A 57671-nucleotide genomic window follows, 5' to 3' on the forward strand; every position below is an offset into this window, starting at 1 on the left:
GCATTTTGATTTTCAAGCCAACAGCATTAAACACCGCCGAGTCCTATCAATACCTCGCCTGGGAAGGGAGGTTCGGAATCATCGGCGATATCAAATTAACGAATATCAATACCAGTGGGGAATGTTCGAATATCAAAGGTTGACACACAATGCAGGGCTGGGGAAATTATGAGGGGATCCGTCAGCTTTTAAACAACCCCAGAAACAACAAAAATCACATATCGCACAACAAGTCAACAAAAAAACCTTTGGGTCAAAGTAAGTCCCATATTAAATACTCATAATTCAAGCATTACTGACATTAGGATTATGCTATTATTATCTAAAAATTCTGTATGGCATAGTTAATACTAGAAATTCAGATTATTTTGATATCAAAAAGTGAGGTACTGTGGGTATTGTAATATACGGATATGGTCAATATGCAAATATGATTAAATATTTATTAAAAAAAGAAATGGGAATTGATGTTTTAGCATTCTGTGTTGATGATAATTATATAAAAAAAACAATACAGGATGGGGTTCCAATTATTCCATTTTCCAAAATAGATAATATACTACCCCCTAAAAAATTTAAAATGTTTGTTGCTGTTGGTTACTCAGTCATGAGAAATAGGAAAATAATGTTCGACAATGCAATATCAAAAGGATATGAATTTATCAATTTGATCAGCAAACACTCAAGCATTGATGAAAATATAAAAATCGGAAGAAATAATATAATTTTACAAGGTTCTCAAATTGAACCATTCGTTGAAATAGGAGACAACAATATAATTTGGTCTTCAACGAACCTTTGTCATGATGTAAAAATTGGACATCATAATTTTATCGCGTCAAAATCCTTAATTGGTGGAAATACTACTATTGAAAATAATTGTTTCTTGGGGTTTAATTCTACGATTACAAATGGTTTAACAATAAAAAATGAAACTTTAATAGGCGCAGGAAGTTTAGTTCTACATAACACAGATGAAGCATCTAAATACATTTCAACACCTGCAATAAAAGTAGGTACTCACTTCGAAAGTGGAATAATAATTGAGTGATAAATATGAATAAAATTGCAATAATTGGAGCAAATGAATATCAAAGGCGCTTAATAAGAAAAGCAATAGAAATGAAACTTGAAGTTCATGTTTTTTCATGGCTTCATGATAGAAAACATATTAATAGTGATATTTCATTCCATGAAGTAGACGTAAGGATGATAGATAAAATCTTATCAATATGTAAGAGTGTTGATATTGATGGTGTTTGTAGTATTTCGTCAGATTTAACTAATATAACAGTAAACTATATCTGTAATAAATTATCGCTTCCAAGTAATCCTCCCAACGTCTTAAGGTTAACAACAAATAAGTACCTGATGAGAGAGGAATTACTAAATAATAACGCTCCTGTTCCTTTATTCAGTAGCAATAAAGATAATATTAATTTTAACTTCCCAATGATAGTAAAGCCAACTGATCGTTCTGGTAGTCGTGGGGTGACAAAAGTTACCTCTAAATCCGATTTATCAGAAGCTATAAAGCGCAGTTCTCAGGAATCATTCTCAAATGAAATTATAATCGAAGAGTACATTGAAGGACGTGAATATAGTGTGGAATCTTTTACCTTAGATGGAAAACATAATATATTGCAAGTAACTGAAAAATTCACGACAAATGCACCAAATTTTATTGAGCGAGGTCATTTGTCTCCGGCAAGAATAAATAACGAAATAAAAGAAAAAATTTTTAACGTCATAAAAAAATCATTAAATATTTTAGGCATTATTACAGGGCCGGCTCACTCTGAAATTAGAATTAATAACCAAGGAGATATTAAAATAATTGAAATAGCATCTCGAATAGGAGGGGATTTTATCGGTTCTGACCTAGTGATTAATAGCACTGGCATTGACTATTTACAACTAGAAATAAAGAGATCACTAAGTATAAATATTGACAAATCCGAACTTCAACAAAAATCCCTAAATAACATAATGTCATATTTTTTCTTTAGCAATGAAGACCAACTGAATTTTAACAATATAAGACACATAGTGAAATTAATCGATTATAAAATCATCAACAAACCGAAGTTAAAGGTAACAGATAGTTCTCATCGATTTGGCTATGCCGTTTTTGAAGTAAATACTAGTGATATCGAACTAGTAATAAAAAAATTAAACTTGGATAAAAATTAAATATACATGATCGTTTCCTTGTTTAATATTTTATTAATAATTCAGGCATCTATGCTGCCTGAATTATTAAGTAGCGATTACGAAAGGATTACAATATTAACTATGCACTACTCATTTAACAGTGCTAGCAAGTACTGCCCATAATCATTTTTCTGTAATGCTTTTCCAGCGACCATCACTTGCTCACTAGTTAACCAATCATTCCTATAGGCAATTTCTTCCAAGCAAGCAACTTTTAGCCCTTGTACACCCTCAATCGTTTGAACAAAAGAGGAGGCTTCTTGTAAGCTTTCATGAGTTCCCGTATCTAGCCAAGCAAAACCGCGACCTAGCAATTGGACATTCAACTTCCCTAAATCTAGGTACATTTGATTTAAAGTGGATATCTCTAATTCACCTCGCGCTGAAGGTTTTACTTTTTTCGCTAACTCAACAACTTGATTATCATAAAAATACAATCCCGTGACTGCATAGTCTGATTTAGGAATAACAGGTTTCTCTTCGATCGATAACGCCTGCATTTGTGAATCAAATTCTACAACACCAAACCGCTCGGGATCTTTCACCTTATAACCAAAGACAGTCGCCCCTGTTTCTCGTGATGCCGCTCGTTGCAAAATAGGTGTAAAACCTTGACCATAAAAAACATTATCACCAAGAACTAAGCAAACTGAGTCATCGCCGATAAAGTCTTCGCCTATGATAAAAGCTTGAGCTAAACCATCAGGGCTTGGTTGAACGGCATATTCAAGTTCAATGCCAAAGTCGCTCCCATCACCTAAAAGCCTTTTAAATCCATCCTGATCTTCAGGAGTGGTGATCACGAGAATCTCTCGAATCCCAGCCAGCATTAATACTGACAACGGGTAATAGATCATAGGCTTATCATAAACAGGCAATAGCTGCTTAGAGACGCCACGAGTCAAAGGGTAAAGCCGCGTACCAGATCCACCCGCTAGAATTATTCCTTTCATCTTTACAGCCCTCCCCCTAAACGCTCTAAGCTATAAGAGCCATCAAGCACTCGGCTCCACCACTCTTTATTTGATAAATACCACTCAACGGTTTTACGAATTCCGGATTCAAAAGTCTCTTGCGGAGTCCAATTCAACTCACTCGCAATTTTTGTAGCATCAATTGCGTAGCGAACATCATGACCAGGGCGGTCTGTTACATAGGTAATTAAATCTTGATAATGCGCTACACCTTGTGGCTTATTAGGTCGCAACTCTTCTAGAAGCGAACAAATAGTTTGAACGACTTCTATGTTCGCTTTTTCGTTATGACCACCAATATTGTAGGTTTCACCAACCTCTCCTTCTGTCACCACTTTATATAGCGCACGAGCATGATCTTCGACATATAACCAATCTCGAATTTGCATTCCGTTGCCATATACAGGAAGTGGCTTTCCCTCAAGAGCATTTAAGATCATTAGAGGAATCAGCTTTTCTGGAAAGTGATAAGGTCCATAGTTATTTGAACAATTAGTCACAAGAGTGGGGAAACCATAAGTCCGCTGCCAAGCTCGAACTAAATGATCGCTGGAAGCTTTTGATGCAGAATAAGGGCTACTTGGGGCATATGATGTGTTTTCTGTAAATAGATCATCCGTGCCTTCTAGGTCACCATAGACTTCATCTGTTGAGATGTGGTGGAATTTAAAAGCTGACTTGCGGGTATCATTAAGCTGTAACCAATAGCGGCGAGCAGCTTCAAGTAAGGTATACGTGCCTAAAATATTCGTTTCAATAAAGGCTGCTGGTCCATCAATTGAGCGATCAACATGCGATTCTGCGGCAAGGTGCATTACCAGATCTGGTTGATGTTGACTAAAAACTTGATCAAGAGATTCTCTGTCACATATATCAACCTGCTCAAATGAATAACGAGGATTATCCATAATATCGGCAAGGGAATCTAAATTACCAGCGTAGGTAAGCTTATCTAGATTCACCACGGTATCACTCGTTGCATTAATTATATGGCGCACAACGGCTGAACCTATAAAGCCGGCACCTCCGGTAACTAAAATCTTCATGTCAAACCTTATAGTTTTTTTGATTATCGAATAAGTGGATCGTCACCTTGATGATGGAAATCATCAGATCTCTAATTTATGAGCGGTGATGCTTAAGTTTCAATATATCGAGTATAAAAATCTTTTTGGTATGTCTTCACCGACGGGTTTAGCAATTTACTCATAAACTGCTCCCATTTTCTTTCTATTTTCCTTCGGCCTAGCCACGGAATATAGTTTGATAAAGGAATGAATTCTGCAGCACCAAAACCATCTATCATATAAATTCTTAGCTCATCGTTCTTTTGCCTGACAAGCAGGTTACTCATAACCAAATCACTAGGGATAATATGGTTTTCTATTAAGTAATCTCTGAATATCGCTAACTGCTCATAAAATGCATCCATTTCTGCATAAGTTCTTTCTTCAACAATATAGAAGTGCAATGTTTTAGAGATAGATCCAGAGTCATCGAGTATCACCTCTTGCTCCACACCTATTAGATCAGCTTGTTCTATAACCTGATACATTTTCGGGATATGTGTAAAAGGGCATGATTTTTTATTCAATAAACTAAAATATTTGATCTCTTTCAAAGATTGCTTTGCGTTGCTCTTACGGCTCACTTTTATACAACGGGATTTATCCTCAGGATCCTGATAACAAGTTCGTTCTCTACCCTTTCCAATGACTTCCCATTGGGTAAAATCACGCATTCATTGACCTCTTAATTCCAGCTTTTGTATCACTATATCTACCGCCCTTACTGAAAATTAGATGCGTAGTAAGGGCCGTAATTACGATTGCTTGTATTAAAAAAACTACTTCCTAAAGCGACTGATCTTCTCGAGCGCTTGCTGGACGTATTGATAGTTCATGGTTTCGCCTTTTAGTGGTCGATAAGAGCTATCAAGAATTTGAGATTGCCCCGTACCATTTACTTCAATGATCACATCATCATAGATAATAGCGTATCCACTGTAACTTGAACTCATGATCCAGTCGCGTTTCACCTTGTCACCAAACAAATCAGCACCTGTAGAGTAGCTTTCAACTTCACCCGTTGACCCTAAATAATGGTTCATTAATGTAGGAGCTACATCTTCATGGGAAGTGGTCAGTTTCGCATTATCAGCCAATTGACCAACAGAACTGACGCCTGGGCCGAACATCACAAATGGCACATGGGTTTGAGCGCGAGTGAAGTTGCTGTTGTGTCCCCAGTAGTTTTGTTTGTTGTCATTCATCTCTTGACTGTGATCACCAGTGATAATAACAAGTGTATTTTCCAAATCACCTGCTGCTTTGAGTTTATCTAAAGCACGTTTCACTTGGGTATCGACATAACGAACACTGGTTTTGTAGCGATTAATGAAACCTTCTCTATCAGAATCATTATCTAGTTCAAGATAATCAACCCTATCAATCATCGGCTCATATTTATGCTCAAAATCAGCCGGGAAGTCATAGCCGTGTGGCGCATCATAAAATAAGAATGAAAATGCTGGCTTACTTTTATCGCGTTTATCATACCAATCCATCCAATCTTCCGTTAAACGTTTATCACGAGCGGATGGGGATCGACCAATAGAGGTAACGCGTATATCTGGCACATTTACGAATACAGTTTGGTGGAACTCTGGGCTCGTTAGGCGAGCAGCTGAGAATAGACCTAGTTGGTAATCAAGCTCTTGTAATCTATCAACCAATACTGGTGACTGTTGGTTGGCAAGGAAGCCGTGCCAATAAGTTCCAGGCAGCCCATAAAATAGACCAAAGATACCAGTACGAGTAGCGTTACCGGTTGCGATATGATCCTGGAACATTACACCATTTTTCGCGTATTCCCACATATATGGTGTGTTATCTGCGTTAAAGGTATCCGCTCTCCATGAATCGACTACAACGAGTAAGATATTGGTTGGTGCTTCTACAGCATTAAATTTCACTGGCGTCAGTGGATAATTTAAGTCACTTTTCGGACGAATACTCATCGCTTTTTGTTGTTGGATTGCTTTGAGATCGATCCAACCTCTTTTTTCCATAAACGAGTTTGCTGTTGCAGGATAAAAAACCGGAAGGTAACGCTTAACCATAGTGACAGGCTGATAAACATTTGCCGCCGCCCAGATATGGGTAACATTGGTTATTAATAACGTAATAAACGTCACCCAAGCAAATTTCTTACCGAGTTTGTAACGATTTAATGGCGCTTGTCTCACTGGGTTATTACTGCGTTCTAGCCAAGTTACTACTGCAAATTGAGCAGCAAGCAAAACCAACACGCCACCAATAACGGTTAACCACGTCACTAATGGAAAACTCACCACCTGTCCAGACAATACAAGGTCAAGAACGACCGCATTTATATGAAAACGGTATTGGGCAAAGACAATCGTATCAATGAACAAAACAGCAATGCCTAAGGAAGCAATAACCGCTTGAACAAGGTTTCTACCACGCTTAGGCAACAGCAAAGCAGGCATAGAGATCAAACCGATCAATGCCGCGAGCAATACCATTTGGCTAAAGGTTCCAGCGAACAGAAACACAATAGTAAGAGAGTCGGATGGGAACTCAGGTAAAAATGCGTAGTAACGGCAAGCAATCGCAATGGCCACTAGCGCATTAAAGAGAATAAACCAGCCATGCGCATGAAGTTTTTGCTTAAACGGCATTGAATCTTCCTATACTGAACGTGATGATTGACGACCAGCACCACGCTGATAGCCACTAAATAAATACTGGAACTCAGGTTCGTCCCATTGAATATTACGTTTTTTCTGTTCTTTCTTAAACGAGCGCAGCAAACGATCTAGGTTACTTTGCTTCCATCTCCCATTTGATACGACCGGCTCTTGGGCACATTTATCGAAATCGATAATCCACACCTTGTTCTGTCCATCGATTAAGATATTGTGGATATTAAGATCGGTGTGATTCACGTTTGCCTGATGCATTTTCGCGACTTCGCAACCAATAGAAACATATTCATCTCTGCTCAATGATCTTGTTTGTAATATATCCACTAAATCCTTGGCGTTGGGTATTTTTTCACTTAACAAATCAGCTTTATAGGTTAAGCCCATTTTTGTCACGCGTGCTGCGATTGGCTTAGGTACATTTACGCCTGCATCAATTAACAGATGGAGTAGGTTAAATTCTTCAGCACTACGCGACTGGTTCCAGTCAGTAAACCAGTACTGATCCTTAACTAACTTACCAAACAAGCCACCACGTCGATAATGGCGCAAAGCAGCTTGCATAGTTTCAAGCTGCACAAACCAAGTCGTTCCTCGACCAGTCGCGCTACCTGTTACTTTGCTTTGTTCATGCCAATATTCCGCGTCGAAAACACGTTCAACCGGTTCTTTGAGTAGTTGGTCATCAAACCAAAATGCTTGGTTAGCCATTACGATATGTTGAATCATATTAGGTGCTATAAACCGATAATTAAGTCAGTGCTATAAATGAAAGTAATGGCTAACAATGATCGTCAACCAAATAAAACCGGCGAGAACCAATGCAACTAAAACCGCAGAAGAACCGATATCCTTTGCTCGGCCACTGAGTTCATGGTGCTCAACGCCGATACGATCGACAACCGCTTCAATCGCAGAGTTAATCAACTCTACAATCAACACAAGCACAACTGAACTTAACATCACAAGACGTTCTAGCATCGTCACATCAAGCCAACATAACAACAGAATAGCAACCACTAATAGACCAAGCTCTTGTCGAATGGCAGCTTCATGCTTAAAAGCGGCTTTTAACCCCTGTATAGAGTAACCAGTGGCCTTAATTACACGTTTAATACCAGTATTACCCGGTTTTCCTTGATTCACCTGTGTCATAGTTCTCTATTCTGTCTTTTGTTAAATAGGTCTAGTGCGCGCTATTTTACATTTATCTCGTCTATCTGCATAATCTTAGCCAATTAATTTTATGAGCCTTCATTATGCCTCTCTTTTCTCAAGCGCCTGATTCTGTCTGTTTTTTACGGCTTTCCGCTATTGGTGATGTTTGCCATGCCGTTTCAGCGATCCAAGCTTTGCAAAGCCATTGGCCTGAGACAAAAATCACTTGGATTATCGGTAAAGTAGAAGCTCAGCTACTTGACGGCCTCGATGGCGTTGAGCTCATTGTTTTTGATAAGAAAACGGGCCTCTCAGGCATGATGCAAGTATGGCAACAATTAAAAGACCGCAAGTTTGATGCTTTAGTTCACATGCAGTTAGCATTAAGAGCCAGCTTTCTAACGACTGGCATCAAAGCCAAATATAAAGTGGGATTTAATTTTAAACGTGCCAAAGAAGGACAATGGCTATTTACCAATAAGAAAATACCGGATACTCAATCACAACATGTTCTCGATAGTTTTTTCTCTTTTATCCATTATTTAGGTGTACCACCAAGTGCTCCCAACTGGCAACTACCGATTACTCAGCAAGACTTTGATGCTGCCAACAAGCTTCTCCAACAATTACCAACAATTTTAGTTTGTCCTGCGGCCAGTAAAGACGAACGCAATTGGCTAACAGAGCGTTATGCTCAATTCGCAGATCATGTGATTGAGCAGGGGTATCAAGTGGCTTTATGCGGATCTCCCTCACAAAGAGAACAACAACTCACGCAAGCCATTCAAAGCAAGATGAAACATAGTGCTCTTAACTTAGTCGGGAAGACCACATTAAAACAGCTGACGGCTATGATTAAGCTTTCAGATTTAGTTTTAGCGCCTGACTCTGGCCCTGCTCATCTAGCCACCACTCAAGGCACTCCGGTTATCGGCTTGTATGGACACAGTAATCCAAAACGAACAGGCCCATATAATAATTTACACAATGTGGTTAGCGTCTATGATTTATTCGCAGAGCAACAACACAATAAACCTGTCGAGCAATTAGCTTGGAGCACTCGAGTAAAAGGTGATCACGTGATGGCAGAGATTTCACTTGAAGCAGTGATCCAGTCATTTGAACAAATAACAAAAGGTAACGACTCAGATGCCCAATAGCAATACACCTACCATCGCGGTTGCACTTATCGTTAAAAACGAAGCACAAAATCTTGATGCCTGCTTGCGAACTGTCACTGATTGGGTTGATGAAATCGTAATCTTAGATTCAGGCAGCAGTGATGACACGAAAAATGTCGCCCTTAAATACACCGACAAATTTTATGTTAATGAGAATTGGCCTGGGTTTGGGCCTCAACGAAGAATTGCTCAGCAGTATATAGAGTCCGATTTCGTGTTATGGCTAGATGCTGATGAACGAGTCACTCCAGAATTAAAACTGAGTATCCAGCAAGCCGTAAATACCAATGAAAAGAATACGTTATATAGTATCTGCCGTCTAAATTGGGTGTTTGGTCGCTATATCCGCCATTGTGGTTGGTATCCTGACAATGTTGTTCGTCTCTACCCAACGCAACTTACCCAATACAACGATGCTCAAGTGCACGAAAAAGTGGAAGTTACTCAGGGGATGCAGATAAAGCAACTCGATGGAGATGCCATCCACTTTACTTATAATGATTTACAGCATTATTTAAGGAAGTCGAACTCGTATGCTTTAGCCTGGAGTGCAGATAAAGCAAAACAAGGTAAGAAAGGAAGATTTTCTCAAATCATTACTCATTCCATCGCCTGTTTCATTAAAATGTATATCATTAAAGCTGGTTTTCTCGACGGCAAACAAGGATTACTGCTTTCGCTTCTATCAACGCATTATACCATCATCAAATATGCGGATTTGTGGATCCGAACATCGGCTAAAAAACCAGATCAAGCATTCTAAAGCCAATCTTAAACTATTGATAGATAAGGACCAAACATGCACATTTGCCATGTTAACTTAGCAACGGGGTTTAGTGGTGGTGAAAGACAAAATTTAGTGCTAATTAAACACCAAATTGAAATGGGTTATGACATAACGGTTGTTGCTCACCCCAGAAGCCCTTTTTATGATGAAGTAAAAAAATTGCCATGTCGGTTATTTCCTACCAAACATTTTTTATTCAATCATAGGCGATGTATTACTAATGATTGCACGGTGATGCATGTCCATGAAGGGCGAGCTATCTACTGGGCGTATATACAAAAATTGTTGTTTGGAACTCAATATATAATAACAAGAAGAATTGATAACCCATTAAAAAACAAAAGATTATCACGGATGGCATATGCTGCTGCTGCTCATATTACCGGTGTGAGTAATAAAGTAGTTGAAGTGGTATTAGGGCGTCATCCTGATGCTAAGTGTTCTTTCATTCCCGACTCTCCTGCGCGTTATTCCTACGATCCTGTTGCTGTACAAAAAATAAGAGAGCAGTTTAGCCATAAATTTTTAGTCATAAAAGCCGCTAAAATGTACCCTCATAAGGGGTTTGATGTCGCGATAAACGCGGCAAAAGAGCTGCAATCTCAAACAGATATCCACTTTGCTTTGCTTGGCGATGGGCCAGAAGAAGAATCACTTCAGCAGTTAGCACATGATATCGGCAACGTATCTTTAGTAGGCAATCAACCGAATATTGGAGATTGGTTCGAGGCGGCAGATTTATTAATTCATACCTCCTACACTGAAGGGATGGGATCGGTAATTCTTGAAGCGATGGCTGCAGGCCTTCCTGTTATAGGCTCCAAAGCCGGAGGGATACCTGACGTAATCCAAGATAGCGTTTCTGGATTATTATTTGATGTAGGGGATGCTGCGCAACTGAGTCAACTCATACAAAAGATCAAACAATCTGACGAACTCTATGAGCAACTCAAGTTAGGCGCCAAGAACAACTTAATTAAGTTTGAAATAGAAACAACAGCACAAGAATATGAAATCATATATCAACAAATAGAGCGTGGATGATGACCAAAAAAGTTTTATACCCAGGAACGTTTGATCCTATGACTAACGGTCATTTGGATTTAATCGAACGCGCGGCCAGTATGTTTGATGAGGTCATTATTGCGGTCGCGGCAAGTCCAAGCAAAAACACCATGTTTACCTTGGAAGAGCGTGTTGAGTTCTGTAAACAAATAACCCAACACCTAGATAACGTTTCAGCTCAAGGCTTCAGCGGGTTAATGGTGGACTTTGCAAAACAGGTCAATGCGAATGTGCTGATCCGAGGCTTACGTACCACCGTCGATTTTGAGTACGAATTTGGTCTTACGAATATGTATCGCCGCCTAATGCCAGGGCTTGAGAGTGTGTTTTTAACGCCAGCAGAAGAGTACTCTTTCATCTCTTCAACCATTGTTAGAGAAGTTGCCATCCATGGTGGTGATGTATCGCAGTTTGTACCTAAAATAATTGCGGATGCTCTACACGCTAAAAATGGCGATTAGCAAAAAGCAAAAAGCAAAAAGCAAAAAACTGTAAAGGCACAGCTTTGTTTTAAAACTGTGCCTCTAACTTCTCTTAATTGTCTTTACCAATAACTACCTGCGAACGTAAATAGTAGTCCTGAAGCTTACGGTACTCTTCACTCCAATCCGCATCTACATTTTCCGTCGTCACTGGATCAGACTTCAAACTGGATAAATCTTTCCATGGATATAACTTTTCAGGCTGAGAATTAGCATAAGAACCTAGGTCATGGACACTTCGAGATGCGTTATAACCAATATTACTAATCGCATTGGATGACAACAAATTCTCACCTCCCAGAGAGACGTAAGATTGATCCGATAAGCTAAAATTATACAACGTAGGAAACACATCTCGATGGGAACCGATTCGATTACGATCAAAACGATAATCAGAATGTTCCAATATCACATCTGGCACATACATATAAAATGGAACGCCAAACGTTAAGCCAAACTCACTCGCCGTCTCTGTTTCTAGATATCGCACACGGTGATCACCAGACGCGGCTACAATCGTCTTACTTCCTAACTCAGAGCCTTTAATCCCTTGAACAAATTGGCCTAGTGAATCATTCGAATACTGATACGTTTCCAGTAAAGCATGCGCTTGATCTTCCATAGGCCCAAGCAGTGTTGTTAACCGTTCACTTACTTTCACTGGCTTAGGCTGATAATCAGCTGGCGCTCTAAATGGAGAGTGATTGGTGACCGTCATGATGTAAATCATCAACGGTTTTTCAGCTTCATCTAGCAACTTACGAGCAAACTTGAACGTATACTCATCGGGAACACCCCAAGTATCAGCGTACTCTTCTGCCGCTGGGAACGCTTTTTTGATGCTGTTTTCATCGTAAACCGTATCAAAACCTTGGCGTGGTAAATAATTCGCCAAATTACGCCACATACTGTTGCCACCATAAATAAACACCACCTCGTAACCAGCCTGTTTATAAGGCAATACCGCCGAACTTGGTAGCACCACCTTCTGAGCACTTGAATGGCTAATGGTCGGTATATTACTGTGGAACAGCATCATGACGATGCTATCAATGGTTGCGGATGTTCCGGCAAGAAAGCGCTTAAATACAAAATCTTGCTCAAAGCCTTCACGTAACGAGCCAAGTAGGTCGTTATTACTCGCGTCATCCTCAATAAGCACATTCATCCCCATCCCTTCCATCAACGCCATTACAACGTTGGGCTTATTTGCTTCTAAATAATCATTTTTAGGGGTTTGATAAACTGGGGTTGGTTGGCCTAACACTTTCAACATCTGAGCTTCAACGGCTTCGGCTGAAATAGGTTCAAATTTGGACTGCTTCTTATAGTCACTTTTTGCCCAATCGAGCGCCATAAATGCATTGGGAGTAATTATGTTCAACGCTTTGTACTGAGAAACATTCGCGTGATAACGCTTAAGCGGCAAAGTACCAATCGAACCACGAGCAATCACCACATAGACTAAAATAGTCAACACAACAGAGACAGTAGTAACTGCCCAATGACGCTTCTTACTCCACTGCCACTTTTCCGCTCGGCATAACAGCTTAGCGGTACCTAGAAATGCTAAAGCAGAAATAGCAATTGACGCTAAAAATGAGCGAATTATCGGGTAATCTTCCCACGCATTTTCCAGCACGGCTTTCGTATCATCATCAAACAAACCAAACACGAAAACATCAATGTAGCTACCATATGTCACATAGTAATAGTAATTACCGATTGAGAAGGCCGCTAAGAGAAAGAAAATAAGAGCGACATAACTTGGAATACCACGAGAGAAACGTTGATATACCTTTGGGAAAGCACCAACACTCAACCCAATAAGTAATAGAGGCGCAAAAGCGATAGAGACAATTTTCGCATCAAATCGAGCTCCAACAATAAAGGCTTGCCACACATCACTACTTAAACCAACCAATTGCTCAAATTCAACAATTTGGCTAAAGAAAAGACCACGGGCGAGAGACAAGAGAATAAGGCCACCCAAAACCAAGGTCGAGATCACTCGAATCAGGTGGCGAAAGTTATGCTGGAAGTTCATGATAAATCACTTATAAGGTGTAGATATAATTCAAATATTTTAAGCTCTGCAATATAGCACATTATTTAATCTTGTTTATGTGAGGTTCACTTCTGGCACCCTTCACAGAAAAAAGTATTACGTTGGGCAATTTTTTGCTCTTGCAGTATTGACCCACATTTAGGACACGGCTCTCCACCTTTACCATAAACCTGAAGCTCTTGAGCAAAATACCCCGGTTTACCATCCGCTTGAGAAAAATCTTTTAGCGTTGTCCCACCTTGCTTAATTGCGGTAGCAAGTACTTGCTTAATGTCATGAACGAATCGAGTCCATTCAAGCAGAGAAAGGCTATTTGCAGGTCGTAAAGGATGAATGTGAGCATTGAAGAGTGATTCGTTAGCGTAGATATTACCGACGCCAACCACCACTTTGTTATCCATAATGAATTGTTTTACCGCAACCCGCTTTTTTTTCGCTTTATCCATTACATACTCAGGATAAAAATCATCAGTTAACGGTTCTGGCCCACAATTATCTAGCACGGAATGAGATTCATCAGGTGCACACCACAACCAAGCCCCAAAGCGGCGTGGATCGTTATAACGAAGTACTTTTCCATTAGTTAACTTGAGATCCACATGATCATGTTTATCTGCAGGAAAATCATTGTCGAGTACTCGTAATGATCCCGACATACCCAAATGGACTATCGCAGAGCCTTCATCGGTATTAATTAACAAGTATTTCGCACGACGAGTGATGCTATTAACCACTTTGCCATGTAATAAATGAATCTCTTCCGGTATCGGCCAGCGCAGTTTGGGCTGGCGAACAATAATCTTATCAATGGTTTCACCCACTAGGTGAGGCGAAATTCCCATTTTACTGACTTCAACTTCTGGTAATTCAGGCATGGTTATTCACTGGCCTCCATAGGGAATAGGAAATCTTTCTCTACCGAGATCGCAATCCACTCACCTTGCCAATTTTTTAATAACCAAAATTGAGGCGCTTGATAGTAAGTGATCCTCTGAGGCTCTTCCTGATCTTCATACCACACTTCAACCGTTTTAGGGTTATTCAACAGTGGTTTCAAACCATTGTAAGTCTCTGAATCAACGTTAGTTCCAACCAGTTCACGCCACCTTTCAACTAACACTTTCGGAGCGACTTCTGTTGGCAAGCTTGATCGCCATCGCCCTTGATTTTGCTCTAATGACCATTGATTAAAGTGCAATGCCTGAACGTCACTGTTTGGATCCAGTAAATAGGGATAACGACTGATCGGCTCTTCTACTAAATAAGTTTTAATCACCGAAGGTAGGTTTAACACCGCCATGAAAGCAACAACACTTAAAATTAAGATATTGTTCCAACGACGGCGACGGGCTGGGCGATTCAATGGCTGCTCCTTGCGGCTAAAGTCGGCAAAAACGATCATATTTAATAAGATCATCTATTCGGTATGAGAGTAAATTTAACATAGAAACATTGGAACGAACAAAATCTCATCGAGAGTCTGAAGCTCATTAACACCATAATAGAAATAAGAGTGTTGCCGATAAGCGAAACTTGAATTTTGGGTATAAAAAAACCCAACTCGAAAGCTGGGTTTTTATCTATTTACATCGAAGGAAATCAATTACTTGATTTTAGCTTCTTTGTACATAACGTGCTGGCGAACTACTGGATCAAATTTCTTGATCTCAAATTTGCCTGGCATGTTACGCTTGTTTTTGTCAGTTGTGTAGAAGTGACCTGTTCCAGCAGAAGATACTAGACGGATTTTCTCACGAATGCCTTTAGCCATTGCTTAATTCCTCTTAAACGTTTTCGCCACGTGCACGGATATCAACAAGAACAGCATCGATGCCTTTCTTATCAATAATACGCATGCCTTTAGCAGTTAGACGTAGTTTAACAAAACGTTTTTCGCTCTCTACCCAAAAACGGTGAGTTTGTAGGTTCGGCAGAAAACGACGCTTGGTAGCATTTCGTGCGTGCGAACGGTTGTTACCCGTTACTGGACGCTTACCAGTTACTTGGCATACTCGGGACATGAATGTCTCTCCAAATCGTTTCAGCTCGATATCAACCTTGGTGGCCGAACCTCTCTATCAATTATGAAAATAGAGGTAAAACCATTATGGAAAATCCATTCAAGGCTATCAAAGGTCGCGCATTATACTAACTTGATATGCATTGCTCAAGACCCGAACAGATCCTTTTGACGGATTTCGTGATCTTTTTTTGAGCAAGGCGGCTTTCAATGAGTAATTGAGCTGATTTAGGTTCAAAAATTAGTGGGCGAATAATAGCAGATTCTGACGATGTCACAACCTAAAATGTGAAATAGATCTACGTCATGTTTACATCCACCCTCTTTCGGCAAAAGAGACGACCTCTCCATCCCCTACAACAAAGTGATCAAGTATCCGAATATCAACAAGTTCCATCGCTTCACACAGCCTTCTGGTGATTCTTCGATCCGCCTGACTGGGCTCTGCAACACCACTTGGATGGTTGTGTGCCAGTATTAAAGCGGCAGAATTATGATAAAGCGCGCGTTTAACCACTTCTCTTGGGTACACAGAGGCAGCGTCAATCGTTCCTTCAAACATAACTTCATCACGAATGACACGATGCTGGTTGTCTAGAAACAATATATAGAACGCTTCTCTCTGCCTATCACGCAACACACTCGATAGATAAAGCTTCGTCTGTTCCGGGCTGGTTAGTGCATCCCCTCGCTTCAGCGTTTCTGCTAAATAGCGTTGGGTCATCTCGACGATGGCTTGTAACTGGACATATTTTGCAGAGCCAAGCCCCTTATGACGACAAAACTCCTCCTCCGTCGAGGAAAATAGCCGCCTAAGTGAGCCAAAGTCTTTAATTAAAAAGTCGGCAAGCTCAAGAACATTCATCCCTTTCGTACCCGTACGTAGAAAAATAGCGAGAAGCTCTGCATCAGTGAGTGAGTGGGGACCATGATTGAGTAACTTCTCACGTGGCATAGATTCAGCTGGAATGGATTTTAGGCTCATATAAGCTCCCTAAGTTTTCACTATAGGAAACAGATTCGGCGAAGGTTGCAATTTTCCTTCGCCGTTATTAGAGAGGATCTAATGTTTAATGTAATTGATAATTAACTAAGATAGAGAGTTATAGCTTAAAGTGTCCGACCAAAGCGCTCATTTGCTTACCGGATTCTGACAGCGTTGCACTGATCGTTTCAGATTGCTGCAAGTTCCCACTTAACTCATTAACAATATGCTGAATAGACACTAAGTTCTGATTAATATCTTCCGCAACAGCACTTTGTTGCTCAGCAGCAGAGGCGGTTTGAATCCCCATATCTTGAATGGTCCCGACCGCTTGTTGAATTCCCATCAAGCTATCTCGAATTTGCACAGACTCCGCGACGGTTTGATTACCGCGCTCTTGGCTGGAATTCATGGTGCTAACCGCTAAACTCACCCCTGAATGTAAAGACTGCAGCATCTCACCTATCTCTTGAGTGCTGTTTTGGGTACGGCTTGCCAACGAGCGTACCTCATCCGCCACCACAGCAAAACCACGACCCTGCTCGCCAGCCCTTGCCGCTTCAATCGCTGCATTCAAGGCCAACAGATTTGTCTGACCCGCAATCTCACCGATCACTTGCAATACATTGGTGATTTTTTCAGTTTGCTGGCTTAATGCCTGAATCGCTTCAGAAGTGGTGTTCACTTCACTCACTAAGCTTTCGATCCCGTTAATAGCCAAATCGACCTCTTCTTGAGCATCTGAAATTTGACGATTTGCTGATTCAATCGCACTTGAAGTCGCATTGGTATTATTGGCCACCTCACGAGAGGTCGCACTCATTTCAGTCACAGCAGTCACCACTTTGTCGGTTTCAAGGCAGTGGGTTTGCATCTGACTGCTTGCACCACATGTTTGACTGTCTAAATCGCTCGCAGCTTGTTGGACAGATTCTGCCGATTGTCGAATATCTTGAATAAGAGGATGTAACTTATCCATGAATTCATTAAATGCTAACGCGACATCACCAATCTCATCTTGGCTCTCTACTTTTAATCGGGCAGTTAAGTCGCCATCTCCAGCCGCCACATCTTTTAACGAATCCACGATATGCTGCAATGGTGCAATGCCTTTTGACACAAAAAAGCTCACGATCAGGATAGTAAGCAACAAACCGATAGACGATAGCCCAATAGCAGAAAGCGTATGCTCTTTCAGTTGGTTCTCTCTATCTAACCGATACATCGACACTTGCTGATCAATGTCATCAATATAGATACCTGTGCCTAACACCCAATCCCATTTAGGCATGTATTCCGCATAACCTAATTTCGGAGCTTGTTTATCTATCGATGGTTTATGCCACGAAAAATAGAGAAAACCATCGCCATTTTTAGACGCGTCAATTAAACCAGCAATAACGGGCACACCGTTCTCATCTTTTAAGCCATAAAGATTTTTTCCCTCTAATTGTGGTTTGATCGCATGAAGCGTATTGACCCCTTGAGAATCATAAGCAAAGAAGTAGCCATCACTTTCAAAGCGCATCGCTTTAAGAATCGCCTTTGCTTGAGCTCGATTTTCACCATTGATATCGGAGTCATACAACTCACTAACGGCGGTCACGCCCATCATTAAGTAGGCTTGTAGCTCGCTTTTTTTCGTGTCCACGAGTTCAGTACGATACTCTTCTGCTTCAATATCTAGGCTCTTAGTTCCGTTCCAGTAGTAAACCAGAGTCACCAAAGCGGTAATGGTTATAAGAGGAATGACCGTGAGAAGCAGCAGTTTCGTTTTACTTTTTAGCGCAAGTAACATTGATATTCCTATTGTTGTTATTGTTTGATTATCAATATCATGCCTTCACATTTAGGAATATCTGTGAGTAAGCCGATCTTTCTATAAATTTGAATAAACCGCATCCTATTGCTTTGACTTGTTCCTCTTTTATCCATAAGAAGAGCAAAAATAATCAAATGTCTGTGATAAAATCCTGAGATAAATCTGGAGAATAATTGATGAAAACACTTGCTGGAAAAAAAATCCTACTTGGAATAAGTGGCGGTATTGCAGCCTATAAATGTGCAGAACTCACAAGACGCCTCATCGAACGCGGTGCTGACGTTCAAGTCGTGATGACAAAAGCAGCGAAAGAGTTTATCACTCCGCTCACCATGCAGGCCGTATCTGGCAGACCAGTATCAAGTAGCTTGCTTGACCCTTCAGCTGAAGCCTCGATGGGACACATTGAGTTAGCCAAATGGGCGGATCTCATTTTATTGGCCCCTGCGACTGCCGATCTCATTGCTCGTATGGCTGCTGGCATGGGCAATGATTTATTGAGCACTCTGGTTCTTGCGACAGATTCACCGATTGCGGTCTCTCCTGCAATGAATCAGCAAATGTATCAAAACCTCGCGACTCAAGAGAACATCGCCACATTACAGCGCCGTGGTATGACTATTTGGGGTCCAGCGGCTGGTGAGCAAGCTTGTGGAGATGTTGGCCCAGGGCGCATGCTCGAACCTATGCAGTTAGTGCATCACTGTGAAGCATTTTTTCAACCTAAAGCTCTGCAAGGAAAATCAATCTTGATCACTGCAGGCCCAACCTGCGAAGCGATTGATCCTGTCCGCTATATTACCAACCATAGCTCTGGAAAAATGGGTTACGCGATTGCTCAATCTGCGGCAGAACAAGGGGCAAAAGTCACACTGATCAGCGGCCCGGTTTCCCTTAGCACTCCTACGAATGTAGATCGAATTAATGTTTCTAGCGCACAACAGATGCATGATGCCGCACTAGAACATGCAACGAGTCATGATGTTTTCATTAGCTGTGCTGCTGTCGCGGATTACCGCCCGGCTCAGATTGCGGATCAAAAGTTGAAAAAAACCGATGATGTCGACTCAATGACCATTCATATGGTGAAAAATCCAGATATCGTTGCAGCCGTTGCCAATTTAAAAGAGAACCGACCTTTTACTGTTGGCTTTGCAGCAGAGACTCAAGATGTGGAAACCTACGCTCGCTCCAAACTAAGTCGTAAAAACTTAGATATGATCTGTGCCAATGATGTCTCTCTGCCGGGGCAAGGGTTTAATAGCAACGACAACGCTTTGCACCTATTTTGGCAAGGTGGCGAAAAGGCGTTACCTCTCGCTTCTAAGTTAGAGTTAGGACAAGAAATCATCAAACAGATTAGAATCAACCTATTGGGATAACCCCCAAACAATAAAAATAATGTCTATTCAAATATAGTTATAACAAGGAATCGGAGTCATGGCCGGTACAAGAAAAACCAATCGTCGTGAAGAGATACTTCAGGCGCTTGCTCAGATGTTAGAGTCTACCGATGGTGCTTCACGCATAACAACGGCAAAGCTGGCAAAACAGGTCGGAGTATCTGAAGCTGCTTTATATCGACACTTTCCAAGTAAAGCTCGAATGTTTGAAGGGCTGATTGAATTTATTGAAGATTCACTCATGTCACGAATTAACCGTATTCTTGATGAAGAAAAGGATACGCTGGAACGCATTCGACTGGTGCTTCAATTAATACTGGCATTTTCAGAGAGAAACCCAGGGTTAACTCGGATCTTATCGGGTCATGCGTTGATGTTTGAAAACGAACGACTGCGTGAACGAATTAATCAACTGTTTGAGCGTATTGAAACCTCTTTACGCCAGATTTTAAGAGAAAGAAAACTACGTGAAGGCAAATCTTTCCCTGTTGATGAAGGTATTTTAGCGGCACAACTGCTTGGTCAAGTGGAAGGGAGTTTGAATCGTTTTGTTCGTTCTGATTTTAAATATCAGCCGACTGAAAACTTTGATGCTTACTGGGCTCTGCTCAGCGCTCAAATAAAATAGCGAATCAACAAAAACGCGGATCCCAATTGGGTATCCGCGTTTTTTTAACCACTCATAGTATTAAGCAGCGCATCAGCTTGGGTGCTTTACCCGTGCGAAAAACTAAATCCCGTATTGAGCACGATACGCTTTCACCGCCTCTAAATACTCAACACTGGTGCCCTTCTCTTCTAAGAAAGTCACAAGGTCTGTCAAACTGACGATTGAAATGATCGCACAACCGAAATCTCGCTCTACTTCTTGAATCGCAGACAATTCACCTTTACCTTTTTCTTGGCGGTCAATCGCAACCAATACGCCAGCCAAGTCAGCACCGTTCGCTTGGATGATCTCCATAGATTCACGAATTGCGGTACCTGCTGTGATCACATCGTCAACCAACATGATTCGACCTTCAAGATCGCTTCCGACAAGGTTGCCACCTTCACCATGATTTTTCGCTTCTTTACGGTTAAAACAGTAAGGCGTGTCCACATCATGATGATCAGCCAGAGCAACCGCGGTTGTAGTGGCGATTGGGATCCCTTTGTAAGCAGGGCCAAACAACACATCAAATTCAATGCCAGAATCCGCCAACGCTGCAGCATAGAAACGACCTAAGCGCGCTAAATCACGTCCTGTGTTAAACAATCCAGCATTAAAGAAGTAAGGGCTCTTACGACCAGACTTTAAAGTAAACTCACCAAACTTTAGAACTTCTTTCTCTAGTGCAAACTCAATAAATTCACGTTGATATGCTTTCATGTTTTTCCTCTCATAATAAAGGCCACGACTACTGGCCTATATAAAGTCACTGGTTGGGGAAAACCAGATAAAAAAATAGCCCCCAAATTGGGAGCTACTCAATAAATTATTCGGCTAACGCCAATTTCTGCGCTTCGACAATGTCGGCAATGCCTTTATTTGCCAGAGCCAGTAATTCTAACAACTCTGCATGACTGAACGGTTCGCCCTCTGCGGTGCCTTGCACTTCAATCATCTTGCCATCTTCTGTCATGACAACATTCATGTCTGTGTCGGCTGCTGAGTCTTCCGTGTATTCTAAGTCACACAGTGCTTCTTGGTTTACGATACCAACAGAAACGGCCGCAACGTGCCCTTTCATCGGGTTACTTTTCAGTTTGCCTTTTGCAATCAAGCTTTGGATTGCATCAGCCATTGCCACACTTGCACCAGAAATAGAAGCAGTACGAGTTCCGCCATCCGCTTGGATTACGTCACAGTCAACGGTGATCATGATTTCACCCATCGCTTTTAAATCCACAACAGCACGTAGGCTACGAGCGATAAGACGTTGGATTTCCATTGTACGACCACCCTGCTTGCCACTTGCGGCTTCACGGCGGTTACGAGTATGAGTTGCACGCGGTAACATGCCGTACTCAGCGGTTACCCAGCCTTTACCTTGGCCTTTCAACCAACGTGGCACGTTCTCTTCTACTGTTGCGTTACACAATACTTTGGTGTTGCCGAACTCCACCAATACTGAGCCTTCAGCATAAGCAGTAAAGTTACGAGTAATTTTAATTGGACGAACTTGATCTACAGCGCGGTCATTTGGACGCATGAAATACTACCTATGAATGGGATGAATTCGGTTGGGGCGCGATTATAACGAAAGAAGGCTTTAGGGTCGAGTACGCGATAGGCTCATCTCGTCTCTTTTCTATTTTCTGTGCTAACATATCGACCACATAATTTTCATCTCTCCTAAGTAAAGGACAATTCAATGATCTACAGCATGACCGCTTATGCACGTAAAGAAGTAAAAGGTGACTGGGGTACCGCCGTTTGGGAAATCCGCAGCGTAAACCAACGTTATCTAGAAACTTATTTTCGCATGCCAGAGCAGTTCCGTGGTTTAGAGCCAATTCTACGCGAACGTTTTCGCAAGCGTCTTGCTCGCGGCAAAGTTGAATGTAACCTGCGCTTTGAAGCGAACCCTGCAGCTAAAGGCGAATTAAGCATTAACGAAGGCCTAGCTCAGCAAGTGATCAATGCAGCCAACCAAGTAATGGGTATGACTGGCGAAGAGAGCCGCTTAAATCCATTCCAAATCATGAACTGGCCTGGAGTGATGGAAACACCAGAGCAAGACATGGATGCCATCAATAAAGACCTACTTGAAGCGTTCAACGATGCGATTGCAGAATTTATTGACGCCCGTGCTCGCGAAGGTGAGAACATGAAGGCGCTCATTGTACAGCGTCTAGATGCAATTACCGATGAAGTGGTAAAAGTACGCGCTCGTATGCCTGAAATCCTAGAGTGGCAACGTGAACGTCTACTGACTAAATTTGAAGACGCTAAAATCGAACTTGAAGGTTCTCGCGTGGAACAAGAGCTTATTCTACTGGCACAAAAATCTGACGTTGCAGAAGAGCTAGACCGTTTAGATTCTCACGTTAAAGAAGCCAACGTAGTATTGAAGAAAGGTGGCGCATGCGGCCGTAAACTGGACTTCATGATGCAAGAGTTCAACCGTGAGTCGAACACGCTGGCATCAAAATCAATCAGTACCGATATCACCGCTTCAGGTGTTGAACTGAAAGTGCTTATCGAACAAATGCGCGAGCAGATCCAAAATATTGAATAATAGTTAAGCTTGTATTTAACTGAGTTTATATAAATAAAATACAACAACTTAGATGAAAACACTTTCCACCACTGTATTTTTTAATACACTATTAACCACCACCAACTGGTGGTTAATGTGGTGGGTATGATAGAATTACCATCAAAATAGGTGGTGGGTAAGAAAGTATTCACCAAGATCAGGTACGATTAGAGGTGAGTTATGGCTAAGTTGTCCGTAAAGAAAGTAGAAGCGCTCATTAAGGCTGGTGGCGAGAGAACACAACGCCATGCTGATGGTGAAGGCTTATACCTAGTGGTTCCAGCGTCAGGTACTGCAAGCTGGATGCTACGCTTTACCTCTAATAAAAAGCGCCGTGAAATGACGCTTGGTAAGGTCAATGACCTTTCCTTATCTAACGCTCGCCTCGAAGCCGCCACTAAAATGAAACAAGTGAGAGAAGGCTTTGATCCCCTCATGCAACGCAAACGTGCCGAACAAGAAAGCATTAAAACCGTTAATGACTTATTCGAAGATTGGTACCCCACCTTAGTTAAGCGCCTTAAACACCCTAATATCCCCAAACGTGTTTACACTAAAGATATAGCACCACACATAGGTGACATCCCTCTCGATAAGATTACCGCACGTGATATTCGCACAACAATCACTGCGATTAATGATTCAGGTCGCCCGACCATTGCCAATGACGCTCTAGGACACTGTAAGCAGTTATTTAATCACGGGATGAAGCTTGACCTTCTTCAGGGTAATCCGGCCTCTGCATTCACTGTGAGAGACGCTGGCGGCATAGAGCAAAGTAAAGATCGCTTCTTGACTGAAGATGAATTAAAGCAGTTCTTTAGTATCGCTAGAGAGAACAGCACCAACTTTAGCCGCGATAATTATCTAGCTTGTGCATTATTGGTTTGTTTAGGGGTGCGTAAATCTGAATTGTGTGAAGCTAAATGGGAAGAGTTTGAACTAGAGAATGGCTTATGGCACTTACCAAAGGAGCGTAGCAAAACCAATGTCGGCTTTACTATTCCTTTAGCACCGGAAGTATTGAAATGGCTTGAGGAGTTGAAGATAAGAGGCTTTGGCTCTGAGTATGTATTTCCTAGCAGGCGAGCCAGTAAAAGCCCCCATATGGGCCCCGACACACTTAACCGCGCGATTACCAAGCTATTTGGACATGAAGCAGGTAAAAAGAAACAACTACCTAATTTGATGGGCGACATGCCACACTTCACCGTACATGACCTACGCCGTACTTGTCGTACGCTACTGGCAAAACAAGGCACCCCCGGCCATGTGGCCGAGAGATGCTTGAATCACAAGTTAAAGGGTGTTGAAGGGATTTATGATCAGTATGATTATTTTGAAGAGCGTAGAGAGGCTTTAGCTACTTTAGCAAATACGCTACTAAAAATTATGAATTAGCTGACCAAATCAATCAACTCTAAGAATTCGCTGCCTCTTCTTTAACCTCTAAGATGTAGTTAAATAATGTTTTAAAACCATTAAAATCATCAGCGTCAAAGCTATCCTCCTGACATAAAGTCGATAGCTTTCTCTTTAATTGCTTATTTACATTAACTACACTGTTGAAATTACTACTATTGTCATTTTGGAGAATTTTAACGCCTTCAATACGTATTTTTTCCACCAAAAAATAATCTTCCACTTCAAACCTTGAAGCACTTTGAGAAAACCCATTTCGTTTGGGGTAACAAGCTATTACAGTATTGTTTTTCACTTCTCTATTAAATACTTTTTCATCTTTATCTACACCAAAAACCGTCTTTAAAGACTTCTTTCCCGCTTCATCACGATCAAGTAGAGCTAAAATTATTTGACCTTCTTTCGGTGTGAACTTATCAACAAATAGCGCTAACCCCGCAGCTCCTCCCATAGTAATAAACTCAAACTCTAGATTTTCATAAGAAGGATTCGTTGGTTGCAACCTTTTGAGAGCCTCTGTTATATAAATTTCATCGTCTTTCCCTTCAACAAGAAGAATATCATTATTTGAACTAAGAAAAACATTCTGTTCTTGTGCATTCCAGATGCCTTCAGTTAACTTACTAACAACATTTTGGTTATCCGTAGAAACCAATTTAGCTTTACCACCTATACTTTCCAACATCACTAGGTGATTATTAGCAAAGGAATTTGCCAACGTGGGAGAGTGCGTAGTGACTACCCTTTCTGTTTCCGTTACCTTATCATCAAGAAGCAAGTTAGCTAAATGCTGCTTTCGTTTTATATGAAGATGAGAGTCTGGTTCATCAAAAAGAAGCAATGCTTCGTTATCAGCAAGAATACGCAGAACAGTGTTGACTAATAAGAGTTTTTTCTCTCCCTCACTAAGTGAAGAAACATTTAAATCTTCATTAAAAGCAATTGATATGTTTTTTATGAGCTTATCTGTCTTGGGCATGCTTGCCGCTGAAAGAAGGCCATAGAAATCCGCATTTGAACCTTGGTATAGATCTACAAAATCGGACACTGAAACAGTAACACTTGTTCTTTTTTCTGGATTTAGAGCCCTTACAAACTCAACAACTTCATTATCACTCCACTCTGTTTGTTTTTGTAAATCAATTTCAAACGTAATTGAATCTATCTCATTAATTCCGAGAACAGACTTACGAAAAAATGAAAACTCATTTTCAATTTCAGTTTTTTCTGCAAACAATAACGATAACAAAGCAATATCCCAACAATATTTATTAAGATATACCATGGGTTGTAATTGATTCCAATGAGTCATTGGGGATTGCTTAACAGATTGAATAAAACTGAAATATGAGTGTGAGAAAATTTGATCCCATAACCTTTTCTCTTCACCGCTATATATAGCAATCACTTGAGAAGGTGCATAAACCCTAAACTCTTCACTTCCATTGTATGTGAAATTAGAGTTATCAACATCAATACTAAAATCATTGTCTTTCCATATAACTTTAACATCATGACCTCTGACATTATATTCGATTTCAAAATCAAAAATAATAGATTTCTCAGATGAAAAGTCAGCATAGTTATTATAGTAAAGGCATGAAAAAATCATCCCAATCACTTCTATGATATTACTTTTCCCACTTCCATTATTACCAATAATGACGGTGCAACTTTCTTTGCTTGAAAAATCAAACTCAAAGTCTTTAAGGTTTTTATAATCCCCCACCCATAGACGCTTTAATTCCATTAGTTATCCTTTTTATTACTCAAATATCTCTTTTTCAAACTCTTCTATCGTTTGAACATGAAGAGTTCTGGCAATAGAGGAGCTATTCTTTATTCTTTCCTTAACCTCAGAAACGACTTTAACTATCTCAACCTGTCGTGCAAGCGGCGGGAGAATAACAGGATAATTTTTTATCATCGCCGCATTTAAATTCGGCTGGTTATTACCACTGGCAAGTGCTCTTATACGATCATACTCGTGCATTAAATAATGCCATAAATAATCAGTATCCACTTTGGTTGTATCGATACTTGTTAATACTGCACATGCTTGATTTGTCGCTGCATTAACCCCTAGTTTAGCAGTCCTTCCTCTTGTTGCTCCTTGGCCATACATTGCAATAATAAGGCTTCCAATTGGGTATAGTTTTGCACTGCTATTGCTTAATCCAAGCTTTGTGATTTTTTCGCCAGTATCGTTAATTACAGCATTAACAACTTCAGCTGTTTTTACCCACGGAATAGTCCCTTTTTCATAGAAATCTTTACGATTTCTACTTGGGGTTCCACCACTACTTACAGTTGCTAATTCTGAAATTTTAAGAATATTGTATTGTGTATCAAATTGAGCAATCTGTGTTTGATGATTTTTATCAACGCCCCATTCTGCAAGGTTTTTAAATCGAATAAAGTTAAGTGCACCTTTAATAGATTCATGTTCTATTTCTTTAATTCCTAGCTCTTTATCAAAATACTTTTTAATTTCCACCTTTAGCAGCTCAGCGTTTTGATCGTGCTCTGAAGCTACAATAGCCTTTGTGTCATAGGCATCTACAATTCGATTTTGTGTTGGTAGATCAGGAAGTGGGATTCTTATATCAAGGAACTCACTCTCTTTTACTCTTTGCCTACCAGTTGTTCCGCTGCTTGAGTTCTCGCAAAATTTGATAAATTGATTAGTAGCAGTTAAAAGATGCAAAAATCGAGGGGCTATTTTATTTTCTTCAATGTTATATGTCAGAAAGTCAGCTGTAACGATTGCTTTATCCAGCTCGTCCGGCACGATTCCAAAAGCACCATTTCTAGCATCAATTTTTGACATTATAAATTGACCTGGAGAAATCAGAAACTGCCGTTTAGTTCCAATGTCTTTCCCCATTAAAGAATCACGTTGAGTAACGCCTTTGCTGTAAAGCTTTACTGTAACGCGTCGATACTCAACTTCATCTTCTATCTCAATGGTGTTTCTATTCCTTGTGAGGAAATCACCAATTCGATAGAGTTTAAACTCCTGTTTATAGTCAAGATTGGTCGTATTGAGAAAGCGAACACTCCAGTTTACTAGATCAGTAAATGCAACTGTTGAAAGAAGGTTACTCATAAACAGTCATCTCTTCTCTATTCTCACCACTTATATCTATTCGTATTAAATTATCCATCTGTAGAACATATTCGACATTTGTTCCTGTAGTACTCCAGAGGCCTGCCTTTTTACGGTACTTAGCATATTCCTCAGCTAGGGGAATCAGTTCATTTTCACATTTAGCACCAGTGCTGGTAATACCTGCTTTTTCAATTTCTGCAATGGGTATTTCATAGTCAAAATCAGCTTTAATCTTTTTACGAATCTCACTCGCAACCTTCTGTTTAAGTTCTTTCAACTCCAAGCGTAGCTTTTTCTTTTCATTCAAAGAAATTGACTCTTTCCCACGTTTTTTTAGCTCATCCTCAATTGGATCAGTCTGTGGGGCATATTTACCCCCCACTTCCTTAGCCGCTTTGCTCTCAAGTGTTTCCCATTCTTTGATTTCTGTTTCATTAAACTTTTTAAGAAACAGAATGCTTGGTTTCACTGTTGCGCCAGAAGCCACAAATACATCTTGAGGAATAGAGGTAATCAAAATAAGCTTTGCTTTGCTCTCAAAAAATTGACGTACTTTTTGTAGGTTACTTGTATTTAACACTCCTTCAGGAAGCACAATCCCCATTCTCCCACCTGGTTTCAATAAGTTGAGGCACCGCTCAATAAAAAGCACCTCCGTAAGCGAAGACATTTTCCCTGTTTCGTAGAGGTCCTTTAACGGCTCACCAATATTCTCATTAACCTGTTTCAGAGCTTTGTCGTAAGCACTACCATATCGCTCACGATAAGCTGCAATACGTTCTTCGTCGGTGTACTTATCCTGTTCAGTGATTTTCAATGATTTTTCAACACGTGAACCGAATGGAGGATTAGTTATAATCACATCAAAGCGGTTCTCAAAAATACCGTTTACATTCAATAGCCCATCGTTATGGTGTACTCCACCATGTCCATCCCCATGCATTATCATGTTCATCTTAGATGTTCGTGCCATACGCGGGTTGGCATCAACTCCAAAAATACAATCGTACGAAAGACGTCGAAGACGACTCTCTTGGCCTTTTTCTTTTCTGTTTATATCTAGCTCAGTATTAAGTTTAGAAAACAATGTACCCACTTCAATATCAGTTTTCTGCTTATCCTTACTCGAAAGTTTTTCATAAGCTTCACTATAGTATTTAGCCTTAATCGTCTCTTTAGTTTGATGAATATCCGCTTCAATTTTTGAACGTATGTACTCAAAAGCTTTAATTAAGAAACCACCGCTTCCACAGCAAGGGTCACAAATAACCTCCCCTTCAGAAGGGTCAAGAATTTCGACTATAAAATCTACTACTGTGCGAGGAGTAAAAAATTGCCCCAACTCACCTCTGAAAGTCCTTCCAAGAAACTGCTCAAACGCGATACCTTTCACATCATCTGAGGTTGTAGATAAGTTGTATCTTTCCAACTCTTTTACGATTGCCTCAAAACTTGTTTGGCGAATGCGAACATGTTCATTTTGATCAAATAAGTCATCGTTTTTGAACTCATCCTTTGTTCGATCAAAGAGGAACTGCATATAGGGCAGATCTTTTGGTGTTCCTTTCAGTGAAGGACGAATATTTTTTTCATGGTTCTGTTCACCACGCTGAAATTGCGCTTTGGAAAATATATTTTCTTCATCCGGGTTACGTTCATAACGGATTTTCATAAAGAGGATCTTACTGATCTCATCAAATGCAGCTTCTGGCGAAAGCTTGTCATTATTTCGAATAATATTGTGACATTTAAAAAGGAGTTTTGAGAACTCATCGCGAGTAAATGCCTTTGTTTGACTAAGTAGTTCCTTTATCTTCTTATTATTACCAATATTTTCAGCGCTCGGGATATCCAGAATCTCTTCAAGCTTTTTGGGCATTTTTCCTTTAACAACACGAAAAACCTTCGTTTCCTTCAGGTTGGTCGTTACAAAAAAATCGGCACCAGCCCAAGAAGCATAGTTATAGCCCTGGAAGTAATCATCTTCCTTGATCGTTATATGTTCAGCTTTGCACTCCACTACGATAGCGGGGCTTGGGTGTTCAGGGTCATTTTTATCTGACTCTGACTTCCAAATAACGATATCAGCCAGAGCCCTCCCTTGCCCACGTTGAGAATTGTTAACTTGAACTTCTTCACCTATCTGATTCAGGTCATAACCATACACGTTAACAAGTTTGCAGATATACTTCTGACGCACTTCCTCTTCAGGAGTTTTTTTAAGTAATTTTCTTCTCACATGAGAGAATATTTTCTCTCCTTCAAATTTAAGTTCTATCGGCATTTGGTGTATCCACTCTATAGTTTATACCGCCAGTTTACAGGACTAAGCCCATAACTCTGCGTTTCTTGTGCTTATTTTATCTTTAAGTGACTCAGATATCGATAAGCACCTTGTAATTATATCTTCACTCAAGTTTTTCTTTCACTCTATTGATTGCATCCTCTCCATCAACCAATCGTCAATCTCGCTTTCTAACCAGGCTTTACGCTTGCCCATAACGGTATAGTTTCCAGGGAACTCACCTGCTTTAATCAGGATGTAGATGCTACTGCGGCAAAGTGTTGTTTTATCCATGACTTGTTGTAGTTTTAAAAATCTCATGCTGGGAATCCTTTTGTATTAGCTCGCTCATACCAAGGACTCCCCAATATTTTTTTACCTAGATGCCCCCTGCCTTATCCCTCACTATCTCCAACCTGCATTCAAAATCCTTTCAGATATATTTCATCAATACGCATAGCCCAATAAACAAAGCTAAGGAGGCCCCTATGCGTACATCTCGACCAGCCATTCCAACTAATAACCAATATCCAGCTCACCAAACCTCTAGCCTCAATGAGCTGCTAGAGCATGCCGCCGAAGCGCTTGCGCGAAAGTACAAGCGTGAAGGAACCTTCACGAACCCAGAGAACGTGAAAGAGTATCTACAGCTAAAGCTTGGCTCGTATGACCGTGAAGTATTTGCACTGATGCTGCTGGATAACCAGCACCAGCTTATTCGTTTTGAAGAGCTTTTCTTTGGCACCATCGATGCAGCAAGTGTTTATTCAAGAGAAGTGGTAAAGGCCGCCCTCAATGCTAATGCTGCTGCGGTTATCCTGGCCCATAACCACCCATCAGGGATCGCCGAGCCCTCTAGAGCGGACAAGCGCATTACTAGCAGGCTGGTTGATGCGTTGGGGTTAATTGATGTGCGAGTGCTCGACCACATTGTGGTTGGTGAGCATTGTGTCTCTTTTGCTGAAAGGAGCTGGATATGAATAACCATCAATCAGTCTGTAAGAGTAAGGAGCCGCTTATGCCAGCTAAATCACCACTCAACGACACATCAAACAGCTTGTCATTTAACAAAGCAGCGTTACCAATATCCAATGCGCTATTGAAACGCTTGGCTGAGGTGCTGAACCAACATACTGGGGTAGTCGGCGACAATTACATCGTGATTAACTTTAGAGACAAAAGCTACAACGCTGAGAACGGTGGTTATCACCCTGTGGAGATTTCATTGAGCAAAGACACCCACAATCGCTACACGCTCTTGTACATCACTGATTTTAGTTACTGTGGTGGTCCTTACCCCGAACTTGAGCGAGATATCGACTTTGATTTTGGTAATTCAGCGGCTTTTACTCGATACGGAGGTTGGACGAGTATTTGTTCACCCGCAATTCTGGAGCTCTACCCATTGTGGGAAGAAAACTTTATCGCCTACTTAGACATGGACGCTTACGACCAAATTGAAGTACGAGGTCATTAATCGTCAATACAACACACCACAATTCAACCTCCACTTTCTAGCAACATCCACCAGCACAGATAACGGCTGATATTGCTGCTTCCCATATTGTTAAAACGGGAAGCTTGAAACCCTTGCTACATAAGGGTTTGGCGGCGTCGGCCTCTCTGTGCTTCCCAAAACACCCTTCTACAAACAAAAAAGGAAGCAGGCTATGGCTGAAGTCCAAGCGATCAAAGACGACGACACAATACGACTAATTGGCCACTTACTCGCTATTCGTTGTAATCCGCAAATGGCTGACGTTTGGCATATAGGGTTAAACCTGGCACTACGAATATCCGACCTACTCTCTATCCGCTTTGAAGACATTAATGATGACAGACTCATTATTCGTGAAAGCAAAACGGGCAAGCTAGCGAACATCCAGTTAAACACCAAGGCACGGGATCACATTGGTAGAGTTCGAGAGAAGCACCCAGACCATGTATACCTATTTCAATCACATCGATGCCAACAACTAAAACATAAACCGCCGCAGCCGATCTCTCGGCGTGCGGTGTCTATGGCCTTTCAACAAGTAGGGCAAGAACTCAAGCTTGCGCTGGGTACTCACTCCATGCGCAAAACACGAGGGTACTTCCTCTACCAATCCACAAAAGATATCGGTCGCGTGATGAAGATGCTACGCCACACCTCAGAGGGCGTGACGCTTCGTTATATCGGTATCACTCAAGATGAAGTCGACAAAGACTTCGTATCACTCGAACTGTAACTAAGAGAGGTTCTATCATGGAACACTTACAACCTGGCGATCACCTGGTGGTGAACGTTGATGTACTGGGGGTTACTGAGCACCATGGCTTATACATTGGCAATGGCGAAGTAATCCATCTTTGCGCTCACGCTAAGCAAGTCATACTCAGTTGCTTAGCTGCGTTTTCTGATAATAAAGAAATCAGAGTGAAACGACGTTCGCCCTATCCACAAGATGCCATTGATTACGCAAGGCAGCAGTTAGGCAAACGTGGTTATGATGTAGCCACGAACAATTGTGAACACTTCGTCAACCGCTGCATTGAACAGCGACATACGTCTAACCAAGTGAGTAACGGCGGTCATGTAATCGTTCATATTGCTGCTAGGCAAGGTCTACTCGGTCAATCAGCTAAGCAGTTTGCTAAAGGTCCGCTAGGCACCATCGCTATCGCCTCTACAGGGGCCAAGTACGTGGGTGAATACATTGGCTTGCCTGATAGTGTAAACACCGTTGTAGGGGCTCCTGGCGATCTTGTAGCTAAACCTATTGAGGCTGCATACAAGGGTACCGTTGATACACTGAGTAATACCTACGATAAACTGAGTGATGGTGAAATCATCGGTGCGACTGGCGAACTTATAACGGGCACTGTAGAGACAGCTGTTGATGTCGTCCTTGCACCCATTGAAGTGGTGGGTAATACGTGGAGTACCATTACATCATGGTTTGATTAAAACAATGGAGGGCTAAACACCCTCCATTCACGACTACCGATAACTGGTACCAAAATTCCGACGCCCCTCACCGTAGTGTTTGGTGTCTTTTTTTGCCAAATAGTTCAATCGACAGAAGAGCTCCCTATGAGATTACTAGCACTTTTTATCTTTGCCTGCGCAAACGACTACTGCCATAGCTATTGCGATTTTCCTTATAAACTTTGGATTTCACCTTAGCGAAGTAACTAAGCCTCTGAAACAAAAGACAGTACGTATCATCATGTTTAAACGTGTTACCTAAGAGATAGGAAGCACCAGGAGGAATTGTTACTAAATGCCACGCAGTATCCGAGTCAACTTTAAGTGCACTTCCCCATGCGCCGATAATCATACTAATAAGTTTACTTGGTTCTTGGCCTGTACGTTTAATTCCAGGGTGACGAAAGGTGTCATTGTTAAGAAACAAGACTAGGTGGTAATGATCTTGCCCATCTTCCCCTTGCTCACAAACCCAAACGTATTGCACCTCTGAACGGTGAGTACTGTTACCATTACGACGGGTACGTGAGATGTGGTTTCCAATTTTACTTTTCAAAGATTTAATGAAACGTGTAATTGACGCTTCTTGAAAATTATTAAAGGAAGCATTCCCTGATGCTTGTCTTGGTAGGTGCAAATCAACCCTCACTGCTAGCGTTCTAGCGTGAGTGCGTAGTGCGCTATTCATCACGTTAATGTTCGTGTTCAAATACTCTTCTATAAACTCAAAAGCCCCTTGGTAGCGAGGTCTTCCCAAAGGAAGGGTTTTAAAGGTAGTTGCTTTGATGAGTGTCAGGTTTTTATTGGTTGGGTGTTTAGGCATTACTTTGTATCCATTGATGAGTTACGTTCAAATGAATACTGGTTTTATAATTATTAAGTTGGCTCCACTAACGCATTACTAACCTAGGGGTTATTAATGAACTGGTAAGTACTAGTGTATTACCATTACCGACATTTCCCCTCTACTATTGCAAAAAATAAAAAGTAGGCCACTAAGCCTTGGAGGGCAAGGCGAGAGAGCCGTTAGTCGTAATGTTAACCTACTCGCATAGTATATTGGTAATTCCTAGTTGCTGTAGGGTTCACTCCTCTTCTTTTTCATTCGTAAAAATTGTTGCTTCCCTGACCTGTGTTGCCCTGCATGGCCATGCCATCTCACTCTATTAAAGAGCGTATATATTACCCATATCGACAGTGCTCAAATCACAGCTAGATAACAAGTTACTTACAAGCTACAAAAACTGGCTTTCTCCGCTCATACCATGTCATAATTCTTGATATAAATTATGAAACTTCCATTGCAAAATGGAAACTCCCTAAATTAAGAAGACTAGCTATGAACCAACTTGCATTAATAAATGACGACATGATTATTACCCTTCCCTTTGCGACTAGCTACTGGATTGTCTTCAAGAGCGGTAATGTCGAGAGTTTACAGGTGCATAAATATCAATATCCACTTTGCCGAAATGCCTTAAATTTAGACCATCTCGCACTCCCTACTGAAGTACTTAACTTTGCTGCTTTAGGGGAAGTATCCTTCATCATCGCAAATGTTGAAAAGCCGTATGGCTTTATGGATAAGCTACGTAAACTTCAAAGCGATGCTAATAAATTTGGGGAAATTACCAACCCACTGACAACCCTGAGCTACCTAGAAAGTCAGAATTCCTTTAAGTTGTCCTCATCAAAAAAAGTGAATTTGATTAAGTTATGCAACCTACTTCAATCAGAAATGGATTATGCAACATTGTCTTTAACTATAAAAAACGACGAGATAATGAATCGCTTAAGCATGAGCTCTAGAAGCCTAACTGCTGCCATACAAACCCTAAAAGATCTCGAATTCATCAGCATCCAGAAGAGAAGTTTTAAGAATTTTTCATTACCACAACGAATCGTTTTCAATGCAAGTTTCTTTGAACAGATGATGGCCATAACTGAAGATGAGCTAGAAAGAGTGCAACAAGCCACCATCAAATCTATCAATGATATGGTGGTTCAAGAGTATATAAATGAACGGATTGATAAGAAGCTACACAACAAGCATTACCTTGCAATTGCGGAGTTACTTGAAGCATATGAGTCGATTTCTCAACATGAGCGTAAGAATGATCCAACAACTAATGAAGGTAAGTTGGAAGATCTAGCCAGGAGGAGGGAGCAACTAACAAAAAAAATAGAACAAGTTTCTTCAGCATTTATTGAACGCCAAAACACATTTAGACAAATCGCCGTAATGAAAAGAGATAGTGGTGATGAGAATACTTTACCTTATTGTAAAACTGACATTCTCAAAGCGTATGATACTGTAGAGATCGCAATGCAGCGCACAAAAGAAAAAGCTAAAGCTCTTATGCTGAGTTTAGGTGAACTAGGTATTAAAGATCCTAGAGTCATAAAAGCCATCGCCAACCTGTTATAGATTAGCGATAGCCTCTCGACTGATACTTAAACTAATATGGAGCACTGACTCTTGCTAGCAACCAAGCTTGCACCTCACTTTCAAGCCAGGCTTTACGCTTACCCATAATTGCGTAATTCCTAGGAAATTCACCTGCTTTGATTAAGAGATAGATACTGCTACGGCACAGTGTAGTAACTTCCATCACATCGCGTAATCGAAGAAAGCGGTCACTGCGATTTTTAATAATTTCCATCATATTCTCCTGGTTCTCGGTTTATCCAGGAAGATGAAATATATCTGAGTTGATTTTGAGCACAGGTCCACATCAAAGCGTTATAAACAGGCTTTGACAAGGTATGAATAGCCATTACAATTAAATATATAGCTTTTACATTAAAAGTAAAATCATTACATCGCAGGTTGTTTATATGGATATCAAAATCAGTAAAGAGCTCTACAAGCGCTTAAGCACTCATAGCGTTGGCTTTGAAACTCATGAACGGGTAATAGAGAAATTATTGGACCACTATGAAGCTAAGGATAATCTAGACAGACCTGTAGTTGAGTTTGTCCCCAATGAAAGTGAGTTTAAGCGAAACCTAATACAGCAAAATTTTGCCTGGAAAGAGCTTCATTTTAATGATGGCTCAGTCAAAATTGAAGAATGGGTTGCTAGCCAATTTAAGGAAACATCGAGCCTGAGATCAAACATCTGGTCCGGCCCTCTGAGAGATTGGAAAAGCAAAAATGTAAGCAAGCTTATCCTCTCCATTGAAAAGCCAAGCATAAAGAGTGACCTTAATGATGGCGCTATTGAGATACAAGTTGGTAAGTTAATCAAAGCGCATATTGATAACATGATTTCTCGTTGCTCTAAAGATCGCGCGTATCTGCGACAACTAAAAGATGCAAAATGGTGTCATGATAATCTATACATATCATTTCCTTTGTTAATGTCACCCGAACAGATAAAGGAAAAAGGGTTGCATGCGAGGTACTGGACGGCAGAGCATAAAATAGCGATGTATCCATATCGTTTTTGTAGTCAGTTTGGTGGGAGCACTTTGGTTGGAGGAAAAACACTGTCGGAACAACATGGAGAGATGTTTTTAAGTCACCTTCTAGAAAGTGACCTATTGTTACCTGAGTTTCAAAACAAGCAGATTAAGTTCATTGTGAAGGGAGCGTAACTGCATGGTGGTTAAAGTGGTGGTTATATTTATATTTCATTCGCACACCAGGCTTCAACTACATGATAAATAAATTAATTTAATTTACAATCAACGAGAAGATCCAGAATATCGAGTAAATTTACAATTGTATTTAAGTAATTAAAATACCTTCCCACCATCGTATTATTTAATACGATGGTGGGCATGATAGATTTACCACAAAGGTTAACGGTGGGTAAAACAATAGCCATTAATAATTAAGTTAACGGCTAAAAAGTAATGATGACATCCCTGAAATCCAAAGCATAACCCCCTTTAGCTGACTTACACCCTTATCTAGCATCGAGATATCTAACACATCCTCTTCCCTTTATCAGATTTCAAGCTTGAATTGGAAAGCGAGCGTCATCAATGGCTGAACTTCTACTTTATTTGGCGCCCGGAAATCATCAATATGCTTCATTGGCGCAACCGTCACAAAACCCCAAAACTCCAGAAACCGTTTAATAAAACGCGATTCAATCATTGTGCCTAGTAGCTGACTTGGGGTCGAGTACTCATCTTCAGGGCATCTCAGCAGTAAGTCAGGGAATGCGGTAATGACCTCTTCAATCAACTGCTTTGTATTGCCATGACTTTGCAAGCGCCACAGCATAAATAGCCAGAAGGTTCTTAAATCAATCTCGTGCTCCCATCCATCTAGGTAGCCCCAATTGTACTGAGAGGTTGCCGCTTCGAGCATTGGGATAAAGAACGCTTGAATGCCGTGTGCTAGGTACTGCTTTTGAGCTGCTTTTTTAACATGATAACGGCCACTGCGGCGATAGATTATACCCGCTATCTCTGCTAGCACTCGGCTGTAATGCAATGCATTAAATTTATCTTCGTTACTGCCTGCATATTCACTGATACTGATATGTCGTTCAAATTGAGATACTGCAAACTCTGGCAATAATTCACTGGCCTGTTTGACGATTATTGTCGGTAAGTTGCCCTTGCTGGTGGCTTTAAATGAGCCATCGTTTTGCATTGCTTCATCTAATATCAATTTTAAGTAACGCATCACCGGGCTGGTCTTAAGATCGTCTGGCGTCTTTATCGTGACCTGTTCCAATTCCTTGAAAGGTGCATAAAACCAATTACTCATTTGTGTTGGCGAAAGGCCACAAAAGTCAGGATGAGGCCGTTCATTAGCCGCCTTCATTTTTTGCTCTGCAACAATATTAAGTTCTTCTATAGACAAGTTAGGGTTCATTGCAGCAACTTGCTCAATATCATCCAGCATTGATGCGTGTTGCTTAGATATACTGTTCATGCAGCAACGTTTGTACTTTTTACCGCTGCCACAAGAGCAAGGTTCATTTCGACCTGGTTTCATGTTTTATCTACTCGTCTTATTTTATCTTAATGCTACGCCAACTTAAGAAACGCCACCTCAAACCAGCAATGCCGCATTTTCTTGCTTACGCTCTGCAAGTGTTTTTTCTATCGCTGACACAGTGGTCTTACTCACCCCGTGTTGCTTAGCAAGCTGCCTAAACTGACTAGTGGCATCAACTACCTCTTGAATGCATTGCTGCGCTTCCTTCCAATTAGCAAAGCCTGCACTAGCAGCCAGCTTTTGCATCACTTTGAGTGGTGGCGCTTTTCCGTAGCCAGCAAAGGCAGTAGCATGCTCGTTAAAAGGGTGAGGGCTAAACGTTACATCGTAAAATGGTGCGAGTTGCCAGCTTCCATTATCTGCCTGTAAAAAGCCCCAGTTCTTACTGTGATCATCTTGGTTCGCGGCAAATAAGTTAAACATTGCGCGACGAAATTGAAGTTGCCCAGCAGCTGGTGACTTACAGAGTTGACGACTGGCTTTAATAAGGTCGCTGTAGTCTAAGCTCGGGCTTCGAAAATCAGCATCCAATAAGCCGCAGGCACTGTGCATATGTAAACGCCCAGCCTTCTCTTGCGCGGGTAAATAATCGAAACGCTTTAACGCAAGCCATGCTTTAGCACCACTACTTGTAGGTGCTTCGATTAACTGCCACGTCGGTGGCTGACATTTTGCCAACCCAGCCATTTCTAAATAGGCCGCTTCACACAAACCTTCTTCGTGGCCCAAGGCTAAGTTCTTAGAAGTAAACTTAACTAACCATGCTTCATCGCCAGGTTGTGCATAGGTGCGGCATTGGGTCGCGTCGCCAGCAGGCATATAAATTTGCGCTTTAGGTCTAGCACCGCCAGAGCTACCGACGGCTACCAAGGTTGCTAACACTTGCTGAGTGCTACCGTCTAACTCATCAGAGAGGGACTGGTCGAACAAGGTTTGGGCTTCAAGGCCAAGTGTTTCCAAATCAATATCTGAACGATTTTCTAATGAGAGCTCTGATACAGGCGTAAAAGACAATGCCCCCATTCCTTGCTGGCCAACAAAAGCCAGCCTATCCATTGCTGTTACTTGTGCTGGCAAAATACCTTGTTGGCGGAATACTCGATCTTGCAACAGCAAACCCCAACCATCGGGAAGACTATCACCAAAAACGCCGTGAATGCCTTGGTGCGGCCCTTTCTGTGCTTGCTGCAATCGCGCATCATCTTGAAGCGTAAAAGGGGATAAATTGCCAAACCTGCTTATATAGTTTTCATCGTACTGAAAGAAAACACCTTGGCGGTTTTGCGCTAATACACCCACAGATACAGTTTCGCCCGTTGTGAGAGTGCGCTCCACATTCAACTTTTGGATGGATTTAAAGCTCATCTTTAAGCACCTCTTCTATACTGGTCGGTAAAGCGGTACGGTCAGACGTTGTTTGTGTCAATTGATAAAGTCTGTCTAGTGAATCCAGCGACTGCCACAAAAGCAGCAGCTGACGAAATGAAATTTGTCCGGTGAGTTCAAACTTTTTTATGGTCGAAGCAGGTACACAACTACGCTGGGCCAGTGCCTCTCGCGATAGCTTCGCTTGTTTGCGTAAGCCACGCAGATGAGTAGAAAAAGCTTGGCTTACATCGGTATCATCTAAAAGTGAAAATTTCATACGCAGCCTTATTGGATACAGTAATGTCTATTATAGCGTTATTTTGTAATTTATGGACACTATAACACCCATAGAGATATGAATAACTATCACGTAACTGGAGAAGGAAACTCAAAGCTGATACTTTGCGTCAGGCAGGGGGGTTGAGTTAAGGTACTTCATAGCCTAATAGGCTTGTATCTAGGAAGTGAACCACTGGTGGTTAAATTGGTGGTCAATAATTAATAACAAAGAAAGACTTGAGTGCATCCATTTGATTTTTGATGAGTTTAATATTCTAATCGCCATTCTGACTCTATCGGATCAAAAAAGCCCTAATCACTAGGGCTTTTCTGATATTAATCGAAGCATATAAAAATCAATCATTCTTGCAATCAGAAGCCATTACGACACAGTTCCTGCCACTTTGTTTTGCTTTATAAAGTGCTTTATCTGTATCAGATAAAATATCTTTTGCAGGCACTTCAAAATCCACAATGCCGCCGCCCACGCTGATCGTAACTGGAATGTCTACACCATCGACAGTAATTGGTTTTTTCGCGATAGATTGGCAAATTCTCTCTAATACACCGCGCGCGAATTCATCGGGTAAATTAGGCAGTAGAAGAACAAACTCTTCGCCACCAAAACGGCATAACGTATCAGATGTTCGCAAACAGTGATGAACACGATTTCCCAGCTCTTTTAAGACTTCATCGCCAACTGGGTGACCATAGGTATCATTGATATGTTTAAATTTATCGACATCAAAAATCGCGTATGTCAGAGACCATTCATAGCGCTTACAACGCGCAATGTCATGGTTTAGCTGTTCAAAGAAGTAACGACGGTTGTATAAACCAGTGAGTTCGTCACGGTTACTTGTCTCTTCAAGAGTCAGTACTTGCTCTGTCGCCTCTTCAAGCAACAACTGTGCTTGAGCCATCTCGGTCACATCATGTATCGAGATACATACACCTTGGACGGTGCCATTCGTATCCAGCAACGGCCACATTGCACAGTTTTGATACATTTGCGATGACTCAACGCCCGAAAACTGACTAGTTGGGAAATGCAACAAATACGGACGTTGCGTCCAGTTGGTGTAGGATTGATTTCCTAGCACCATCACTGAACGCACTTTTTTGGCAAACCAGCCCTCTTTGAGTTCTGGGAAAAACCGAGGTAAGTGCTGATTAAGAATCTCTTCTGATTTGAGTTTGCTATGGATCTCCATGAAGCGATTCCAAAAAATCACATTCAGACGGCGGTCAACAGCAAAAACGCCCGCTGTTGACATCGACTCTAGAACCGAAGAGAAATCAAATTCACCACTTTCTATCATGCCATCAGTTTCCGTAGTGAAGAGACTAGGTTAATAAGCCCTTCCTCTTTTAAAGAGATAATATTGTCACAATGCACGCCTTTCTCTTCGATCTCTAACTTAATATCAATCAATAGAATATGTGCATCTGAATCCGAGTACGCTAATCGGCTATCATCAACTTGAGTACTTTGCGTATCAAAGAACAAAATTGCAGGCTGAGACAGGTGTAAATCAAGTTGCAACTCTTCCGATAAACCAGAAAGGCTCGCGCTATTAATGACATTCGTTAACTCATTAAGAATTTCATGTTGAGTTGCCGTTGATGTTGCGTCTTCTTCATCATAGCCTAAGTAACCCATTAATGAAGTAAACGTTCCACCACCGTACATCACTGAAGAGCGACCAATCATTTCACCAATGAATTCTTGTTGCACGATATTCACTGGATCAGATTTTTGACCAAAATCTTGGACTAAAGCGGTGATCTTTTCTTGTGATACTAAATCAACATGAGGGACAGATAGCTTCACCTTACTTTCAAACAGCTCAGATAATTTAGCACCTGCACGGCCCATACCAATATTAGTCAGCTCACGCAGCGCATCAAACTCATCAGCATTTAAATGGATCGAACTCATAATTGCACGCCCTCCTGGCGTAAAAATGATTCAAGCTCTTCAGCAGAGATCGGTTTTGGTAAAAAGCCTTTTGCGCCAAGTTGGAACGCTTCTTCACGTATTGCAGGTTGAATATCCGCAGAAATAACGTAAACACTTGCACTGTATTCCATCGTTTTAAGGCGCTTAAGCACTTCAATACCATCTATGTCCGGCATTGTAATATCAAGGAAAAGAATATCAAAATTAGAGTTTGAGCATTGAGAAAGTGCATCTTCTCCGCCCGAAGCTTCAGTAATGCTTACTTCCCAGCTTTGTGGAATTGCGCGCTTGATCATTCGGCGAGAAAACGATGAATCATCAACGATAAGTAAACTGTCTGACATTTTAAAACCCTAACTACAAATTAAATGACATAATATACTATTAAATTTCAATTAAAAATCACATTGATATTATGAATAATAAGAAACTATTTCACATTATTTTGACATCGCACATAATTCAAGCAGTCTTTGCTCGTTATTAAAGCTTACTTGAGCGTTTTTCTTACACGAGCACAAACAGCTTTTTCTTGAGAAGATCTTCAAGATCGTGCTACTCTTCGCCTCCATTTTTCTGACCTGAATATCGATAAAACTCACAATCACGTTTTTTGATACAGGTTGGTGCTATCTTTACTATGTCGGCAATTTTTAGCTGGCATACAATCCAAAACAACAGTGGAATAATACAGATGGGCAAAGGTACTCTTTACATCGTGTCTGCACCAAGCGGCGCAGGAAAATCGAGCTTAATCTCAGCTATGCTGGAAACCAACCCAACCTACGCAATGAAGGTATCTGTATCTCATACCACTCGTGGCATGCGCCCAGGTGAAGAAGATGGTATGCATTACCATTTCGTAGAAAAACACCATTTTGAAGATCTCATCAAGAAAGAAGAGTTCCTTGAGTATGCTGAAGTATTTGGCAACTACTACGGCACATCACGAGTTTGGATTGAAGATAACCTAAACAAAGGTATTGATGTTTTCCTTGATATTGATTGGCAAGGTGCACGTCAGATCCGCAAACAGATGCCTCAGGCAAAAAGCGTCTTTATTCTGCCACCATCAAATGGTGAGCTAGAGCGTCGCTTAAATACGCGCGGCCAAGATAGCGAAGAAGTTATTGCAAAACGCATGAGTGAAGCGAAATCAGAAATCTCTCATTACAGCGAATATGATTATGTGATCATTAATGATGACTTTGATGCTGCATTGATGGATTTCAGAGCAATTATTCGTGCTGAACGTTTGAAACAAGATAAACAGTCTGCCAAGTATACTGGTATGCTGACCGCACTGTTAGCGGAGTAATCACTCTCAACTAACCCGTTTTCTTATGAGAACAGTGCTTTCCTTAGAGAATAAGTAAACAGCAAGCTAGAAAGTAATCTTTTTAGCTTGTATACTTTCTCGTCATTAAAAATAAATTTAATAAACTATTTGGAGTTCTCTTATGGCACGCGTAACTGTACAAGACGCTGTTGAAAAAGTTGGTAATCGTTTCGACCTAGTTCTTATCTCTGCACGTCGCGCACGTCAGATGCAGACTGGCGGTAAAGATTCACTAGTGCCTGAAGAAAATGATAAGCCAACGGTTATCGCACTTCGCGAAATCGAAGAAGGCCTTATCACTAAAGACGTATTAGATGCTCGTGAACGTCAAGAGCAACAAGAGCAAGAAGCGGCAGAGCTAGCAGCAGTTAGCAGCATCGCTCACACTCGTTAATACGATTATTCGAATCAAGTAACCTTCCGGGCCTTTAATTTGTATCTATTTGATAGCCTCAAAGACGTTGCCCAAGAATACCTAACAGAGCCTCAAGTTGAGGCTCTGCGTCAATCTTATGTGGTAGCGAGAGACGCCCATGAAGGGCAAACCCGCTCAAGCGGTGAACCGTATATTATCCACCCTGTTGCTGTTTCTCGTATTCTGGCGGAAATGCGCCTAGATATTGAGAGCTTGCAAGCAGCCCTTCTTCACGATGTTATTGAAGATACTGAAGTGACCAAAGAGGAGCTCGAAGCTCAATTTGGTACTACTGTGGCTGAGCTTGTGGATGGTGTATCTAAGCTGGATAAGCTTAAATTTCGTGATCGCAAAGAAGCGCAAGCCGAAAACTTTCGTAAGATGGTTCTTGCCATGGTGCAAGACATTCGCGTTATCTTGATCAAACTTGCCGACCGCACTCACAACATGCGCACTTTGGGAGCATTACGCCCCGATAAAAAACGCCGCATTGCTCGTGAAACGTTAGAGATCTACTCTCCTCTTGCTCATCGTCTTGGTATTCATAATATTAAGACTGAACTTGAAGAGCTCGGTTTCGAAGCTTTATACCCTAACCGTTACCGCGTTTTAAAAAATGTGGTGAAGGTCGCGCGTGGCAACCGTAACGAAATGATCGAGCGTATCCATACCGAAATCAAAGGCCGTCTTGAAGATGTTGGCCTTAACGTTCGTGTATTTGGTCGTGAAAAGAACCTGTTCTCCATCTATAACAAGATGAAAACCAAAGAGCAGCGTTTTCACACCATCATGGATATCTACGCTTTTCGTGTCGTAGTAGACAGTGCCGATACTTGTTATCGTGCGCTTGGTCAAGTACACAGCCTGTACAAGCCACGTCCTGGTCGCATGAAAGATTACATTGCAGTACCAAAAGCCAATGGCTACCAATCTCTGCACACTTCAATGGTTGGCCCTCACGGCGTGCCTGTGGAAGTGCAAATCCGTACTGAAGATATGGATCAAATGGCAGACAAAGGTGTCGCGGCACACTGGTCTTATAAAGGCAATGGCGATCGCACTGGCACAACCGCTCAGGTGAAAGCTCAGCGCTGGATGCAAAGCTTATTAGAGTTGCAACAAAGCGCCGGTAACTCATTTGAATTTATTGAAAATGTGAAATCTGATCTGTTCCCAGATGAGATCTACGTTTTCTCGCCAAAAGGTCGCATCGTTGAACTTCCAGTAGGCGCAACGGCTGTCGATTTTGCTTATGCCGTGCATACTGACGTTGGCAATATGTGTGTAGGAGCAAGAGTCGATCTTAATCCTTACCCACTCAGCAAAGCGCTCAAAAATGGCCAAACCATTGAGATCATCAGCGCGCCTGGTGCTCGTCCAAATGCTGCATGGCTCAACTATGTTGTGACTTCTCGCGCTCGAACTAAGATCCGTCAAGTTCTGAAAACCATGCGCCGTGAAGACTCCGTCACATTGGGTCGTCGTCTGCTAAATCACGCATTGGGTGAGAGCTCCATTACGGATCTCGCAGAAGAGAACGTTCAACATGTTCTTTCTGAGCTGAAAATGGCTGACATGGATGAGTTGCTGGCAGCTATTGGACTGGGTGAGTTAATGAGTATTGTTATTGCTCGTCGCTTACTTGGCTCAGCAGATGAATTAACAGAAGTCGAAGGCACAGACGGCAAGCCGAGGAAAAAGCTGCCTATCCGTGGTGCTGAAGGCATACTGCTCAACTTCGCCAAATGTTGTCACCCAATTCCTGATGATCACATCATTGCACATGTATCACCGGGTAAAGGCTTAGTGGTTCACCGTGAAACGTGTCCGAATGTTCGCGGTTATCAACGTGAGCCAGACAAGTACATGGCGGTTGAATGGTCTGATGAATACGATCAAGAGTTTACCGCTGAATTGCAAGTTGATGTTCAAAACCATCAAGGTGCATTGGCAGAGTTAACCAATGTGATCTCTAAGACGGGTTCAAACATTCATGGTCTTTCAACAGAAGAGCGCGATGGCCGTCTGTACACCGTGACGGTGCTATTGACCACCAAAGACCGCGTACATCTTGCGAAAATCATGAAACGTATTCGTGTCATGCCGCATGTTCTCAAGGTTCGCCGAAAGAAGAACTAACGGCTAGCGTACTCGTTTGGGACTCGTCAATATTGCGCCCATAAACGAAACGCAAACAAAGCCGATTTAGATATTGAATACCCTGTGTTTTACTTATTCTCAATAAGCCAAATACAGGGTATTTTTTGTATCTCATCGCTCAATATTTCACACCGTCATCATTAGCTCAATTCAATAACTGTCTCATATCACTGCAAATTCTCCCTGTACAAAAAGACAGTAAAATGCTTGAATAGTTTATCTATTTTTCCTTTCTGTAAGAGCGCTATTTATGTCCCAACTCCTTTCAGCCATCTCCCTTACTTCGCTCTCTGGAGTGGGTGCCAAAGTCGCTGAAAAGCTAGCAAAAGTCGGGCTCAATAACGTTCAAGATCTGCTCTTTCATCTGCCACTTCGCTACGAAGATCGCACCCGTATCTATCCCATGGCCAAGCTACATGCTGGGTTATGGGCGGCGGTACAAGGCAAAGTCATGAGCGTCGATACCATCTTCGGCAAACGTAAAATGCTGTCGGTGAAAATCAGTGACGGCAATGGCACGGTGAGCCTGAAGTTTTTCAATTTTACCGCCGGCATGAAGAACAACTTTACCGAAGGGAAACAAGTTCATGCTTATGGAGAGATCAAGCGTGGGGGAATCGGACTCGAAATTGTTCATCCTGATTATAAATTTTACGTCCCAACTCAAAAGCCGGATATTGAACAAAACCTAACGCCCGTCTACCCCACCACCGATGGGTTAAGGCAAATAACACTACGTAACCTGACCGATCAAGCCTTAGCGCTACTCGATAAAGCAGCCGTCAGTGAACTATTACCGTCAGGATTATACGATCACCAAATTACGCTAGGGGAAGCGCTGCATACCATTCATCGTCCTCCACCAAGTATTAATCTTGAGGAGTTTGATGAAGGGCGACACCCAGCTCAGCAACGCCTTATTATTGAAGAGTTGCTGGCACAAAATCTTTCTATGCTCTCTGTTCGAAGCAAAGGACAACAAGATGTTGCTTTGCCACTCGCGGAAGTGTCCAATCTCAAACGGAAGTTACTGCAACAACTTCCGTTTACTCCAACCAATGCCCAATCTCGCGTGGTGAAAGAGATTGAAGATGACCTAGTCAAGTCTCACCCTATGATGCGCTTGGTTCAGGGCGATGTTGGTTCCGGAAAAACATTGGTTGCTGCACTTGCAGCGGTTAGAGCGATTGAGCATGGTTATCAGGTGGCACTAATGGCCCCAACAGAACTACTCGCAGAGCAACATGCCATTAATTTTGGCCAATGGTTTGAAAGCATGGGAGTACAAGTAGGTTGGCTTGCAGGCAAACTCAAAGGTAAAGCCAAAGAGACTGAACTGGCGCGCATTGCCAGCGGCGAAGCGCAAATGGTAGTGGGGACTCACGCACTGTTTCAGGAACATGTAGCGTTTAAAAATCTCGCTCTTGTGATCATTGATGAACAACATCGATTTGGTGTCCACCAGCGTCTAGAGTTACGTGAAAAAGGAGCAAAACAGGGCTCGTATCCACATCAATTAATCATGACCGCAACTCCCATTCCAAGGACGCTGGCCATGACGGCGTATGCCGACCTCGAAACCTCAGTAATTGATGAACTGCCACCGGGAAGAACCCCGATCCAAACCGTCGCCATTCCCGATACCAAACGCGATGATATTATTGAACGAGTGCGAAATGCCTGTCTTAATGAGGGAAAACAAGCTTATTGGGTCTGCACACTGATTGATGAGTCAGAAGCTTTGGAAGCGCAAGCGGCAGCGGATACGGCGGAAGAGCTGCAACGCATTTTGCCCGATGTAAAAATTGGTCTGGTGCACGGTCGAATGAAATCGGCAGAAAAACAAGCGGTCATGAAGCAGTTCAAGGATAACGAGCTGCATCTATTAGTCGCGACGACGGTTATTGAAGTCGGTGTGGATGTGCCTAATTCAAGTTTAATGATCATCGAAAATCCAGAAAGGCTCGGTTTAGCGCAACTCCACCAGCTAAGAGGCCGTGTAGGGCGAGGTTCAGTCGCGAGTCATTGTGTACTCTTGTATCACGCACCATTATCAAAAACCGCACAAAAGCGCTTAGGGGTGCTCCGCGAAAGTAATGATGGATTTGTAATTGCACAGCGTGATTTAGAGATCCGTGGACCCGGTGAACTGCTTGGCACCAAGCAAACCGGAATGGCCGATTTCAAAATTGCAGACTTAGTGAGAGATCAACGCTTAATTCCAGAAGTTCAGCGCATGGCGCGCTACATTCACGATAGTTATCCTGATAATGCCCTCGCAATTATCGATCGCTGGCTAGGTGATCGCGACGTCTACGCTAAGGCATAGCTATTATTGTTAGGAGCTTCTTGTTCAGAGCCTCTTGTTAAAAGCTCTTTACTAAGAGCTCCTTGCTAAGAGCCCTTTTCCTACGAGATCCTTCTTAGGCTCTCCTTTCTAAGCTGAACTTTCCTCAAATATACCGAATGGGCGCAACCCCGTTCGGTTTGTTTATTTCAGATCAATTTCTCGCCACAACAAGCACGCAACCGTTTGCTTTTTATTTTCGTTTATTTATAATCGCGCACAAATTTCGAGTAAGAGCACTACTCAACCCAACCTGAGTCGATTCTGATTAACAGCAATCACAGATGAAGACCGACTCAACTTAGCGTTCCCATTCAGCGAACTCTAAGCAACTTAGTCACAATTAGGATAAACACATGAAAACCCCGAACGCAGCACGCAAGTCGGAACTGATCTATCAACTCAATGATCGCCCGCCGCTTTTACAAACACTTTTTGCGGCCACACAACACTTGCTCGCCATGTTTGTCGCCGTCATCACGCCCTCTTTGATTATCTGCCAAGCTCTTGGTGTCACACCTGAGCAGACGAATACCATTATCAGCATGTCACTGTTCGCTTCTGGTATTTCATCCTTTATCCAAATTAAAACCTTTGGCCCAATCGGCTCAGGCTTACTTTCCGTTCAGGGTACAAGTTTCAATTTTATCGGCCCTATTATTGCGGCAGGTTTGTCGTTAAAAGCCGGAGGCGCAAGCATTGATACCGTCATGGCGGCCATTTTAGGCACCATCCTTGTAGCATCATTTAGTGAAATTCTACTTTCTCGCGTACTTGAACATGCGCGCCGTATTATCACTCCACTCGTATCTGGCATCGTCGTAACACTTATCGGCCTAACCTTGATTCAAGTGGGTTTGGTTTCTATCGGTGGAGGCTACTCAGCATTAGCCGATGGCAGTTTTGGTAGCTTAGATAAGCTTGCGTTGGCAGGGACGGTTCTTGGCTTAATCGTCATATTAAACCGTTCAAGTAACTCTTATATTCGTGTTGCCTCCATTGTGATTGCCATGTTTGTCGGTTACATGATGGCCTACTTCATGGGCATGATTGACACTTCAACACTGGCAGAAACAGAACTTATTGCGCTACCGGTTCCGATGCAGTTTGGACTAAGTTTTGACTGGTCTCTCTTCATCCCACTGGTTCTTATTTTCCTCATCACGGCACTGGAAGCGATTGGCGACATTACAGCTACTTCAGAAGTATCCGGAGAGCCAGTAAAAGGCCCTGTTTACATGAAGCGCATCAAAGGTGGTGTTCTCGCGGATGGCCTAAATTCGGCGATTGCGGCGGTATTTAATACTTTCCCGAACTCTACTTTTAGCCAAAATAACGGCATCATTTTACTGACAGGTGTTGCAAGCCGTTACGTGGGCTACTTTATTGCAGGCATGCTAATACTGCTTGGTTTGTTCCCGGGCGTTGCAAGTTTTGTACAGTTGATCCCTGAGCCTGTTCTTGGCGGAGCGACGATTGTTATGTTTGGTACGATTGCCGCTGCGGGGGTACGAATCATTTCACGTGTAGATCTTGATCGCCGTGCCATTCTCATCATGGCACTCTCATTTTCAATGGGATTGGGCATCGCACAAAAACCTGAGATCTTGCAGTTTATGCCGGAGTTCATCAAAAACATCTTCTCTTCAGGTGTGGCCGCTGGCGGGGTAACTGCGATTTTGCTTAACCTTTTACTTCCTGAAAAATTAGAAGATGAAGAGATCGAAGCAGAAGAAGCTAGAAGCTAGAAGCTAGAAGCTAGAAGCTAGAAATGAGTTTGATGCCATATCGCGTCAAACTCATTTTTATTTTTAAGAGACAGTCATAAATTCGATGATCTAACCACGAACAGGAAAATTAATTTGAGCTTTGAGCCCACCGTCACTGCGATTATTCATCACAACCGAACCATGATGCTGGCTCACAATCCGTTTGACGATGGCTAAACCTAATCCAGTTCCCTCACTCCCTCTTGCGGTATCGCCACGAGTAAAAGGTTCGAATAGTTTATCAATCTGATTCGATTCAATTCCGGGGCCGTTGTCTTCAACGCACACCCAAATCAATTTGCTATCAGCCGTCATTCCAGTACTCACTCGTACCCAACCATTACCGTAACGCAGTGCATTTACCACCAAATTACTCACCGCCCGCTTCATCGCAATGGGATTGCCTCGCGCCAGTTTTAAGGTGTGGTCAATATGTGTTTCAATTTCAACCTCATACCCCCCTTCAGCACTGGCAACATCGCTGGCAATATCGTTCAAATCCACACTTTCAAACGACTCCACATTCACAGGCTTCAAATAATCCATAAACTGGCTGATGATCTGATTACACTCTTCGGTATCACTGATGATCCCTTCCGCTAAGTAGCTATCTTCTGGTGACATCATTTCAGTCGCAAGACGTATACGAGTCAGAGGCGTTCGTAAATCATGGCTAATGCCCGCCATTAGTAACGCGCGGTCCTCTTCTAACTGCTGAATACCTTTGGACATCTGGTTAAATGCTCGCGTCACCGAACGAATTTCTGACGGACCTTTTGCTGGTAAGGGGGATGGAATTTCTCCGCTCCCAACCACTTTGGCCGCTTTTTCGAGGGCGACTAATGGTCGATTTTGCAGGCGGATGAATAGCCAACCTCCAGCGATGATTAACAGTGCCATTAACAAACTATTGTTAAACAAAGGCGCAAAGTCTTCCTCTTGTAACTCCGATAATGGGATCCGAATTAACGAGTTTGGCAACGCATCGATATCCATCCATAAAACGTAGCTATCTTCACCGAGAATCAATCTAACATTGGTGGTGGAGCCAAGTTCTTCACTCATCTCTTCACTCATTAAATCGATGGTCACAGCATGCTCAAACTCTTCCGTCGAAGGGGTGCCTTTGCCATGAATGGTGACACCAAGCTCTTCAAGCAACTGTCTTCTTAAAGGTGTTTTTAAGTCGAGTTCATCTTGCTCGTCTAGCACCAAGCGTAATTCATGGGCCAAAATTTTATTAAACTGCTGCATGCTCGGCATCAGAGCGTAATAGAACACGGCGTAATACGAATAAGCTTGGCTTGCCACCAACAGAGTGATGAACAGCAATATAGATTGAGTAAGGGAGCTACGAATACGCATCTAGAAAACCTTTGGCGAGTGAGAAACAGGGAGTGGGAGGTGAGGAGAAAGTCTAACCTGAAAATAAAAAACCCTCGGAACATGCCAAGGGTTTATCGAATTGGGTTATGCCTCTTTTCCATCTGGCACAAACACATACCCCAAACCCCACACGGTCTGAATATAGCGTGGTTTGCTTGGATCTTCTTCTAACATTCGGCGTAAACGTGAGATCTGAACATCGATAGAGCGTTCCATTGCAGAATACTCTCGGCCACGAGCCATGTTCATCAACTTATCGCGCGACATCGGTTCACGCGCATTGGTCACTAGAGATTTAAGTACCGCAAATTCACCCGACGTTAGCGGCATCGGCTCTTCATTACGGAACATTTCGCGGGTACCAAGGTTTAAGCGAAATTCACCAAATTCAACCATCAACTCTTCTGAGCTTGGCGCGCCCGGAGCTTCTACTACTTGGCGTCGCAACACCGCTTTAATTCGAGCAAGCAGTTCACGTGGGTTGAAGGGTTTTGGCAAATAATCATCGGCACCCACTTCCAGCCCAACAATGCGATCAACCTCATCGCCTTTTGCCGTTAACATTAAGATAGGTAGCATGTTATTGGCACTGCGAAGACGGCGACAAATCGATAAGCCATCTTCCCCAGGTAACATGAGATCCAGCACCATAAGGTGGAAATTTTCACGAGTTAACAGGCGGTCCATCTGCTCACTGTTAGCGACACTACGTACTTGGAAGCCTTGCTCAGACAAGTAACGTTCTAGTAATGCACGCAAACGCGCGTCATCATCGACCACTAATATTTTATGATTTTCTTGCATCTACTGATTCCACCTATTAAAAGCGTCCACCTCAAGAGATAAGGCAGTGAAAAATGTAACAGACTCAGGGAAAAAGTCGCCTAAATAATTGTTAACGTTTGTTGCCTTTGCCGACATAGTAACGCATCAACTCATCTAACTTGGTCAGTATTTCGACAAGTATGTCACATCAAGCATTATCTGTAGCCCCACCGTTCGTTCAGGCCAAACTCAATGCTTAACGATATTATTAACTAAGCGCTCGGCTATGTTTGCGGCTTCTCGTAAGTGATTGAGTTAATGAACCACTCTTTATCACCTTCTGGTGTACGCACCACAAATTCATCATCCACTTCTTTTTTGAGCAGTGCTCTCGCCATTGGTGAATCTATCGAGATGTAGCCTTTACTATCTCCATAAATTTCTTCAGGGCCAACAATACGAAACTTTTTCACTTCACCAGCTTCATTTTCGATCTCAACCCATGCACCAAAAAAGACTTTTCCATCTTGCTGAGGTGAATAATCAACAATCGTGACATCCGGTAAAAACTTACGTAAAAACCGAACCCGGCGATCAATTTGTCTTAATAAACGCTTATTAAAAGTGTAATCCGCATTTTCAGAGCGATCGCCTAAGCTTGCTGCCCAAGTAACAATTTTGGTCACTTCTGGACGTCTCTCATGCCATAAGTAATCGTGCTCTTGCTTCAGTTTGTTGTAGCCTTCCCGAGTAATCAGTTTGGTTTTCAATGTCGCATCTCTATACGAGTAAAGTTTTATCTAGTAGTACCGAAAATGAGTCATCATTGTCAATCAGTCTCGACTGTCATTGATTCAGTAAGTAGTCCTCATCACTCCCCACCAGCGCTCCGTACTTCAGTAAGTTCTTACCTAAGATCATGCTGTAGCGGAATCGAGAGCGATCTTGAAGATTGACCCGAATGGTTTTATTTACATTCCCCAGTTGCACGTTCATCTCAACAACAGGCCTGATGGTTGGTTTCTCACCTTTCTTCGCTTTGATTCGCATCACATCCACCATAGGTCGAGTGAAATCTTGTTTTTGTCCCTGCTCATTTTGATAGGTGAAGCTCACCATCGGTTTTCCATCTTGCTTGAATTGTTTAATATTGAGAGCATGCATTGAACTTACATCGGCACCTGTATCCAATTTAACCGGAAAGGTCATCCCTTCCACGGTCGCCTTTTCAATGTGTCCTGCTCGAAACAGTGGATAGTCTTCCAATAAGTGATCGGAGCGCGTATTGATAAGCACACCATCTTTTACCATTTTCTTACCAATCACAAAGTAAGCGTCATTTTCTTTATCTTGGTCGAGCGTTTCTAAAGCAAATTGAAGCGTTTTATGTCGCCCACCTAATTCAAAATCCCCCTCAATAATCGGTCTTACTGAATTGCCCACTTTGATTCTTTTGATCACTGGTTTGGTTATTTTCTGTTTATTGCCTGCACTATCTTTCAAGTAGTAGCTAACCGTGCGGCTTGCCCCCGTTGTCATCTCATAGCTTTCGACTTTAAGCATTGGCGTTTTTACTGTAAAAGAGGGCTCAGCTTGAAGTTTGTAACCATCAATCACAACGTGTTCAAAGGTAGAGACAACTAAAGGCTTATGTTGATCAATTCTCTGCTGATAAGTGTATTGGGAAGCGTTCACTTTGCCGTTTTTTGTCGATGGTTCAGCTTTCAATTGAGTCGCAAGGAAATCCTCTTCATCGGTATCAATCATAAAGTATTGATTCAACGTATCCTGCCCCACACTCAATATGGAAGATGACTCACCTCTGTCTTTTAAATACGCCTGCATATAGTGAACCTCATCACCAAGCATGACGGGTAAGTTAACCAATGGGCGTTCGTGACCATTCACATTCAACATTCGCACCAAGGGTAATGACAACATTTTTTTTATCCCCTCAACACTGACCATCTCGAAAGTGACACGTTGTGCTTGTGGATCGACATGGATGTTTTCAGCATGCATATTGGAATATTTGTTGATCCCAAGGAACCGCGTCTCAATCGGTAAGCCCGCTAACTCTAACTGCTCTTTTTTCCCCACAATTTTCGAGTTCGGCTGCTGTTGTAAGTAATCATAGCCTGCTAATACCCAAGCGTTATGCTCAAGAAAGCTTTTTCCTATCAAAATAGAGGCTGAAAAGTTACCTCGATCGGTCAAGTTCACCTTGGTGTTCACCGTCTTTCCTGCAATGGTCAATGGTAGGCGAATGACGGGCCTATAAAGGGGAGTTTCACTGGTTCGGCTGCGGATAACACCTATATTTTCAAGAGGACGTTGCACCTTAACCTCTTTTCCAGTGTAAGGGTGTCGAAGAGTAAAAGAGACGCTCGCACTTACCCTGTTCGGTGTTTTATCAAACGCTTTTTCTAGCGCTTTCAATAATTCTAGCTTCGGTAAACCTTGCAGTTCAGGAGCGTCGCTGAAGACTTGAATATTGTCGGCATGCATGGAAGTGGTATCGGCACCGGTATCAATTTTCCCGACAAAAGGGATACCACTTAAGGCATCAATATCTGAATAATAGACACGCTCAACTCGCCCTAAAACAATTTTATTATCGACTTCATACACCGGATATTGAGTGGTCGCAGAAGAGAGTTCATTTGCTTGTAAACCGACGCTCCACGACATCAAAATGAGCAGTAACATGAACGATATAAGCGACATAAGCGATAAACGGGCAGCCAATACTGTTTTCGCTGGCGTAACAATAAGCGAAAAAGACCGAGTAGCAACGGTTCGTATCTCATCGACCAATGATGTCAGTATTGATGGTATCTTCAGCATTCTATATTCCCATATCGTTCATGATTACTAATTATCCACATTCGAGCCCTCATATGCTCATAAGTTCTGATTGAAGTTGAGGTTTTGACAAAATATTAACTTAACAGCGTAATAAAAATTCAATATCTATTTAGAATTGACAACTTCATCGGGTGAGATTGGAAACAGCTAACTTCGCCCCCATGTTATTAGCATAAAATTATTCATACCGACGGCTAGAGCTAAGAAAGTTTAGCCTGAAAATAGAGATGAGACCCCACGGATGAGCCAAGTTATTTGCCAACAAATTGCTCAAGAGCTGAATGTACGCTCTGAGCAAGTGATCGCAGCGGTTACCTTAATCGATGACGGAAACACCGTCCCTTTCATTGCCCGGTACCGTAAAGAGGTGACGGGTGGACTCGATGATACTCAACTACGTAATTTAGACACTCGCTTATCTTATCTCAGAGAGCTTAATGATCGCCGTCAAAGCATCATCAAGGCGATTCAAGACCAAGGCAAGATGACACCTGAACTGCAAAAAGAGATCAATGATGCAGACAGTAAAACTCGCCTCGAAGATTTATACCTTCCATACAAACAAAAGCGTCGAACCAAGGGTCAAATCGCTATCGAAGCAGGACTTGAGCCTCTCGCGGACAAGTTATGGAATGAACCACAGACCAACCCTGAGTCTGAAGCGGATAAATACATCAGCAGCGACAAAGGCATTGCGGATACCAAAGCAGCACTAGACGGGGCAAGAGTCATTATCATGGAACGCATTGCCGAAGATGCGAACTTACTCGAAAAAGTCCGAACTTATCTAACCCGTAACGCTGAGCTTTCTGCGCGAGTGGTCGCAGGCAAAGAGCAAGCAGGCGAAAAATTTAAAGACTATTTCGAACATAATGAGGCGATCAGCAAAGCACCCTCACACCGTGCGCTTGCGATGCTACGTGGCCGCAACGAAGGCTTCTTACAACTTTCTATGAATGCCGATCCCGCGCAAGATGAAAGCATTCGTAGCTCTTACTGCGAAACTATTATTTCCGACCATTACGGCATTTCACTGAGCAATGCACCCGCCGATGCTTGGCGTAAACAAGTGATCAGCTGGGCGTGGCGCATTAAAGTATCAATGCACATGGAAACTGAGCTGATGGGCAGCATGAAAGAGCGTGCGGAAGTGGAAGCCATTGAAGTGTTTGCCACCAACCTAAAAGATCTACTCATGGCGGCACCGGCTGGGCCTCGTGCAACGCTGGGGCTTGATCCGGGTTTACGTACTGGCTCTAAGATTGCGATTGTTGACCCGACAGGTAAAGTCCTCGCGACAGAAACCATCTACCCTCACCCACCACAAAAGCAGTACGACAAATCCGCTCATGTCGTTGAGCAGATGGTACGAAAATACAACGTTGATCTGATTGCGATTGGTAATGGTACGGCTTCACGTGAAACAGATTCTTTCGTTGCTGATGTCATTAAACGCGGCAACCTAAAAGTACAAAAAATCATTGTGAGCGAAGCTGGAGCATCGGTTTATTCGGCTTCCGAGTTAGCGGCGAAAGAGTTCCCAGACATGGATGTATCGATCCGTGGCGCGGTGTCGATTGCTCGCCGTTTGCAAGATCCTCTCGCAGAGTTAGTGAAGATTGATCCAAAATCTATCGGGGTGGGCCAATACCAGCACGATGTAAGCCAGAGCATGCTAGCAAAACGTCTAGACGCGATTGTTGAAGATTGTGTGAATGCGGTTGGTGTTGATGTGAATACCGCTTCTGCCGCTCTACTGACGCGGGTTGCTGGCCTCTCAAATACGATTGCACAGAACATTGTCGATTACCGCGATGAAAATGGACGATTTGAAGCTCGTACTGCATTGAAGAAAGTCGCGCGTCTTGGGCCAAAAGCTTTTGAACAGTGTGCGGGTTTCTTACGAATCATGGATGGTAAAAACCCTCTAGATGCCTCTTCTGTTCACCCAGAAGCGTACCCATTAGTGAAAACCATCGCAGCAAAAAACAGCAAAGATGTGAAAGGCTTGATTGGCGATAGCCAGTTCCTACGCGGTTTGCATGCGATTGATTACACTGACGATAACTTTGGTGTCCCTACGATCACCGACATCATCAAAGAGCTTGATAAACCAGGACGAGATCCACGTCCAGAGTTCAAAACCGCGACATTTGCAGAAGGGGTAAACACGGTTTCCGATCTTGAGATTGGTATGGTGTTGGAAGGCGTTGTATCAAACGTGGCTAACTTTGGTGCCTTCGTTGATATCGGCGTTCACCAAGATGGCTTAGTGCATATTTCCGCACTAACCGATCGCTACGTTGCCGATCCACGAGAAGTGGTGAAAGCGGGTGATATCGTGAAAGTAAAAGTCATGGAAGTTGATGCCCAGCGTAAACGTATCGCTCTGACCATGCGCCTTAACGATGAGCCAGGACAAGATAATCGCAGCCAACGCTCTTCAGGACAAAACCAAGCATCGAAACCGGCACGCCAACAGCAAGAGCGTCAACAGTCAGGTCGACAACAACAAAACCGAGATCAGCGTTCTGCTCCTCAAAATGCAGCAATGGGTGGCGCTTTCGCGGCGGCATTTGCTAAAGCCAAAAAGTAGTCGCTAATCTGCCATGAGCTAATCTTTCATGAACTAATCGGTCATGGGCTAATAATCCGATGAACAAATAGCGCGATGAACCAATTAGCGCGATGAACCAGTTAGTACGATGAACCAATAAAAAGGCCAATACTTGCGTATTGGCCTTTATTCGATGGCTCTGATCATTAACATCATGTTCATAGTATCGCTATTACTTCTGAAGGTGTATTGGGTACAACAGCATGACCATAATGATATTTAATCACCTTTCGCCGTCGCTCCATTTGCCCCTCTTTAATCGCTGCATCTAAAATGTGCTTAGGCAGCCGAAATCGTATGGTGTAACTCTTGCCTTGATCTTTGCTATAGGTCTGTAAAGCAATCAAATCGAATAACCTATCTATTGGGTCCTTCAACTCTTCATGATTAACAGCAGCAGTCTCTGACTCTGTTTCCATCGAATACCCAGGGTGCTCTGATGGATCCCAAGAAGATTGCCTTCGACGTTTATCGTCTGCTTTAACCTTACGCTCCGCATTGGCTTTTGCTAA

54 protein-coding genes and 2 pseudogenes (1 of these 56 running past the window's edge) are annotated in these 57671 nt (G+C 42.2%); 23 read left to right on the forward strand and 33 right to left on the reverse strand.

Annotated features, from left to right (window positions below):
• The 3 genes and pseudogenes from F0249_RS20250 to F0249_RS13035 form a co-directional block, all read left to right on the forward strand.
• Nucleotides 1-172, forward strand: a pseudogene (locus tag F0249_RS20250) (transposase); the annotation flags it as partial.
• Nucleotides 173-391: 219 nt separating this feature from the next.
• Complete coding sequence (locus F0249_RS20420) at nt 392-1051, forward strand: acetyltransferase (protein ID WP_171756940.1); 660 nt, start codon at nt 392-394, stop codon at nt 1049-1051.
• A gap of 5 nt (nt 1052-1056) precedes the next feature.
• Nucleotides 1057-2193 (forward strand): acetyl-CoA carboxylase biotin carboxylase subunit family protein, encoded by a 1137-nt coding sequence (locus tag F0249_RS13035; protein ID WP_171756941.1) that lies wholly within the window; start codon nt 1057-1059, stop codon nt 2191-2193.
• A 107-nt stretch (nt 2194-2300) separates the two neighbouring features.
• Here the strand turns inward: F0249_RS13035 and rfbA are convergent, their stop codons facing one another.
• From rfbA to F0249_RS13065, 6 genes are all read right to left on the reverse strand, one after another.
• Nucleotides 2301-3167: a glucose-1-phosphate thymidylyltransferase RfbA gene (gene rfbA / locus F0249_RS13040; RefSeq protein WP_171756942.1), complete on the reverse strand. Its 867-nt coding sequence runs from the start codon at nt 3165-3167 to the stop codon at nt 2301-2303.
• 2 nt (nt 3168-3169) lie between these two features.
• On the reverse strand, nt 3170-4234 hold the full coding sequence (gene rfbB / locus F0249_RS13045) for a dTDP-glucose 4,6-dehydratase (protein WP_171756943.1): 1065 nt from the start codon (nt 4232-4234) through the stop codon (nt 3170-3172).
• Nucleotides 4235-4326: 92 nt separating this feature from the next.
• Nucleotides 4327-4929, reverse strand: a complete 603-nt coding sequence (locus tag F0249_RS13050) for a YrbL family protein (RefSeq protein ID WP_171756944.1) — start codon at nt 4927-4929, stop codon at nt 4327-4329.
• Between the two features lie 105 nt (nt 4930-5034).
• Nucleotides 5035-6891, reverse strand: a complete 1857-nt coding sequence (locus F0249_RS13055; RefSeq protein WP_171756945.1) for a DUF3413 domain-containing protein — start codon at nt 6889-6891, stop codon at nt 5035-5037.
• A gap of 9 nt (nt 6892-6900) precedes the next feature.
• Entirely contained in the window at nt 6901-7644 is a 744-nt protein-coding gene (locus F0249_RS13060) for a 3-deoxy-D-manno-octulosonic acid kinase (RefSeq protein WP_171756946.1), read from the reverse strand.
• Nucleotides 7645-7677: 33 nt separating this feature from the next.
• Complete coding sequence (locus F0249_RS13065) at nt 7678-8070, reverse strand: diacylglycerol kinase (protein ID WP_136994049.1); 393 nt, start codon at nt 8068-8070, stop codon at nt 7678-7680.
• Between the two features lie 104 nt (nt 8071-8174).
• On the opposite strand from F0249_RS13065, the gene F0249_RS13070 reads away from it, so the two are divergent.
• From F0249_RS13070 to coaD, 4 genes are read left to right on the forward strand one after another with little or no spacing between them, the layout of a single operon-like run.
• Nucleotides 8175-9233, forward strand: a complete 1059-nt coding sequence (locus tag F0249_RS13070) for a glycosyltransferase family 9 protein (protein WP_171756947.1) — start codon at nt 8175-8177, stop codon at nt 9231-9233.
• On the forward strand, nt 9223-10017 hold the full coding sequence (locus F0249_RS13075) for a glycosyltransferase family 2 protein (RefSeq protein WP_171756948.1): 795 nt from the start codon (nt 9223-9225) through the stop codon (nt 10015-10017). The genes F0249_RS13070 and F0249_RS13075 overlap by 11 nt, the downstream gene beginning before the upstream one ends.
• Before the next feature lie 36 nt (nt 10018-10053).
• Nucleotides 10054-11085 carry a glycosyltransferase family 4 protein gene (locus F0249_RS13080; protein WP_171756949.1) on the forward strand — a complete coding sequence of 344 codons (1032 nt, stop codon included), beginning with the start codon at nt 10054-10056 and terminating at the stop codon, nt 11083-11085.
• Nucleotides 11085-11567 (forward strand): pantetheine-phosphate adenylyltransferase, encoded by a 483-nt coding sequence (gene coaD / locus F0249_RS13085; RefSeq protein ID WP_029203324.1) that lies wholly within the window; start codon nt 11085-11087, stop codon nt 11565-11567. The genes F0249_RS13080 and coaD overlap by 1 nt, the downstream gene beginning before the upstream one ends.
• Before the next feature lie 73 nt (nt 11568-11640).
• Here coaD and F0249_RS13090 read toward each other — a convergent pair whose 3' ends face one another.
• The 7 genes from F0249_RS13090 to F0249_RS13120 form a co-directional block, all read right to left on the reverse strand.
• On the reverse strand, nt 11641-13635 hold the full coding sequence (locus tag F0249_RS13090) for an LTA synthase family protein (protein ID WP_171756950.1): 1995 nt from the start codon (nt 13633-13635) through the stop codon (nt 11641-11643).
• A gap of 86 nt (nt 13636-13721) precedes the next feature.
• Entirely contained in the window at nt 13722-14531 is an 810-nt protein-coding gene (gene mutM / locus F0249_RS13095) for a bifunctional DNA-formamidopyrimidine glycosylase/DNA-(apurinic or apyrimidinic site) lyase (RefSeq protein WP_171756951.1), read from the reverse strand.
• Nucleotides 14532-14533: 2 nt separating this feature from the next.
• Complete coding sequence (locus F0249_RS13100) at nt 14534-15058, reverse strand: hypothetical protein (RefSeq protein WP_113796399.1); 525 nt, start codon at nt 15056-15058, stop codon at nt 14534-14536.
• A gap of 201 nt (nt 15059-15259) precedes the next feature.
• Nucleotides 15260-15427: a 50S ribosomal protein L33 gene (rpmG, locus tag F0249_RS13105; RefSeq protein WP_002535344.1), complete on the reverse strand. Its 168-nt coding sequence runs from the start codon at nt 15425-15427 to the stop codon at nt 15260-15262.
• Between the two features lie 13 nt (nt 15428-15440).
• On the reverse strand, nt 15441-15677 hold the full coding sequence (gene rpmB / locus F0249_RS13110) for a 50S ribosomal protein L28 (protein WP_004728407.1): 237 nt from the start codon (nt 15675-15677) through the stop codon (nt 15441-15443).
• 309 nt (nt 15678-15986) lie between these two features.
• Nucleotides 15987-16661 carry a DNA repair protein RadC gene (radC, locus tag F0249_RS13115; protein WP_017052177.1) on the reverse strand — a complete coding sequence of 225 codons (675 nt, stop codon included), beginning with the start codon at nt 16659-16661 and terminating at the stop codon, nt 15987-15989.
• Between the two features lie 118 nt (nt 16662-16779).
• Complete coding sequence (locus tag F0249_RS13120; RefSeq protein ID WP_171756952.1) at nt 16780-18459, reverse strand: methyl-accepting chemotaxis protein; 1680 nt, start codon at nt 18457-18459, stop codon at nt 16780-16782.
• Between the two features lie 200 nt (nt 18460-18659).
• Between F0249_RS13120 and coaBC the strand changes: the two genes are divergently transcribed.
• Both coaBC and slmA read left to right on the forward strand, forming a co-directional pair.
• A complete protein-coding gene (gene coaBC, locus F0249_RS13125) occupies nt 18660-19865 on the forward strand; it encodes a bifunctional phosphopantothenoylcysteine decarboxylase/phosphopantothenate--cysteine ligase CoaBC (RefSeq protein WP_171756953.1) in 1206 nt (401 codons plus the stop codon).
• 58 nt (nt 19866-19923) lie between these two features.
• The gene (gene slmA, locus F0249_RS13130; protein ID WP_017052174.1) at nt 19924-20514 is read left to right on the forward strand and encodes a nucleoid occlusion factor SlmA; all 591 of its coding nucleotides are present in this window, start codon (nt 19924-19926) and stop codon (nt 20512-20514) included.
• Between the two features lie 102 nt (nt 20515-20616).
• On the opposite strand, the gene pyrE is transcribed toward slmA, so the two are convergent.
• Nucleotides 20617-21258 carry an orotate phosphoribosyltransferase gene (gene pyrE, locus F0249_RS13135; RefSeq protein WP_113796219.1) on the reverse strand — a complete coding sequence of 214 codons (642 nt, stop codon included), beginning with the start codon at nt 21256-21258 and terminating at the stop codon, nt 20617-20619.
• A gap of 106 nt (nt 21259-21364) precedes the next feature.
• Nucleotides 21365-22081 carry a ribonuclease PH gene (gene rph / locus F0249_RS13140; RefSeq protein WP_017052172.1) on the reverse strand — a complete coding sequence of 239 codons (717 nt, stop codon included), beginning with the start codon at nt 22079-22081 and terminating at the stop codon, nt 21365-21367.
• 162 nt (nt 22082-22243) lie between these two features.
• Here rph and F0249_RS13145 point away from each other — a divergent pair, with 162 nt between their 5' ends.
• Nucleotides 22244-23110 (forward strand): YicC/YloC family endoribonuclease, encoded by an 867-nt coding sequence (locus F0249_RS13145; protein ID WP_017052171.1) that lies wholly within the window; start codon nt 22244-22246, stop codon nt 23108-23110.
• A 201-nt stretch (nt 23111-23311) separates the two neighbouring features.
• The gene (locus F0249_RS13150; protein WP_171756954.1) at nt 23312-24532 is read left to right on the forward strand and encodes a site-specific integrase; all 1221 of its coding nucleotides are present in this window, start codon (nt 23312-23314) and stop codon (nt 24530-24532) included.
• A 19-nt stretch (nt 24533-24551) separates the two neighbouring features.
• Here the strand turns inward: F0249_RS13150 and F0249_RS13155 are convergent, their stop codons facing one another.
• From F0249_RS13155 to F0249_RS13170, 4 genes are all read right to left on the reverse strand, one after another.
• A complete protein-coding gene (locus F0249_RS13155; protein WP_171756955.1) occupies nt 24552-26303 on the reverse strand; it encodes an ATP-dependent endonuclease in 1752 nt (583 codons plus the stop codon).
• 15 nt (nt 26304-26318) lie between these two features.
• On the reverse strand, nt 26319-27662 hold the full coding sequence (locus F0249_RS13160) for a restriction endonuclease subunit S (RefSeq protein ID WP_171756956.1): 1344 nt from the start codon (nt 27660-27662) through the stop codon (nt 26319-26321).
• Entirely contained in the window at nt 27655-29949 is a 2295-nt protein-coding gene (locus tag F0249_RS13165) for an N-6 DNA methylase (protein ID WP_171756957.1), read from the reverse strand. The genes F0249_RS13160 and F0249_RS13165 overlap by 8 nt, the downstream gene beginning before the upstream one ends.
• Before the next feature lie 141 nt (nt 29950-30090).
• Nucleotides 30091-30270 (reverse strand): AlpA family phage regulatory protein, encoded by a 180-nt coding sequence (locus F0249_RS13170; protein ID WP_171756958.1) that lies wholly within the window; start codon nt 30268-30270, stop codon nt 30091-30093.
• Nucleotides 30271-30437: 167 nt separating this feature from the next.
• Here F0249_RS13170 and radC (F0249_RS13175) point away from each other — a divergent pair, with 167 nt between their 5' ends.
• The 4 genes from radC (F0249_RS13175) (at nt 30438) to F0249_RS13190 (ending at nt 32899) form a co-directional block, all read left to right on the forward strand.
• On the forward strand, nt 30438-30929 hold the full coding sequence (gene radC / locus F0249_RS13175; RefSeq protein ID WP_171756959.1) for a DNA repair protein RadC: 492 nt from the start codon (nt 30438-30440) through the stop codon (nt 30927-30929).
• Nucleotides 30930-30967: 38 nt separating this feature from the next.
• Entirely contained in the window at nt 30968-31426 is a 459-nt protein-coding gene (locus F0249_RS13180; RefSeq protein ID WP_171756960.1) for a DUF2787 domain-containing protein, read from the forward strand.
• A 193-nt stretch (nt 31427-31619) separates the two neighbouring features.
• Nucleotides 31620-32180, forward strand: coding sequence for a tyrosine-type recombinase/integrase (locus tag F0249_RS13185; RefSeq protein WP_171756961.1), 561 nt, complete (start codon nt 31620-31622; stop codon nt 32178-32180).
• A 17-nt stretch (nt 32181-32197) separates the two neighbouring features.
• Entirely contained in the window at nt 32198-32899 is a 702-nt protein-coding gene (locus F0249_RS13190) for a lecithin retinol acyltransferase family protein (RefSeq protein ID WP_171756962.1), read from the forward strand.
• Between the two features lie 33 nt (nt 32900-32932).
• Here F0249_RS13190 and F0249_RS13195 read toward each other — a convergent pair.
• Together F0249_RS13195 and F0249_RS13200 are read right to left on the reverse strand one after the other, a co-directional pair.
• Nucleotides 32933-33013 (reverse strand): annotated as a pseudogene (locus tag F0249_RS13195) (inovirus-type Gp2 protein); the annotation flags it as partial.
• A gap of 31 nt (nt 33014-33044) precedes the next feature.
• The gene (locus F0249_RS13200; protein ID WP_171756963.1) at nt 33045-33743 is read right to left on the reverse strand and encodes an inovirus Gp2 family protein; all 699 of its coding nucleotides are present in this window, start codon (nt 33741-33743) and stop codon (nt 33045-33047) included.
• A gap of 516 nt (nt 33744-34259) precedes the next feature.
• Here F0249_RS13200 and F0249_RS13205 point away from each other — a divergent pair.
• Nucleotides 34260-35348 (forward strand): hypothetical protein, encoded by a 1089-nt coding sequence (locus tag F0249_RS13205; RefSeq protein WP_171756964.1) that lies wholly within the window; start codon nt 34260-34262, stop codon nt 35346-35348.
• Nucleotides 35349-35379: 31 nt separating this feature from the next.
• Here the strand turns inward: F0249_RS13205 and F0249_RS13210 are convergent, their stop codons facing one another.
• Nucleotides 35380-35583 carry an AlpA family transcriptional regulator gene (locus F0249_RS13210; RefSeq protein ID WP_171756965.1) on the reverse strand — a complete coding sequence of 68 codons (204 nt, stop codon included), beginning with the start codon at nt 35581-35583 and terminating at the stop codon, nt 35380-35382.
• Between the two features lie 175 nt (nt 35584-35758).
• Here F0249_RS13210 and F0249_RS13215 point away from each other — a divergent pair, with 175 nt between their 5' ends.
• Nucleotides 35759-36520, forward strand: a complete 762-nt coding sequence (locus F0249_RS13215; RefSeq protein ID WP_171756966.1) for a hypothetical protein — start codon at nt 35759-35761, stop codon at nt 36518-36520.
• A 355-nt stretch (nt 36521-36875) separates the two neighbouring features.
• Here the strand turns inward: F0249_RS13215 and F0249_RS13220 are convergent, their stop codons facing one another.
• The 6 genes from F0249_RS13220 to F0249_RS13245 all read right to left on the reverse strand — a co-directional run bounded on the left by F0249_RS13220 (nt 36876) and on the right by F0249_RS13245 (nt 41837).
• Nucleotides 36876-37880 (reverse strand): SEC-C metal-binding domain-containing protein, encoded by a 1005-nt coding sequence (locus F0249_RS13220; protein ID WP_113796215.1) that lies wholly within the window; start codon nt 37878-37880, stop codon nt 36876-36878.
• Nucleotides 37881-37937: 57 nt separating this feature from the next.
• Nucleotides 37938-39248: a type II toxin-antitoxin system HipA family toxin gene (locus F0249_RS13225; protein ID WP_171756967.1), complete on the reverse strand. Its 1311-nt coding sequence runs from the start codon at nt 39246-39248 to the stop codon at nt 37938-37940.
• Nucleotides 39238-39528: a helix-turn-helix transcriptional regulator gene (locus tag F0249_RS13230; protein ID WP_113796211.1), complete on the reverse strand. Its 291-nt coding sequence runs from the start codon at nt 39526-39528 to the stop codon at nt 39238-39240. The genes F0249_RS13225 and F0249_RS13230 overlap by 11 nt, the downstream gene beginning before the upstream one ends.
• 358 nt (nt 39529-39886) lie before the next feature.
• Nucleotides 39887-40852 (reverse strand): diguanylate cyclase, encoded by a 966-nt coding sequence (locus F0249_RS13235; RefSeq protein WP_113796209.1) that lies wholly within the window; start codon nt 40850-40852, stop codon nt 39887-39889.
• Nucleotides 40849-41472 carry a chemotaxis protein CheC gene (locus tag F0249_RS13240; RefSeq protein ID WP_017052041.1) on the reverse strand — a complete coding sequence of 208 codons (624 nt, stop codon included), beginning with the start codon at nt 41470-41472 and terminating at the stop codon, nt 40849-40851. Before F0249_RS13240 ends, F0249_RS13235 begins: the two co-directional genes overlap by 4 nt.
• Nucleotides 41469-41837, reverse strand: coding sequence for a response regulator (locus tag F0249_RS13245; protein ID WP_017052042.1), 369 nt, complete (start codon nt 41835-41837; stop codon nt 41469-41471). The genes F0249_RS13240 and F0249_RS13245 overlap by 4 nt, the downstream gene beginning before the upstream one ends.
• Before the next feature lie 350 nt (nt 41838-42187).
• Here F0249_RS13245 and gmk point away from each other — a divergent pair, with 350 nt between their 5' ends.
• From gmk to F0249_RS13270, 5 genes are all read left to right on the forward strand, one after another.
• Nucleotides 42188-42811 carry a guanylate kinase gene (gmk, locus tag F0249_RS13250; RefSeq protein ID WP_113796207.1) on the forward strand — a complete coding sequence of 208 codons (624 nt, stop codon included), beginning with the start codon at nt 42188-42190 and terminating at the stop codon, nt 42809-42811.
• A 142-nt stretch (nt 42812-42953) separates the two neighbouring features.
• Entirely contained in the window at nt 42954-43226 is a 273-nt protein-coding gene (rpoZ, locus tag F0249_RS13255) for a DNA-directed RNA polymerase subunit omega (RefSeq protein ID WP_004735648.1), read from the forward strand.
• A 39-nt stretch (nt 43227-43265) separates the two neighbouring features.
• On the forward strand, nt 43266-45386 hold the full coding sequence (spoT, locus tag F0249_RS13260) for a bifunctional GTP diphosphokinase/guanosine-3',5'-bis pyrophosphate 3'-pyrophosphohydrolase (RefSeq protein ID WP_113796205.1): 2121 nt from the start codon (nt 43266-43268) through the stop codon (nt 45384-45386).
• Between the two features lie 271 nt (nt 45387-45657).
• The gene (gene recG, locus F0249_RS13265; RefSeq protein WP_171756968.1) at nt 45658-47736 is read left to right on the forward strand and encodes an ATP-dependent DNA helicase RecG; all 2079 of its coding nucleotides are present in this window, start codon (nt 45658-45660) and stop codon (nt 47734-47736) included.
• 374 nt (nt 47737-48110) lie between these two features.
• Nucleotides 48111-49502: a uracil-xanthine permease family protein gene (locus F0249_RS13270; protein ID WP_171756969.1), complete on the forward strand. Its 1392-nt coding sequence runs from the start codon at nt 48111-48113 to the stop codon at nt 49500-49502.
• Between the two features lie 90 nt (nt 49503-49592).
• Here F0249_RS13270 and envZ read toward each other — a convergent pair whose 3' ends face one another.
• The 4 genes from envZ to F0249_RS13290 form a co-directional block, all read right to left on the reverse strand.
• A complete protein-coding gene (gene envZ, locus F0249_RS13275) occupies nt 49593-50888 on the reverse strand; it encodes a two-component system sensor histidine kinase EnvZ (protein WP_171756970.1) in 1296 nt (431 codons plus the stop codon).
• Between the two features lie 105 nt (nt 50889-50993).
• A complete protein-coding gene (ompR, locus tag F0249_RS13280) occupies nt 50994-51713 on the reverse strand; it encodes a two-component system response regulator OmpR (protein ID WP_017052048.1) in 720 nt (239 codons plus the stop codon).
• A 245-nt stretch (nt 51714-51958) separates the two neighbouring features.
• A complete protein-coding gene (gene greB / locus F0249_RS13285) occupies nt 51959-52444 on the reverse strand; it encodes a transcription elongation factor GreB (protein WP_171756971.1) in 486 nt (161 codons plus the stop codon).
• Nucleotides 52445-52520: 76 nt separating this feature from the next.
• Nucleotides 52521-54383, reverse strand: a complete 1863-nt coding sequence (locus tag F0249_RS13290) for a RimK/LysX family protein (protein ID WP_171757008.1) — start codon at nt 54381-54383, stop codon at nt 52521-52523.
• Nucleotides 54384-54783: 400 nt separating this feature from the next.
• On the opposite strand from F0249_RS13290, the gene F0249_RS13295 reads away from it, so the two are divergent.
• A complete protein-coding gene (locus F0249_RS13295; RefSeq protein ID WP_171756972.1) occupies nt 54784-57138 on the forward strand; it encodes a Tex family protein in 2355 nt (784 codons plus the stop codon).
• Nucleotides 57139-57317: 179 nt separating this feature from the next.
• On the opposite strand, the gene F0249_RS13300 is transcribed toward F0249_RS13295, so the two are convergent.
• Nucleotides 57318-57671, reverse strand: the 3' portion of a protein-coding gene (locus F0249_RS13300; RefSeq protein WP_029203301.1) for a hypothetical protein. 117 nt of this gene lie beyond the right edge of the window; only the last 354 of its 471 coding nucleotides appear in the window; the start codon falls outside the window, past its right edge — the gene reads right to left on this strand; the stop codon is at nt 57318-57320.

The organism is Vibrio sp. 03-59-1 (assembly GCF_013114135.1).
Classification (GTDB): Bacteria; Pseudomonadota; Gammaproteobacteria; order Enterobacterales; family Vibrionaceae; genus Vibrio; species Vibrio cortegadensis.

What these genes read in the sequence shown, in the direction of transcription:
- F0249_RS13185 (WP_171756961.1), top strand. Translation starts at nt 31,620, where the DNA reads ATGGCTGAAGTCCAAGCGATCAAAGACGACGACACAATACGACTAATT.
- rpoZ (WP_004735648.1), top strand. Translation starts at nt 42,954, where the DNA reads ATGGCACGCGTAACTGTACAAGACGCTGTTGAAAAAGTTGGTAATCGT.
- F0249_RS13235 (WP_113796209.1), bottom strand. Translation starts at nt 40,852, where the DNA reads ATGATAGAAAGTGGTGAATTTGATTTCTCTTCGGTTCTAGAGTCGATG.
- F0249_RS13150 (WP_171756954.1), top strand. Translation starts at nt 23,312, where the DNA reads ATGGCTAAGTTGTCCGTAAAGAAAGTAGAAGCGCTCATTAAGGCTGGT.
- envZ (WP_171756970.1), bottom strand. Translation starts at nt 50,888, where the DNA reads ATGCGTATTCGTAGCTCCCTTACTCAATCTATATTGCTGTTCATCACT.
- F0249_RS13160 (WP_171756956.1), bottom strand. Translation starts at nt 27,662, where the DNA reads ATGAGTAACCTTCTTTCAACAGTTGCATTTACTGATCTAGTAAACTGG.
- F0249_RS13245 (WP_017052042.1), bottom strand. Translation starts at nt 41,837, where the DNA reads ATGTCAGACAGTTTACTTATCGTTGATGATTCATCGTTTTCTCGCCGA.
- F0249_RS13225 (WP_171756967.1), bottom strand. Translation starts at nt 39,248, where the DNA reads ATGAGCTTTAAATCCATCCAAAAGTTGAATGTGGAGCGCACTCTCACA.
- F0249_RS13230 (WP_113796211.1), bottom strand. Translation starts at nt 39,528, where the DNA reads ATGAAATTTTCACTTTTAGATGATACCGATGTAAGCCAAGCTTTTTCT.
- F0249_RS13090 (WP_171756950.1), bottom strand. Translation starts at nt 13,635, where the DNA reads ATGAACTTCCAGCATAACTTTCGCCACCTGATTCGAGTGATCTCGACC.
- F0249_RS13215 (WP_171756966.1), top strand. Translation starts at nt 35,759, where the DNA reads ATGGATATCAAAATCAGTAAAGAGCTCTACAAGCGCTTAAGCACTCAT.
- F0249_RS13145 (WP_017052171.1), top strand. Translation starts at nt 22,244, where the DNA reads ATGATCTACAGCATGACCGCTTATGCACGTAAAGAAGTAAAAGGTGAC.
- F0249_RS13100 (WP_113796399.1), bottom strand. Translation starts at nt 15,058, where the DNA reads ATGATCGTTTTTGCCGACTTTAGCCGCAAGGAGCAGCCATTGAATCGC.
- F0249_RS13155 (WP_171756955.1), bottom strand. Translation starts at nt 26,303, where the DNA reads ATGGAATTAAAGCGTCTATGGGTGGGGGATTATAAAAACCTTAAAGAC.
- F0249_RS13060 (WP_171756946.1), bottom strand. Translation starts at nt 7,644, where the DNA reads ATGATTCAACATATCGTAATGGCTAACCAAGCATTTTGGTTTGATGAC.
- F0249_RS13070 (WP_171756947.1), top strand. Translation starts at nt 8,175, where the DNA reads ATGCCTCTCTTTTCTCAAGCGCCTGATTCTGTCTGTTTTTTACGGCTT.
- F0249_RS13080 (WP_171756949.1), top strand. Translation starts at nt 10,054, where the DNA reads ATGCACATTTGCCATGTTAACTTAGCAACGGGGTTTAGTGGTGGTGAA.
- F0249_RS13240 (WP_017052041.1), bottom strand. Translation starts at nt 41,472, where the DNA reads ATGAGTTCGATCCATTTAAATGCTGATGAGTTTGATGCGCTGCGTGAG.
- F0249_RS13220 (WP_113796215.1), bottom strand. Translation starts at nt 37,880, where the DNA reads ATGAAACCAGGTCGAAATGAACCTTGCTCTTGTGGCAGCGGTAAAAAG.
- F0249_RS13290 (WP_171757008.1), bottom strand. Translation starts at nt 54,383, where the DNA reads ATGTTACTGCTCATTTTGATGTCGTGGAGCGTCGGTTTACAAGCAAAT.
- recG (WP_171756968.1), top strand. Translation starts at nt 45,658, where the DNA reads ATGTCCCAACTCCTTTCAGCCATCTCCCTTACTTCGCTCTCTGGAGTG.
- coaD (WP_029203324.1), top strand. Translation starts at nt 11,085, where the DNA reads ATGACCAAAAAAGTTTTATACCCAGGAACGTTTGATCCTATGACTAAC.
- F0249_RS13035 (WP_171756941.1), top strand. Translation starts at nt 1,057, where the DNA reads ATGAATAAAATTGCAATAATTGGAGCAAATGAATATCAAAGGCGCTTA.
- F0249_RS13295 (WP_171756972.1), top strand. Translation starts at nt 54,784, where the DNA reads ATGAGCCAAGTTATTTGCCAACAAATTGCTCAAGAGCTGAATGTACGC.
- slmA (WP_017052174.1), top strand. Translation starts at nt 19,924, where the DNA reads ATGGCCGGTACAAGAAAAACCAATCGTCGTGAAGAGATACTTCAGGCG.
- F0249_RS13210 (WP_171756965.1), bottom strand. Translation starts at nt 35,583, where the DNA reads ATGGAAATTATTAAAAATCGCAGTGACCGCTTTCTTCGATTACGCGAT.
- F0249_RS13205 (WP_171756964.1), top strand. Translation starts at nt 34,260, where the DNA reads ATGAACCAACTTGCATTAATAAATGACGACATGATTATTACCCTTCCC.
- rph (WP_017052172.1), bottom strand. Translation starts at nt 22,081, where the DNA reads ATGCGTCCAAATGACCGCGCTGTAGATCAAGTTCGTCCAATTAAAATT.
- F0249_RS13055 (WP_171756945.1), bottom strand. Translation starts at nt 6,891, where the DNA reads ATGCCGTTTAAGCAAAAACTTCATGCGCATGGCTGGTTTATTCTCTTT.
- pyrE (WP_113796219.1), bottom strand. Translation starts at nt 21,258, where the DNA reads ATGAAAGCATATCAACGTGAATTTATTGAGTTTGCACTAGAGAAAGAA.
- F0249_RS13065 (WP_136994049.1), bottom strand. Translation starts at nt 8,070, where the DNA reads ATGACACAGGTGAATCAAGGAAAACCGGGTAATACTGGTATTAAACGT.
- F0249_RS13165 (WP_171756957.1), bottom strand. Translation starts at nt 29,949, where the DNA reads ATGCCGATAGAACTTAAATTTGAAGGAGAGAAAATATTCTCTCATGTG.
- radC (WP_171756959.1), top strand. Translation starts at nt 30,438, where the DNA reads ATGCGTACATCTCGACCAGCCATTCCAACTAATAACCAATATCCAGCT.
- mutM (WP_171756951.1), bottom strand. Translation starts at nt 14,531, where the DNA reads ATGCCTGAATTACCAGAAGTTGAAGTCAGTAAAATGGGAATTTCGCCT.
- gmk (WP_113796207.1), top strand. Translation starts at nt 42,188, where the DNA reads ATGGGCAAAGGTACTCTTTACATCGTGTCTGCACCAAGCGGCGCAGGA.
- F0249_RS13075 (WP_171756948.1), top strand. Translation starts at nt 9,223, where the DNA reads ATGCCCAATAGCAATACACCTACCATCGCGGTTGCACTTATCGTTAAA.
- F0249_RS13190 (WP_171756962.1), top strand. Translation starts at nt 32,198, where the DNA reads ATGGAACACTTACAACCTGGCGATCACCTGGTGGTGAACGTTGATGTA.
- F0249_RS13270 (WP_171756969.1), top strand. Translation starts at nt 48,111, where the DNA reads ATGAAAACCCCGAACGCAGCACGCAAGTCGGAACTGATCTATCAACTC.
- rpmG (WP_002535344.1), bottom strand. Translation starts at nt 15,427, where the DNA reads ATGGCTAAAGGCATTCGTGAGAAAATCCGTCTAGTATCTTCTGCTGGA.
- coaBC (WP_171756953.1), top strand. Translation starts at nt 18,660, where the DNA reads ATGAAAACACTTGCTGGAAAAAAAATCCTACTTGGAATAAGTGGCGGT.
- F0249_RS13170 (WP_171756958.1), bottom strand. Translation starts at nt 30,270, where the DNA reads ATGAGATTTTTAAAACTACAACAAGTCATGGATAAAACAACACTTTGC.
- radC (WP_017052177.1), bottom strand. Translation starts at nt 16,661, where the DNA reads ATGAGCCTAAAATCCATTCCAGCTGAATCTATGCCACGTGAGAAGTTA.
- ompR (WP_017052048.1), bottom strand. Translation starts at nt 51,713, where the DNA reads ATGCAAGAAAATCATAAAATATTAGTGGTCGATGATGACGCGCGTTTG.
- rfbA (WP_171756942.1), bottom strand. Translation starts at nt 3,167, where the DNA reads ATGAAAGGAATAATTCTAGCGGGTGGATCTGGTACGCGGCTTTACCCT.
- F0249_RS13200 (WP_171756963.1), bottom strand. Translation starts at nt 33,743, where the DNA reads ATGCCTAAACACCCAACCAATAAAAACCTGACACTCATCAAAGCAACT.
- F0249_RS13180 (WP_171756960.1), top strand. Translation starts at nt 30,968, where the DNA reads ATGCCAGCTAAATCACCACTCAACGACACATCAAACAGCTTGTCATTT.
- F0249_RS13120 (WP_171756952.1), bottom strand. Translation starts at nt 18,459, where the DNA reads ATGTTACTTGCGCTAAAAAGTAAAACGAAACTGCTGCTTCTCACGGTC.
- rfbB (WP_171756943.1), bottom strand. Translation starts at nt 4,234, where the DNA reads ATGAAGATTTTAGTTACCGGAGGTGCCGGCTTTATAGGTTCAGCCGTT.
- rpmB (WP_004728407.1), bottom strand. Translation starts at nt 15,677, where the DNA reads ATGTCCCGAGTATGCCAAGTAACTGGTAAGCGTCCAGTAACGGGTAAC.
- F0249_RS13050 (WP_171756944.1), bottom strand. Translation starts at nt 4,929, where the DNA reads ATGCGTGATTTTACCCAATGGGAAGTCATTGGAAAGGGTAGAGAACGA.